This is a genomic window from Sphaerisporangium flaviroseum, assembly GCF_039537005.1.
GTDB classification, from domain to species: domain Bacteria; phylum Actinomycetota; class Actinomycetes; order Streptosporangiales; family Streptosporangiaceae; genus Sphaerisporangium; species Sphaerisporangium flaviroseum.
Genome location: NZ_BAAAZR010000059.1, coordinates 1 through 55599, shown reverse-complemented (window position 1 = coordinate 55599; position 55599 = coordinate 1). Strand labels below are relative to the sequence as shown.

Here is a 55599-nt window from a genome sequence, read left to right as displayed (position 1 = left end):
AGGATGGCCGCTACGGCGGCCGGGATCCGCCACCGGGGTCTACGTCGGCTCACGCGGGTATCGTCGCCGATTGCTCGCTGTTCGGCATCACTTGCGCACAAATCGTGATCGTCGATCCGCCGTTGCCGGCTAGTGGCACCGGTTCGGCCCAGGCGCCCCCGCGGAATCGGGTTCCTGTGGGCCCCCAACGGGGCGCCGGCCCGGCGCACGGCTGATCGTTAGCTGGTGAGGCCGTGATAATGGCTGAGGTAGTCATGAACGGCCTGCTCGGGAACGCGGAAACTGCGTCCGACGCGGATGGCCGGCAGCTGTCCGGAGTGCACAAGCCGGTAGATGGTCATCTTCGACACCCGCATGACCGTCGCGACCTCGGCCACCGTCAGAAAGCCGACCTCGTTGAGGGGGTGCTCTGCTGGCATGCCGCCGATGGCCAAGCGGTCGATGTCCACCTCACGGATCGGGTGGGTGCCGCCGGCGAGCCGGACGATCGCCTCTCCTACGAAAGGTGGCTGGTCCTGATCCGGTGGGCGGGCGCGGCTGAGCAGGTCTGTCACTACTTGAAACTGGCTCTGCTTGGTCACCATGACATCGACCTTCCAGGCGGTGTCTCGGGCAGATGATCGGTCAGGGACACCACGGGCACCGCCCCCATCGTCTCGCCGCGTACCACAGCGCCGCTATCGCCAGTCTCTCGGCTTTCCTGGTAGCCCGGACCGCTGACAGCTTTTCCATCTCCTGAGTGTCGAGGAAGTCCATCACGGTGCGTTCCCAGTGGTCCTCGGCCGGGTCCCACTGGCCTTGATGAACTTTCCCAACGAAGATCTCAACGAAGCGGGGCTCGTCACCATCACCATCGTGAAGTGCTGTCAGGGACCTCACCGCTTTCCTCCCCGCGAGTTGCGAGGAGGCCGGGCCTGTCTGCGCAGGGCCTGGGTGACCTCGGCCTCGGACCGTGTGCGCCGGGCCTCGATCTGGCGAGTCACCAAATATCCGGCCGTGCCGCCCACGAACGCGGGGATCATCAGCCAGCCGACGAGCGAGACCGCCCAGCTCAGCACGGGTGCCGCGACCTCAGCAGGCGACTTGATGCCGATCATCACCTCGTACGCGGCCGACCAGCCGATCAGCACAGCGTCGACCACGAAGACGGCGAGCAACACCAAGGCCAGCCACACGGCGCGCGTCAGCAGCCAGTAACGGGTCTTGCTGAGCGCGGTCAATGACCGCAACCACCGTCGGCAGCGGGCCCGCAAAGACATCCGCGGCGGCGGCCCCGGCGTCGCTGACGTCATGCTTTGAAGGTAATCGTCAGCTCAGGTCTTTCAAGAGGGACCAAGGTACTGAAGGCCTGCAGGCCCACCGTTGAAACCATGGTGCAGGTCGTGGATTACATCGACCTTGGACCCGCCGACCTGGTCCGCTAGCGCCCGGTCGACACGATCTGGAAACGGCGCCCGCCGACGCCGTAACCCACCCGCAGAACAGGCGATATACCGGCGGCATCCCGTACACACCTCGGGTTGCATGCGACTCCTATGACCACTCCCCCGCCGCGCGGCTACGGCGTGGAGCGATCTCACCTCACAGCCGCATTCACTCACGCTCCGACGCGCCGATCAGGGGACCAATGCCTGCGTGACCGGCTCCTCCGAGGCGACTATTGGCTCCTCGCCGCCACCGCCTCATCCTGGCGCCGCTGGTCTTCACATCATCTGGGCAGTTGGCTAGGGTAGGAGAAACCGAACGTGATCACCACCACCGTCACCGACGGCCTGGTGCTCCTCCCACGGATCCCGTTACGCGCCCTGCCTTGCCACCTTCGCTGGCAGGCCACCCGCGCAGGCGAACGGCCCGCCACCGGGGAGGGTTTTCGGGCCGTGGTCTTCGCAGGTCAGGGCATCGGTTCGATAACCACATCTCCCCCACAGTGCTCGCAGTGGGGCGGGGTCGGCGGTCAGGACGGGCCAGCCGCGGTTGCGTGCCTCGTGGACCACCGCCGCGGCGGTAAGGGCGAGCGGGGCCTGGGCGCCGGCTGGGCGGAGGGTGGCGGCGATGCCCGGGCGGAGCCACGGGTGAGCTCAGAGGTGGAGATGGTGACGGGCAAGCCGAGTAAGACCTCGATCATGTCCCACCGGTTCTCACGGATGCTCGCGAGCGCGGCGATCAGCGCGGGGGCGGGGATCGCGATCACGATGTGATCGGCGACGCTGGACCACACGGCGGCTTGGACGTACGGCGAGCGCTGGTACCAGCCGTAGAGCGCGGTGTGGTCGAAGATACGACCGCCGATCACTCCGGCAGCTCGGCGGCCTGGTTGCCGTGGGAAGCAGCGAACGCGCGGGCACGGGCCAGCATGTCAGGGACCGGCTCACCCATGAGGTCACGGAGGCGGGCGAGGGCGTCGGCCTGCTCTTGCTCGGTGTACTCGACGATCTCGGTCGCGGCGTTCATGGCATGAGGGTACCCCCGAGCGAGAGGACAACTCCAGCGGTTCCAGGCGTCACGGTCCGGGCGCGGCGTGGTGGACATTTTCCTGGGCACAGTCCCGGCGAGACCTGGCCCGGGATGGGCGGCGATCCGCCCAGGGCCCGGCGAGCTGTGCATCAGCATGATCGAGACAACGGCCGGCGGCACCGTATGGGTGCGTTTCCACGACTGCCGCCCAAGGCGTCCACCAGCGTGGTGGCTCTGGCCCTGTCATTTCCCGCAACGCTGAGATCCGCTCCGTGGGGTAGTCCACGAATGAGCGTGGGCAGCAGCAGCGTGATGCCGGTCGCGTCCTACACGACGCGGTGCTCCGACCCTTCGCTGGCCGCGTCAGAGGCTAGGAGGCTGACCACGCTGCCGACGAGTCCAGCGACCGGCCCAGCACCTTGGTCAGATGCCCGCTGAAGACCTTTGCGGCGTCGGCGTTGCGAGATCGCAAGGCCACCATGCCGGTGAGGATGACGTCGCACAGTTCGCGGTCGACGTCTTCCCAGGTGTGGGTGAACCCCTTACGCGGGTTGTGGCCGTAGACCCCATCGACGGCGTCGGCAACTTCGCCTGCCTCGCCTGACACCTTCAGCAGCCGCAGCAGCAGCTCGACTTCGGGGGCCAGCGTGGTCTTGGCGTCCAGCCATGCCACCAGCTTGTCGATGCTCGCCCAGGTCTCGGCGTCCATGGCCGATCAGGCTGCAGCGCGTTCCTGCAGTGGCAGGGGTGAACTGTTTAAACAGCGTGTCCGGCGGGGATGGCGGCCTGGACGTGGGGTCGGACACCGGCAGCGGTGCTTCTGCGCTTGGTTTCCGACCCCAGTTGTAGGTCTTGATCGTCTGATCGAGCGTGTGATTTGGCCCCAGGGCTTCGGCTGCTAAAGCGTTGTGAGGCGTTACTGTTCCGAGATTATGAGTAGCGTAGGAGTTCGGTTAGGCGAAGAGGCTGCCCGCCTGCTGGCGCGGTCCGGCTGCTGTCAGATCGAGGCGGGACTGACCGATGCCGAATTCGCCCGCATCGAGCGCGAGTACGGATTTGAGTTCGCGGACGACCATCGGGCGTTCCTGGCAGCCGGGCTGCCAGTGAGCTCACCCGCCGAGGAAGGGCAGACCTGGGCCCAACCCTGGCCGAACTGGCGAAACGGCGACCCCGACCAGTTGCGACAGCACCTGGATTGGCCGACGGAAGGCGTCCTGTTCGACGTCCAACACGGCTACTGGCACGACGCCTGGGGCGTGCGGCCACTCCTCCTGCAGGATGCGCTGACAGCAGCGAAGCGGCATCTCGCTCAGGTGCCACGCATGATCCCGATCTTCGCCCACCGCTGCCTGCCCGCCGGACGCGGGACCTGCAGGCACCCGGTGCTCTCGATCTACCAGACCGACATCATCTATTACGGCAGCGACCTGCCTGATTACGTCAACCGAGAGTTCGGCGCCCCCGAAACAGGCACCAGCGACAGACGGAAGCCGCAGGCCACGGTGCCGTTCTGGCGAGACTTTCTCTGATCCGAGCTCCTGCCTCGGTTTTCGATGTCGGCTTGGAATCTTTCGGGCGGATCAAGAACGGATCACGGGCCGGCGCTGCCCTGTTGTGCTTGGCTGCGCGCCAGCCCGGCGCGGACCGGCCGCGTTCGGCGCGCGTAGTCGAGGAGCTGGTGCGCATGGCAGTGGGTCTTCTTGAAGGCGGGCAGGGACATGGATCTCTCGAAGGCGCTCCGGCTGGGTAGCCGGGGCGCTCCACCGGGGGCCAAACACCGCCCGTCACTAAACCGAAACGAAGATCAACTCTAGCGCCGATTACTGCAGTCATCCTCCTCGGAGGCCGCTACGCGACTGATCTGTCACTGGATCTGCTGCAGCTGCACCACTAGAACAGCAGGAACTGCTCCGCGCCGTATGACCGCGACTCATCCAGTAGTACTTCGGCCGCCTGCCGCAGGCCGACGACGGTGAGATCGGTTGTACGGGGCAAGTCGCCGATGAGCGCGGCCAGGAGCAGCGCGGCGCCGGTCGCGTCCCACAGAGCGCGGTGCGGCTGCCCTCCGCTGGTGAGGCGGGTTACCTCTTCGGTGAGCCTGTAGTGATCGAGAAGGACTGTCAGGCTTCGCCCAGAGGTTCCCCTGCCCACGAGCCGGGCGAGCTTCAGCGTGTCGATCAGCGCGGCGGGGCGGATCCCCGGGCAGCGCGCCGACAGCAGCCGCCAGTCGACTCCTATGTTGTGCCCGACGATGTAGCCCCTATCCAGGCGGGCGGCGAGCTGCGGCGCGACGACATCAACGGGAGGGGCGGCGGCGAGCGTGTCGTCGGTCAAGCCGGGAGAGATCCAGGGGCGGCGTGGGATGCGCCGCCCCGGGTTGACCAGCGAGTGGTAACCGCCCGCCATGTCGGGGCGGCCGACCTCCAGCGGGACGACCCCGACTTCCAGGATCGCCTCGTTCTCGCGGTCCTGGCCGCCGGTGCCCTCCAGATCGAACGCGACCAGCGGCGCGGCCGTCCACGGCTGGTCGTGCATCGTGGGGCCCCTCCTGGTTGGTCACTCGTCGTCGTAGCGGGCACCGGCGGCGAGCCGTTCCCGCGCCTGGTCAAGTTGCCGTTGATCGTCGCTCAGCACCACCTTGCAGGGCTCGCTCGTATGCGGTGTGAGACGGACATCAAGGTCGTACTGTCCTGTGCTGCAGGGCTTCCGGGGACAGGCACCCCCGTCCGTTGTTCAGTGGGTCTCAGCGGTACGTGAGGTCCATACGCGGGTTTCGTTGACGCGTTCCTTGGCTCGCAGGGCGTCCGCGAGGTCGATGCCGGCGCGGTTGGCGATCGCGGCGAGGTAGATGAGTACGTCAGCGAGTTCCTCGCTAAGAGTCCCGGTGGCGCTGGTCGGGTCGATCGACAGTGCGGTGTGCTTGCGCACCGCCTTGCATACCTCGCCGGTTTCCTCGGCGAGCTTCAACGTCTGCTCAAGCATGGTGCTGTCGGAGAACCCGCGCGCTTTTTCCATGTCGGCGACGTACCGCTGGATCTCGTCCAACGTTAGTGGCGTGCTGGGAAGCGGGTGCATGACGATCCCCCTGGGACGGCTGCGAGGGACGTTACCGTAGCACCGGCTGTGACGGTGCCTCAGGACAACAGGGCATCCGATGCCGGTAGGAGCACCATCTGGTCAGGGGAAACGCGCGTGCCCACGGCCTGGCCGATCCTTAGAACTTTGGTGAGCTCAGCGGCGGCCACGCGGGCCTGATCGCGCTGCTCTGCGGGCGCCGCCCGGGGGACAAGCCGCAGACGGACCCGGCGTGCCTGCTGGTCCCACATCCACGTACCGACCACGCGGCCGTCCAACAGGACCGTGGACAGAACCTCGCCGATCTGGTTGAACGCCACCGAGGGGGCGAGGTCACCGAGGTAGCGGGCGCGGGTCTCGAAGTACGCCTTGAGCGCGACGTCTTCGTGCGCCAGCAGGCAGATCCCCGTCATGCAATCGGCGTTGGAGGTGGCGGTGAACTGGGTGAACCGCTCGGCGGACATGTACAGCGGGCTCGTACTCCACGGGGCGCGGACCTCGACGAGCTTGACGGCTGCTCGGTCCAGGCCGGCCAGCACCGCGGCCCGTGAAAGCCCCGACCACCAGGTGGCGTCGCGGATGCTCACCGGGCCGTATCGGTCGAGGTAGGCGCTCATCAGCTGCTCGACGGCCACGCTGGCCGGCAGGCGGGTGTCGAGGCCGGGGCAGACGTCGGGGGTGAGGGCGAAGGTGCGTACCTCGCGGTTCCAACCGCCGGCGGTGTTGAGGTAGGTCAGGGTGCCGCGTTCCCATGCCAGTTTGAGGGCCAGCCGTGTCATCGGCGCGGGGATCGCCGTGGCGGCGAGCCGGGTCTCGATGTCGCGGTGGAACATCGGCCCGGTCTCGCCCAGCAGGTCGACCAGCGCCCGGCTGGCGGCCGCGAGGCGTGTTTCGTCGAGACCGGCGTTGACCAGCGCGCGGAGTGCGTCCCGTTCACGGAAATGCAGCGTGGCCGCGTGGGCGGCGGCCGCCAGGTCCAGCGGGAGCATGTGCAGGGTCTTGCGCATGCACCGCAGGGTGACCAGGCGGCCACGGGTCGCCGGGTCGAACAGGCTCAGCGCCACTGCGGGGTCGGTGGCGCGGGCGGCCGCGGTGGCGAACGGTGAGGGCAGCCGCGCGGCGTGCAGGCCGAGCGCTGCTTGTGCGATCGCTTCGACGCTTGCTTGACGGGTGTGGGGTGCCAGGCCTTGGCGGGCCAGGACCCAGTTCCACAGCCGGTGGGCTTCCCCCGGGGTGAGGGTGTGGCTCTCCACCGTGGCGGGTGTGGAACGCTCGGCCATGCGCGGCACCGTAGCAGCGCAGCGACCAGTGAGAGCAGTGATACCAGGATTCAGCCTTGTGGTCCCCAGGCCTCCTCGACGAAGGCACGCAGCACGCCGTAGGAGGCTTCGGTTTCGGCCCAGTCGTCGTCGCTGCCCCACCAGCGGTGTTCGTTGTGGTGGATGTGGAACTTGCCCCAGTCGCCGTCCCAGCCGGGCTGCAGGTGCGTTCCACCGATGCCGTGCAGGAGCGCGTCGCGGTACACCTGGGTGCCCGGTAGAGGAACGAACCGGAACAGCGACACCCGGCCGAGCATGGGCCGCAGTTCGCGCAGCAGGGCGATGGTCTCGCGGGTGGTCTCGGTGTTCTCGCCGGGGTAGCCGTGGATGATGAACGCTTTCGGTGAGATGCCGGCCTTGGCGGTGGCCTCGACGGCGGCGCGAATCTTGGCTTGGGTGGTGTTCTTACGCATGGCCTTCAGCAGGCGTTCGCTGCCGGACTCGACGCCGTACTTGATCTCGATGCATCCAGAAGCCGCCATGGTCTGCAGCAGCGGTTGGTCGACGGTGTCTACCCGGGACAAGGCCGACCAGCGTAGGCCGAGGTCGGCGATGTGGTGGCAGATGTCGGTGACCTTGGCCTTGTTGACGATGAAGTTGTCGTCGACGATGGCGAACCCCTCGATGCCGTAGGTGCCGATGAGGTGGGTGAGCTCGGTGCGGGCGCTGGCGCCGCCGCGGTATTGCATGCGGCGCTGGGCGACCGCGCAGAACGTGCAGGGGAAGGGGCAGCCGCGGCTGAACATGACGTGCGCCATCTTGGTGTCGGTGCCGGCCAGCCGGTCGGGCAGCACGATGTCCTCGGTCGGGAGCAGGTGGCGGGCCGGGAGCGGCAGGGTGTCGATCTCGCGCATCAGCGGCCGGGCCGGTGTGCGGACGATCTGGCCGTTGCGCTCGAACAGCACGCCGGGCACTTGGCTGAAGTCCCGGTCGTCGACGTGGTCCAGGAGTTCCAGGAGGAGTTCTTCGGACTCGCCCTCGGCGACGATGTGCGCGTCCAAGTCGCGCAGGGCGTCAGCGGGGTAGAAGTTGGCGTGGACGCCGCCGGCCATGACCAGGGCGCGGGCGTCGATCGCCGAGTCGCGGCGGGCCTGAAGCATTAGGCCGTAGGTCGCCGAGGAGGCCAGGCTGAACCCGACCGCGTCGAACCCGGTCAGGTCCAGGGCGGTGTGTCCAGGCGCGACCCGGCGAATCTGGACGTGGTGGCCGGCCTGCTCGGCTACGGCGGCCAGGTACAGCACGCCGAACGGCGGGAACTCTTTTCGCTGCTGCTTGAAGCGCGCCATGTCGTAGACCTCGGGGTACAGCAGTGCGACGTTCACGCGGTCACCTCGGAGGGTGGGAGAAGTGGACGGGGCGTGCGGCGATCGCCGCGGTGACGTGCTCGGCCAGGGCAGCGGCCACGGCGGGAGCGTCGTCCTGGCCGACACGGTGAATCAGGACCGTTGCACCGCCTGCGCGAAGGTGCTCGGCGGATTGGAGGAACAGCTCGTGCTCGCGTTGGGCGGCCGCCAGGTCCTCGTGGTGAAAGCGGCTGTACAGACCGCGTTGCTGAGCGCGGGCCATGCACTGCTCGGGGTCGTCCATCAGGACGATCGCCAGGTCTGCGGGTCGGGCATGCTGGTACAGGCCGGTGATGTACTCCTCGCTGGCGCCGTCGATCCGGTCCAGGACGTAGGCGGTGAGGACGTAGCGGTCACACACCACGACATGGCCGGCCTGCAGGTGCGGTTCGATGACGGTGGCGATGTGGTGGTAGCGGTCGGCGGCGACCAGGCATGTCAACGCCAGGCCGTGGAACTGGTGTGTTCCCGAGCGGGCCAGGGCACCGATCGGGGAGTCTGAGGGCTGCGTGGTGCGTGCTGCGGGGAGACCACGGTCGGTCAGCAGGTCACGCAGTAGGTGGCTGCAGGTGGTCTTTCCTGCGCCGCTGGGCCCGTCGAGGGTGACAAGGAACCCTGGGAGGTGGCTCTTGATGTGCATCTCTCCTCCTCCTGCGAGGAAGGTGGATACGCATTGCTGAGTACGGATTGACAGTGCGCTGCCGGAGGGTCAACGTCGAGAGGGTTGTGATGTGAATCGATGTGAATGGCTCCACCAGTGGCCCCCGGACGTGTTCACCCGATCGCCAATCAGGCCCTTGCCGCCGCGATAGCGGCGGCCGGTTGGACCCATGCTGAAGTTGCGTGCGCTATCCGCCGAGTCGCGGCCGAGAACCGCATCTCGCTTTCCTACGACGCCTCTACGGTTGGGCACTGGTTGACCGGGACTACGCCTCGCCCCGAGGGCGTATGCGCCGCTGTGGAGGCGTTTCGCCGGCGCCTGTCCAGCTCTGAGCTGACGGCGGCCGATCTCGGATGGCCGGTCCCTGTAACGGCTGCCGCAGGGGACGATCCATGGAAGGGCGACCCCGTTGCCCGGCTGACCGCTCTGGGGGAGGACGACATGAACCGTCGCACCGCGCTCAGCGCAGGCCTGTACTCGTTGGCCGCGCTCGCCGTACCCGCCGCCGCCCAGACTGTGCCCCGGCCAGGACCGGCCGCCGCTCGTGCCGGTTCGGGCGATGTCGAACGGATACGCGAGATGACACGTCGCCTGGCTGACGCCGATGACTTATACGGCGGCGGTCACGCCAGGGCTGCGGTTGCCGCGTACTTCGTCGGGGACGTCGCACCGCTGCTACGTGGAAGCACCGGCGCGGCTCGGCCCGACCTGTTCCGCGCGGCCGCGGAGCTCGCCTACCTCGCTGCGTGGATGGCCGCTGACGGCGGCGCCGCCGGGCTGGCGCAGCGGTACTACGTGCAGGCGATCCGCCTGGGTGACGAGGCAAGCGACCCGCTGGTGCGGTCAACGGCGTTGCGGTCCATGGCCGTGCAGGCGGTCGAGCTCGGCCACGCTGCGCAGGGCCTGGCGCTCGCTGATGCCGCCGCGGCCGGGCTCCGCCGAGGGTGCCCGGCACGGACCCGGGCGTGGATCACCGGCATGCAGGCCGAAGCCAACGCCGCCACGGGCAACCACCGGCAGGCACTCGACCAGCTCCGCGTGGCCGAGCAGAACCTCGAGCGGGCGGACTCGCTGCCGCAGTCTCACTGGACCGGGAACTACCGGCGCGAGTCCCATCAGCATCAGGCGGGACTCACCTTGTCGGCTCTTGGTGATCTCCCCGGCGCTGAAGAGCACTTCGCCGCGTCGTTGGGGTCGCGTCGCACGACCGAGCGGCGGTCTCGCGCGCTGATCGGCACCCGGTTGGCGCACGTCCAGGCGCGGCGTGGCGAGCCGGAGGCCTCGGCGGTCACCGTGCTCGGGCTACGCGGCGACCTGACCGTCGTGTCGTCGGCTCGGGTGACCTGCTTGCTGCGGGCGTTACGCACCGCTTGGCAGCCACACCGCGCCGAGCCCCAGGTGTGCGAGGCCGATCGGCTGGCGGCCACCCTACTGCGCTGACCTGCAGGGTCACTCAGACATCAGAGCCATGAAAGCATCTGTGTCTTCAAGGCTGAGCAAGACGCGAAGGGCACCAGCTTTGCGCAGGTCTTCTGCGGAGCTGCGGCCCGACGCCACGGCAATAGCCGGCACATCCATCTCCAGAGCGGCCTCGACATCGGCAGGGCTGTCGCCGATCAGCACAGCATCTGTCGCAAAGACCGGTTCACCGAACGCCGATGTCGCCCTCGTCAACGCAATCCGAACCAGCTGGGCGCGCTCGTCATTGTCCTCACCAAACGCGCCGATATCCCACCGAATATGACGGTCCAGCTCGAATGTCTTGAGCTTGATCTCAGCGACGCGACGGACATTGCCAGTCAGAACCGTTTGGACGACACCGGGTACTGCGGCGAGAGCATTGAGGGCAGCGTCAGCTCCTGGCAGTGCATGCCCACGTTCCCGCAGCTCAGCTTCCCGTTCGATGTGCGCTTCAGCAAGCGCCTCAGCGAACTGCTCGAAGTCGTCTCGGTTGGTCGCCAGGCCGTGTAATTTCGCTGTCTCCCGGAAGATAACCGCCTCGGTGATGCCGTCGATTTTCGCCTGTTGCTGCATCGGCAGGCCGGTGACTTTCTCAAACGCCTGAGCAGACAATTCGCGACCTACTCCTCGCGTATCGACAAGAGTGTGATCGATGTCCCAAAGCACAATCCGGCGAGTCGACATGTTCCCTCCACTCGTAAGCTGACGTGCTACAGACTGTCACACAGTAGCCACGACTAGGCCATGCTGTGGTCGGCCTGGGTGGAGCTCAACGTATCGACCTGAGAGGTGCCGCGATGGGGTTGCCCGAACTCCCCGTGGGTGAACGGGCTCGCTACTGGCGCGAGAAGAAGCAGCGTAAGCAAGCTGCGGTCGCCGGGCTTTGCGGCATCAGCGAAGAGTACCTATCTCAGATCGAGCGTGGCTTGAAGGTGCCGTCGCTGCCGGTGCTGCACTCTATCGCCACCGAACTGGGCATTCCTGTCACGGTCCTGTTAGAGGAGACGGCACGGGTCGACCCTCCCTGCCACGATGCCGTGGCCCAGGCGGGCGTTAACACGTAACCAGCGTGCGGCCTCCCCCGCTGGGACGGATATCATGGCGTGTTGAAGGGTGAGCACATCAGCGGCCAAGTCGCCGAGCACTACCTGTTGGGGGCGCGACACGATCGCGTGGGAGTACTCCCACACCAATTCCTCGTAGTCGTCGATGTCGGGGTTCCCGACGTTCTTGTCGACGACGAAACGCAGCCGCTCCAGCCCATCCTGGAACGGTGCGGATGCGGAGGTTCCCGCCGCGGCGAGACCGCCGAGAAGAAGTTGGCGGCGCAGTGAATCCATGGCGTCAGCATCCCACCGCTCCGTGGCCGGAGGTATGGCTGCGGCGTCTCGTTGGCCAACGCGAAACCGTGCATCGTCACCAGAATGCCACCGGCATATCGAGTCGCTCCACAGCATCCTCGGGCGGTCGGCGATTTCCTCGCTCCCACTTCGCCAGCACAGATAGGTCGATCGGAACCATCGGCGCCAACTCATGAAGCGTCAGGCCACGCAATTCCCGCCACTGCCGCAGGGCAGCGCCGAGTAAGTGCCAAGGCGAGCGGGTCCCATCTACCGCGTCAGGGCCACGTGACATGCCGGCTCCTCATTTTTGGACACCGTTGGCCAAACCAAATTGGCCAAATCGCTGCCCTTGGAATCGCGCCTGATCGACTCCAGCATGGCACAGAGGCGTTGCAGGCCGCGCTGTGTCGATAGCGCAACGTCACCCGTCATGTGGAGCCCCCGACTGTATGGAGGTGCGAGGTATGGGCGGTTCTACAGCGTCACAGCTCCACGCGGTAGAACACTTTGCCGTCGTGGATCTTGGCGCCGAGCGCCTCGTAGAACCTGCGGGCGCTGGTGTTGTCGTGCTCGGTCTGCCATTCGACGCGGCCGCATCCCTGCTGCCGGGCGATGTCGAACAGGCGTTGCATCAGCAGGTCGGCCACACCGCAGCGTCGGTCGGCCTCACGCACGAACAGCTCCTTGAGGAACATCGAGTGCTCAGCCAGTGGTAGGAGTAGGAGGCCATGCCGACGACGCGGTCTGCGTCGCGGGCCAGCAGTGTCCAGGCGATCAGCACGTCACCGAATAGCAGATGGTTGATCATCTGCTGTCGTTCGGCGTCGGAGGGGATGTCCGTCGCCCCGTAGTGAGTCTCGATCTCCTCGATCAACATCGACAGCACGGCCACGTCATCTGGGGTGGCCTGGTCCACGGCGAACGCCATTGAGAGGTTTCTCCTTCACGGCGGTAAACGACCTCACACTGACTGGCCGCTTCGTTCAGCCGCCGAGCGGAACGGAGTTGACTGTTTCCCATTTGTAGACACGGGTGTCTCTGTCCAGGCGGATGAGCTGCACGTCCCGCAAGGTCACCGCTGCCGGCTTCGGGGGTATGGAGGCCAGCGCGTTCACGTAAGGCGCCGCCGGCCCGTCAGTGTTGCTGTAGGCGATGCTGACGTGTGGCGTCCAGTCGGGGCTGTCAGGAACATGTTCGGAGCCCCAAATCTCGGCTATTGCTGCACGTACGCCGTCGCGGACACCACGGAGTTCATCTGCTGCTGTCACAGCGAACAAGATCGCTTCGGGGTCTACGATGGGCACGCCTGCTTCGAAAGTCACCGGCCGGTGCGTCGCGAGATGTCTCCGAGCTGCTTCTGTGATCTTCGCTAGATCGTCGGCGTCGACCTCGTCGGTGAACCCCACTCCCTGCATGGTCAGGTGCAGCCATTTCCGCGGGATGAGGTCAACTCCTGAGAGTGGGACGAGAACGGCCTGGTAGCGGTCAGCGGCAGCGTGCAGAGTGTCCTGACCATCGAATGTCGCGTGCCAGGTGTACATGCTCCGTCCGACTCGCCATCCTGGCCGCCACCACCAGTGGTCCCGCATCTGACCTGACGCATCGAGCACTGTCACCATTCGCTATCCCTATTCCGCTGTCAGTTGAGGCGTCGTCTCGCTGGCTGAGCAGTATTCCTGGATGCGATTGGCGAGCGCTAGTGCCGAGTGCACACCACGGAGGGGACGGCTTTCCAGCAGGGGCAATACCTCGCGCGACATGCGATTGGCGAGCGTGGCGAGCCTGCGGTCAGTGGGAAGGTCAAGCACAAGTCCAAGCGAGTCGGCTGCCCCGGTGACTTCCCCGGCTATTAGATGCGCGATGGCCGATCCGATGCGAACCTGCGCCCATGTCCCGTAAGCCTGCGGCTCGCCGTCTCTCCATGCCTGTTCGGCACGTTCGGCTGCGAGAAGTGCTTGCTTGGGGCGATTGTCGCTCAGGTGGACGGCGATGGTGTAGTTGGCCTCCCGGGCGGGTCCGCAGCAGAAAGGCCCGCCCAGATGATCCGCTTGAGTGATCTGATCGCGGGCTTGGTGGGCTCGGGCCAGGGCCGCGGTGGCGCGCGTGACGTCCCCTTGCGCCTGCCAGGCGTCAGCCTCCTGGCAGGCTAGAAGCGCGCGGCCGCTGTCGGGGCTTGCCAGGTCATATCCGTGCCGTGCGAGCTGAGCAGCTTCCCGGTACTGGCCCTCCAAGAACGCGCTTTTCGACTGGGCAGACAGCAGCAAGGCGGTCAACGGGGGATGGCTGACCTGGTCAGCGAGGAACCTCCATGTCCTGGGGAAATGCGGTGACCGGGGACGCCATGTACCCGCGAAGCCGCCTGTCCCGTGTACAAGATGTCTCCGGCACGTACGGTGGAGGTCTGAGTTCGTCGGAAGGCGGCCCCGTGGCAGAAGAACAGACAATCGGCCAGAGAGTGCGGCAGTTCCGCTTAGCGAGGGGCATTGAACGCGCGGAGCTTGCAGATCGTCTTGGTTACACAGTTGCGTGGCTGAAGAGTGTCGAGATCGGGAAAAGACAACTCGATCGCTTTTCAGTCATCGCCGCGATCGCTGATGCGCTGCAGGTCGAGGTGGCCACCCTGTTGGGTCTGCCCAACGCCACTGCAGGAGATCGAGAGCATCAACGCGCCCACATAGCCATCCCTCAGCTACGCAAGGTGCTGCTACGTGGCTACCTCCCCAGCCGCGCCGCTGGGGTGCCATTCGAACTCGAGGATCTGCGCGAGCGGGTCAACACAGGGCACCACCAGGCCCGTCACGGCCGGTTCGGCGATCTGCTGACCGACCTGCCGAGACTCCTCATCGACATCGCCTTCACCGCAGCGGGTGTGGAGGGCGTCGAACACGAACGGGCATGCGGGATGCTCGCTGAGGGCCTGCATGACGCTGCGCTGTCGACCAAAAAGCTCGGTTACATCGACCTGGCCACCATCGCTGCCTCGCAAGCGACCCGAGCAGCGGAGTCATCAGGCGATCCACTGCTGATGACCGCGACGCGGTGGACGCAGACCGAGGTGTACCTCGCGGCTGGCGCGGTTGACGAGGCTCATGAACTGCTGGGGTTTTCAATCGACGATTTAGATCCGATGCTGGGCCAAGGCGGCGCCGACGTGTGGTCGCTCTGGGGGACCATGCACCTGGTCGAGGCGACGATACAAGCGCAATGGCAGCGCCGGGGGGAAGCAGCGGCACACCTGGTGGAGGCCGCTGCGGCAGCAGACAGGGTCGGCAGCGGGCGCAACTCCTATATGACCGAGTTCGGTCCGGAGAACCGGGCGCTGATAGCGGTCCAGGTCGACGTCGAGATGGGCGCCGGCCCCGATGCGTTACAGAAGGTGGAAGGCACCCCCATCGACAATCTGCCGAAGGAACGGCGTGCACGGCACCGCATTTCCCGCGCTCTGGCGTTCAGCAGGGTCGGTGACGATGACCAGGCCATGCAGGAGCTACTGGAGGGTCATCAGATCGCACCAGAATGCGTGACCAACCACCCGCTGGCACGTGATGTGGTTAAAACAGCCGCGCGTCGAGCGCTCACGTTGAGCGGTCCGATTGCCACGGTTGTCAACCGATTGGGCGTTCCGATCTGACGGATGGCTGAAGAAAATTGGGCGGCGGGGACACGGTGTCCCCGCCGCCCTTTACTTTGCTTCGTATCGTCTCCTATGACCCGCTGGGAAGCGTCCTAGCACGCGTAGTAAGACCTTCTCGCGTGCTGCGCTCCTGCGAGTCACGCTGTATCCGAATTGCGGCATATGGGCTGGCGAGGCCGAATGACGACGAACCAACACCTTGAATGGGATGCCAAGTCTCTTACCCCCGAAGAGTCGACAGCGCTGGGGAAAATGCCACGCGTCTCGGCGATATACCAGTGTCTTCTCAGGGACGGCAAGGACGCGCTGCCGGTCGATCGTGAGGCGGCGGCGGAAATCCTTGCCATCAACCCGAATGGTCGTCGGGTTGTGCGCGCGACCCGCAGCTTCCGGCCGCGCAGCGCGGTACGTCGTCAGCGAGGCGCGTATCCGGCAGGTTGTGGACACCGCAGCCTGCGACTTAACACCTCAGGCTTTCCTCCGCTTCGCTTGCTCACGAGGGGACAGATACACGGTGACCTGTACTTCCCCGACCATGGGCGCCCGTTCTGCATCGTCTCAGGCGCCTTCCGGGTGCTTCCTCGCTACATCGGCTGGGGAGGTCAGATGCTGATCGCGTCGTGGAATCTGAGAGACGGCGGAATCGATGCTGGTGACACCAGCCGCTTGGAACGCCAACTACGTCTCCTGGCCGACGTGCGTGCTGATGTCGTACTGATCCAGGAGGCCAAGCACTGGTTGACCGATGGCGCCCGATGGCTTCACCTGGCCAACTGCATCTTGGGGATGTCCGGCTATATCGCGCGTGCTGAGCGTCATGACTGCAATCTGGTGGTGTTCATCCGACCCCGTTGCGGGTTGGTGCCGGTGAGGGAACGGCACGAGGTTCACGCACCGTTTTGGCATGCTCAAGCTCGCGTTGAATGCCGCGTGGCCGGCGGTGACGTTCCGGTTGTACTTGCCTCAGCGCACTTCGCGCCCTTCGATCCGGTGATTCGCGAGCAGGAGGCACGCGCGTCCAGCGACCTGGCGAAGGGCCTGACCGTGTTGGGCGGTGATTTCAACGACTCTGGCTTGGGGGATCCGCCCGTTGATTGGGAATCCCTACCCGGATACAAGGCCGTCCGGCATGGCCCAGACGACCAGGCCGCGGCCCGTGTCTTGCACCAGGCCGGGTACATCGATGTCGCCGCCTACCTTGCCGATCACCAGAATGACCCCCGGTTACGCGCTCCCACCGCGGGGTTCGGGCACGGTTTGGCCCCCATCCGATGCGACCGCATCCATGTCACGGCGCCCATGGTGGGCGCCATCCGTGGATACCGGTTAGTCGAACAAGACCAGTCCGATCACCACCTGATCACTGTCGATCTGGATCTCAGCCAGTTGCCCGACCTGGCGACCCGCCAAGCCCTGTCGTGAGCGCGCGCCACGCGCACGAAAGGGCATGAGCCGGAGCTCACCGTCGACGGCTGAGCTCCCGCCAGGCCGGTGGCCCCGGGGGCACCTCCTCCCCGGGGCCTACCGAGCGGCCCCAGCGGATCTCGGCTTGGGTCGGCCCACCTCTCCCCCCACTGAAAGGAACCCTGTGTCCATCCGCATAAAACGATCAAGTGAGGAGCAGGCGAGCAAGGCTCAGCCGCAGAAGTTCCGCGACGCTATGAACCAATGGCTAACCAGTCAGGCGCTGGCTGGGAAGTACCCCGGGCGGGTCGTGCTCGCGCGTACCGCGATAGCGGGGGTTCTCCTAGGAGCCGGGGTGCTTTTGCGGGTTGTCACCAACGTGTCGTTGCCGGTTTCACTCGCGCTAGGCGGCGGCGCCCTGTTGGGGGCGGGGTTGTGGCTACGGCGGCACGTGCGCGGGACCCTGGGGCCGGTGGACTGGGACACTGCTCCCTTGCACTGGGAGACCTCGCGTATGCGAATGCCGGAGACGAACGCTGATCTCATCGACAGGCTCATTAGTGACACCATGTCGCGGTATCCCAGCATCGAAGGCATCCACCCCTGCAACCCCTGGTGCTATAAGACCGACGGCGGCCCGTGTGAGCACCCGTATTGCCTCACCGTGGGAGTGCTGTGGGTGGGCTCACGCCGGGTGATGGTGGTCCACCACCGCACAGCGGATCTGCCTGCGCCCACGTTGGAGGCGCTGCTTCACCACGAGATGAGGCACGCCACCGGCGTCATGAGCATCTACGCAACCGCGCAGGTCACCTTGGGCCTGGTCGGGTACGCGGTCGCTGGATTTGTCGCCCTGCCCGTGCTTGTCACGGTGCCTCTGATGTGGGGCATCACCGGAGCGATCGCGTGGGTCAATGAGCTGATCTGCGATATCGCCTCAGTCCGTCGCACGGGGTTGAGCGCCGCCCTGGCTGCGTTGAATGCCACCAAGATTGACTGGGCAGCGACTCCATGGCGGTACAAGATCCTCACGTGTTTAAGGATGGCTCTGTTCCCCCAACACCCGCCGAAGTGGCTACGGGACGCCGCCGTGCGTGCTGCCGCTCTGATCGCCTAGACCGGTGCGCGAGAAGGTCGCCTTGGTCCTGTGCCATCGCCCTCGACCCTTCCGCTTTGCTCGTGGGACAAGCGGGAGCTTGACGCCTAGCCGATATGGAACTCGCCCCGCCGAGGGGTGAGCCGGCTAGGTGGCTGGCCCGGGGTCCACCTCCCCGGAAGCCACGTGAACTGTCCGAGTCACCTCTTCTCTTCGGGATACCCACATGAGATTACGAAGCGCACTTGCCGCCTCACTTACCGTGGGGTTAGTGGGTCTCGCCACCGCTTGCAGCGAGACACCAGCCGACCCAACCGGTCTACGGCCAGAGAAATCGACGATCACGGTCGCCCGGATGCCGATCCCCGACTGCGCCACCCTCAAGATCGCCCAGGATAAGGGCTACTTTTCCCGGGAAGGCCTGAAGGTGGATGCCTCCGAGATCCAGAGCGGCGGGCTGGCCTTCGCACCGCTGCAGGGCGGCAGCCTGGACATCTCGATCGGCAACTACGTCTCGACGATCGCCGCTCAAGCCCAAGGCGCCGGCCCGTTCCAGTTCCTCAACGACGCCTACCAGGCCGCCCCGGGAACCTTTGTCGTCATGGTGCCCAAAACCTCCAAAGCCCAAGAGCTGAAGGACCTGCGCGGCAAGAGGATCGCGGTCGCCGCCCTGCACAGCATCATCACCCTCGGCGTGGAGAACGGGCTGGCCACGGCCGGCCTCAAGGCGTCCGACGTGCAGATGGTCCCCATGGCGTTGCCGCAGATGATCGCCGCCGCGGTCACCGGGCAGGTCGACGCCGTCGTGCTCGTCGAGCCATTCATCAGCGCGTTCGCCACCCAGCACGGGGCGCGCGAGATCTATGACCTGATGAGCGGATCCATGGCGAACTTCCCCATCGCCGGGTGGATGACCACGGTGGAGTTCGCCAAGAAGAACCCCAAGACCGTCGCCGCGTTTCAGCGGGCGATGGAAGCTGCCCAGGCTGACGCGGCCCGCGATCCTGACTTGGTCGAAAATGCCATCCCGAAGTACACCCGGATCGAAGCGAACATCGCGAGCAACATCAGGCTGGGCACTTTCCCGGTGAGCCTGGAACCGATCCGAATCCAGCGGGTCGCCGACCGGATGAAGGAACTCGGCTACCTCGACACCCCGATGGATGTGACCCTGCTGCTCGCGGGTTCCGGCGCGACCCCGGCGGTGAAGGCATCGTGAGCGACCCGCTGCCCCGCAGAACCCGCCGTCCCGGCTCACCTGCCCATCTGGTGCCCTCGGTGGTCGAGGTGTCCCCGGCCGACACGATTCAACGGATCATCGCCGGGGGGCTACTCGCTCGAGCTCTGGACGTCTTCGTTGAGCTCGGCTGCCCGCAGCAGCTCGCCATCTACGGGGAGCAGAGCGCGCAGGAGCTGGCCAAACGCGTCAGGGCGCAACCCCGGCAGCTGGCCACCATCCTGAACGCGCTGCTGTCCGACAGCATCGTGAACCGCACGGAGATCGGCCATTACGTGCTCGGCATGACCGGGCAGACGCTGCTGGCCGACCATGAGAACACGATGCTGCCCTCGGTGCGAATCAACGCCCATCGGTTGTGGCGGGCCGCCATGGACGAGTTGACCGACACGGTACGCACGGGGCGGGCAGCCGTTACCGATGCCCACGGTGGCCTGTACGCGTACTTGGAGGCGCACCCGGAGACGGCGGCGTTGTTCGACTGGTACATGGAGTCGCGGACCCGGCGGATCGCCCCAGCAGTGGCCCGGCGCGAATTCGGCGCGACCGTCGTTGACCTGGGCGGCGGGACCGGTCATCTGCTGGCCGCGGTCCTGCGCGCGCACCGTGATGCCACCGGGGTGCTGGTGGAGCGGGAATCGGTGGCCCGCCGCGCCCGCGCCTACCTGGAAGAGCAGAACATCGGCGGCCGGTGGGAAGTCCTCGCCGGCGACATCTTCCACACCATCCCCCCGGGCACCGACTACGTGCTGGCCAGCGTGCTGCACAACCTCGACGACGCACGCGCCGGGAGCCTGCTCGCCGCCGTGCGCGACACCATGACCGCCGACTCCCGGTTGTGGCTGATCGACATGCTCACCCCCGGCGGCTCGGAACCGCACCCGGCGCACGCCATCGCGCTGCGCATGCTGGGGTTGTTCGCCACCACAGAGCGGACGGTCCAGCAGTACACCGACCTGCTCACCGGGGCCGGCCTGTGGCCTGACCGGCGAATGCAGTCCCTGCCGTGGGGTCTGTCTCTGATCACCTGCACTATCGCTCCACCCCCTGCCGGCAGCTGAAACGGCGGAACCCGCCGAGGTGAGGCATCACCTGGCGGGCTCCTTGACCGCACATCGGAGGTGCGACCCATGGATGACTGTAGAGGCCTGCCGCTGCCCCTGCGCAAGGACTTCGGGCAAGGAGTGGATCAATGAACAGGGCGACGTCCCGTGGCCGGCATAGCAAGGGACAACCTCGAACCACCAAGGCGGTGCCGCGGCGGCCGTGGGACCTGGCGCAGCGGGCGGAGGCTGACCGGGTCAACGCGCTGGAGCCGGGGTGGCTGGTTTTGTACCGGCTGCATGACAGGCACTTCGAGGCCATCCCCTGCGTGGAGGGAATCGCGTCCCCCGTGACCGCCCCCACTATGCAAGCCCTGCGGGAGGCGATGCGGGACGCGGAGCTTTTTCGCAGGCCGGGGGCACGAGCGTGACGGGCGAGGCACCCTGGCCGGCGTGGGACCCGCCCTCGATCCTTGATGTCCCGCGCCGGACACGCAAGATCGCCGAGGAGTTGACGGCGGAGTTGGCGCGCTGCAACGTGCCGGCCAACCGGTACGGGCTGCCGGACGGCACCGCAGCCGTGTCGCTGTGGCGCCACGTGGTCGCCTTCACCGATGGGCGGCGTATCTGGTGGGACTCCCTGCGTCTCAGCGCCAAGGGCAGACCGCTGTTCAGCCACGCGCGCACCCCTGAAGGCGCGGCCCGGCTACTGCTGCCCCTCTACCTGCATGCCCGGCGCCGGTGGCCGGCCGAATCGCTGGATGCGCCGAAGAACCCGAAATCGCCCAACCCACCGCAAGCCTCACAGGGCGGCAAGGCGGCGCCGGTGAACCCCGAGGAACTCCCGGGATAGCGGATGCCGCTGACACCTTCGCAGACGAGGGGCTGGGGGCCTGCGCATCGAGTCGTCAGGTCCCCCGCCCTTTCCCCCCAAGCAGCCCAGACCGAAACCGACACGCTGGGCAACTCACATATCGTCCACGCCGGGAGGTCGGTCCGATGTCTGGCCGCAAATACGCCAAGCAGACGACTGAAGAGCGGCTCGCCGACCAAAAGGAGCGGCTCATCGCCGCCGCCCACCAACTGTTCGGCACTGTCGGGTTCACCGACACCACAGTCGCGGACCTCTACGGTCAGGCGTCGGTGTCGGCCCGCACGTTCTACGAATGCTTCCCCGGTTCCCCTCGCGCTCGTGGGCGCGTGGAGCTGCTGAAACTGGTGTACGACCGGTGCGCACAGCAAGCCATCCACACGGTCCGGGACGCGGTATCGCACCTGCACAAGGACTCACCGCAGCGGACACGCTTGGCAGTCGAGGCGTACGTGCTGTTCGTGACCGGCGACCCGCGCAGAGCCCGGATCTTGTACCGGGAAGCCAACCACGGCGGCGACTATCTACGACCCTCGCGGGAGCAGACGACCACGCACCTGGCCACGCTGCTCGGCTCCACAAACCACCCGCAAGAGGCCCTGATCGCCAGAGGGGTCGTGGCCGCCCTGGAAGGGCTGCTGGCCAATGAGGAACACACCTCCACCACCGACATCAGCGCGGCCGCCATGCACATCGCCCGACGAGCATTCGAGGAATCGGAGCACCCATTGACCGATGAATCATCGCCCCTGCGCGACAAGCCGGCCCCCGCGCAGCCGTTCCCCACCATCAACACCACCGTGGCCTCGACCGCGCGCATGTATGACGTGTTGCTCGGCGGCAAGGACAACTTCTCCGTCGACCGGGACGCGGTACGACGACTCATCGAGGCCATGCCCGAGGCCCCGGAACTGGCGATGGCGAACCGGGCATTCATGGCTCGCGCAGTCCGGTACTGCGCCACCGCTGTCTCCCAGATCATCGACCTGGGCACCGGGATCCCCACCTCACCCAACGTGGACGAGGTGGCCCGGCAGGTGAACCCGAACGCGGTCGTCGCAGGAGTCGACAACGACCCTATTGTGCTGTCCCACGTCCGGGCTTTGCACGCCGGCATGCACATCATCGATGGCGACGTCCGCGAACCCGAGCAGGTCATCCGCAAGCTCACCGAGATCATCGACTTCGACCGGCCGGTGGCGTTGGTCGCGACATCGCTGCTGAACTTCATCCCTGACGACCCAGGCGGCATCGTGGGCGTGTTCCGCACCATGATGTGCCCAGGGAGCATGCTGGTGGTATCGCACGGCACCGACGAGGGAGCACCCCCTGAGACGGTGGCCCGGTTCCGCGAGGTGTACGCCCACGCGGAATCACCAGCGGTGTTCCGCAGCATCAACCAGATCGAGGCCATCTTCGACGGGTTCACCCTGGTAGACCCCGGCCTGGTCGACGTGCAGTACTGGCGGCCTGACGGCTTCACCGACGAGCCGCTGACGATCCGCATGCTCGGCGGAGTCGGCCGGATGGGAACCGCCGTCGACGGTGAGCCGGTGTCCTCGTAGCTCCCGCAACACCCACCATGAGCTGTCACGGCCCGCACCGCCTGCCCATGGCGGAGCCGTGACACCGGTCGGGCAACCTCGCCACCCCCTGCCCTGGCAGAGACCCGGCCGGACAGCGGTGGCCCCGAGCCGGCGCCCCCTCGGGGTCACCGCATCATCTCTGCACCTCTATGAACGAGAGAAGGACCCTTTGACACCTCTACGCGTAGGCATCTTCTACGACGGCGGCTGGTTCATCCACTTATGGGAGTTTCTGGCAGACAACTCCAAGTGGATGGCCAAGCCCTCGTTCGGCGGCCTCCATGACGTGATGCGCTGGTACCTCCACCGCGAACTGGCGCTACCTCTTGCGCAGATCACCGTGACAGAAGCCCATTATGTGCTTGGCCGTCCCGTCACCTCGGATTATCAAGCCACCAACGGGGATGGACGGTCCAACGCTACGACGTCGAGACAATGGGACCACGCCCTCCGAACCGAGGGTGTCATCCGGCACGACGTCGCATGCACCGACCCCAACGGCAACAACGAAGCGGGCGCTGACGTGGCGCTCGCCTTGATCGCACACGAGCTGGCCATGACCGGCCAGATCGACGCCGCGGTTCTGATCACCGGGGACGCCGACTTCCTCCCACTCATCCACCACCTGCGCAAGCTACAGGTCCGGGTCATCGTTCCCAGCAGCTTCACCCAGGCGGATGGCGCTCCGCACCGGGTGTGGCGGGCACCTCTGCTTACAGACGCCGCCGATCACGCACCCTCGTGGGAATCCTTGCTGGACGCTGGCCTGGCTCCTGATTACCGGCTCAGGTACCCATTCACTGACCCTGTGGCAGGCGCCACAAGCCAACGGGCTTCAGATGGGTACCGATACGGCACCATCCACACATGGAAGCCCCGTTCACCCTACGGATTCATCCGCGATACGAGCGGGCTCGCGTGGTTCGCACACCGCGATGACCTTCCACGTGGCATCCATTCTCTGCCTGCTGGACACGAAGTCCGCTTCAACGGCCGACCCCGATGCCTACCCGGCCAGAAGTACCCTCAGGCCCGTTCCATAGAGCCGTACACGCCAGACACGGACGAATAGCTCACCGCGATGGGGCGCCAGCCGTAGGGTTGGCGCCCCATCGCTAGTCCTCTCCCCCACCACGTGCCACGTCTCCGCCTGGAGGACAAGCTCCATCACCGCGTTCCGCCGCACGCCCCCAGAGCGCGCAGCAGGTAGTGCCGCATCCGCAGGTCCTCCAAGGGCCGGCCGAGGTTCTCCTCCGTCCACCACGGCTCTACCTCATCCCGCGGCGGGCCGAGCAGTTCGGCGACGACGAAGGTGTGACGACCAGCCCAGAACTTCACAGGCTGAGCTTCCTCGTCGAGGACCACGCGGCTGGTTCGTGGTAGCGGCGCATCACCATCGTCTTATGGTGCTACAGCACTCCTGTCAGGGGTCAAAGAGGCTGGCCCCATCCGACGAACGACGGTGGGGCGGCGAATACGATCCCGTAGTCCGCAGCGCTCGCGGGGACGGGCTGCACCATCCCGGCCGGTAGGGACGCGGGGAGCGCGCCGAGGTCGGCCAGGACGTTCACGGTGGCGAACTCGGCGAAAAGGTGAACACGATGTACATCTACGTACACACCGACCCGGCCAACGAACTCCCGAACGCACGATCAACAAGCTGATGAACGCCCACGCCCTGCGCCGCGTGGTCCGTGAAATCAACACCCGGGCCTTTGGCCTTCCTTGGTACGTCCACCCCGCGATCCTCGACCCGGCTCACCGCCATCACCCCTCTGGCCACGACCGACTCCCCCATCTACCGCATCGCCACCGGACAGGACCTCATCCGATGAACACCAGCATGACGAGCGGCCCCGGTCCGAGGGCCGCAGCCCTCAACCGGGCGGAGACTGACCTATGACCAACGACTGCCCGCACTGCCGAGGTTCGTCCGACTACGGGCCCGGCCCCTGCACCTCGTGTGCCTGCCGCACCTGCCGAGGTGCCGCGTTCTTCACCGAAGTCTGTGACGACTGCAACGGCCTGGGCATCCAAACAGCGCAAGCCGTCTACAGGTTCCCGGCTGACCCCGTCACCCCCATGACCGCACCGGAGTACGACGCGATCAAGGAACGGGCCCTCGAACTCGTGCAGACACTGGCCGGCGACGCGGTCACGGCCGAGGCCATGCTCGCTACACGCGGAATCCAACCGGTGTCGATCATGCACGGCGACGCGGAGAGCGAGGCGGACGCTGACCTCATATATAGGATGCTGCCACGCCTGGCGCGGGAAGCCGGCACTGTGCACGCGACGTCAGGCGGCAACGACTACACGACGTTCCTGTTCGATGGGGATGACGCCGAGCAGGCGGCCGTGAGGTTCACCGCAGCGGCGCTGGAAGTCGCCGAGTCGTGGTGGCGGATCACACCGACCGCGCAGCCGGTATGGCGGTGAATGCAGCGGGCGCCCGGCCGCGCCGCCCGGGACCCTCTACTGCTGCACATCGCGCAACGGTGGGCCGTACGGCGCACCAAGAAGAAAGGACCGATCCTCCCCTGATCACCCCTGACAACCAGGAGCAGGTGTAGGCCATGCTCACCGCCGACCGGCACCAACAGCAGGCACGGCGGGTGCTCTGGTCCGGTTGCGCAGGCCTCCGCGATGCGTTGGACCGCCGCAGGTGAACTGCACCGCGACGACCGCGGCTACTACCGCACCGGGGTGCGCGGCGGCCGCGGACGCGCGGTGTCCCCGGACCCGTTTCGGCGCGCTCATCCGAGCCAGCCTGCTGGTCGACGGCGCCACCCTCGACGTCACTCGGACGGTGCGCTCGCGCTCACCGCGTGGAAAGCCGCCAGCGTCGAGCCCGTGGCCGTCGAGCTCGACAAACTCCCCCGCTGCATCAGGGTGAGGAGATCGCCCGCCGGTACCGGGCGTGGCACGAGCAGGCAGACCAGTGGGCCGCCACCTCCCACTCCCGGTTCGAGGCCGCGCTCGCCCTCGTCGAGGCCGCCGAGAAACTCCACCAGGAGCGCCACGCCGAGCGTCAGCAGGCGCCCACGCGCCGGTACGCGACCGTGTGAGACGCGATCAACGCCGAAGACGAGTGGATCAGGTACGACCAGAACATCGGCGACGTCGAGACCTTCACCGGTGAGGCACCAAAGGCCGCTGAGGTGACATCCCCGGTGCGCACCGCTTCCCGGCCAGTCGGCCGCGGGGCCTTCGCGCAGCCTCAGACCGTGCGCCGTGCGCAGCACCGCGCACCCAAGCGGCAGCGGCAGCGGCAGCGGCCAAACCGAACAGGGGTCCGGAAGTCCTGGTCGGGCTCTATGCGTCCCTGAGACCAACCGGCGGCAGCAACCCGCAAAGGCGATCGACGATCACGATTTGTGCGCAAGTGATGCCCAACTGTCAACAAACGGCGACGATACCGGTGTGAACCGACGCCGGACCCTCTGGATCGTCACGGTCGCCGCAGCGGCCATCCTCGCGCTGACCGGACTGTCGGCCATGGTCGTGCGGGCGATGAAACCGGCCACCGAGGTCAACCTCGCCGACGCAGCCGCAGTGACACTGGCCACCGCCACAGCTGTGGCCGCCGTGCTGGCCTGGGCCAAACGCGCCAAGGTAGCCGCCCCACTGCGAACCCCGCCGAGGTGGACACCGCCGCCCAGGTGCTCAGCGGCCATCGACCGCCGCGGCAATGAGCTCGTCGGCGGCCTCGTTGTAGGTGCCGATGAGCTCGTCCCACGCGCGGACCCACGCGGCGGTGAGGTCGCGGGTGACCCCGTCAACGATCTTGTCGAGGTTCTGCCTCACCTCCCGGACCAGGCGGAGCGTCCGTTCGGTGATCGCCACGCCGACCCCCGTCCCGCCCGTCGACGGCATCGTGGACGGCGGCAAAGCGGAGCTTCGCCTCGTGGGGGACTACTTCTCGGCGGGGACCGCAGATGCACGCGTAGGCGGCGATGTGCTCGATGGCGTCGGCGACGGGGACGAGGTGGAGGGTCATACGGTTACCGGCTCCCTCGCGGGGTCCTGGCCGGGCTGGCTCGGGTCGCCGCCGCCGAACGCGGACGCGGGGTCTTCGCCGCGGCGGAATCGGTCAACGGCCTCCTGCCCTGCGGTGTCTCTGGGGGAGATGAACTCGCCGTTGTCTCCGGTCACGTGGGCGATGATCTCGTCCACGTCGCGCACCTTGAGTACCTGAAGCAGCAGCCGGACCACTACCAGCGGGGGCAGGTACTGGGTGCTGTCGGCCTCGACCACAGACTTCACCAGCTGGGACTGGTCGACGTCGTCCAGGTCGGGCCGATATCGATGGTCCGCTCGGTCGCGCCGCGCAGGGTGATGATCTCCTGGCCGTCCTCGTCGAGCGTGACGGTGCCCTTGAGCGGCCCCATCGGCGCCTTGACGGCCTGGTCGATCACGTAGCTGGTCAGGGTCCGATGGACGTCCGACCACAGCTCGCGCCGCATCTGGAAGGCCAGCTCGGTGGGCTGGTCCAGCGTTTCGGCGGTCGCACGGGCGCCGGTGGTGCCGGGGTCGCCGAGCAGCATCGTCACCGGGACGTCGAGCGCGGCCTGATGTCGGTGGCGTGCTTTGATCATTCGACGCTGCCAGAGTGAGGTGCGCGCGGGCGAGTGCCCTGCCGTGCTCGGCGAGCCACCGTCCGAGGTCTTCGCAGTCATCGGCCGTGACCGGCACGGCGAGCGCCAGCAGGTGGAGCTCGCCCGGGCGGCAGCCGCGGTGCAGCTGCACGGGCAAGCGGGGGTGGGCGGTGACCAGGGAGAGGGAGGAGTTCATCGCACTTCTATCGTCCCAGGAAACCCGGGCGCCCGTCAGCCGGTGTGACACTCCACCCAGGCGCGCTCTGGGTGAAGGGGGGACGCCTTTTCCATACGGGATCAGGGCCGCGGTATGAGGCCGCCTTAAAGAGGGCGGCGAACGGTCTCGGGCCGTGCCGTTGCTCCAACCAGGCGTGTAGGTCTACCAGGCAGCCGCTGATCATCGCTTCGACGATGGTGTTGTGCAGGCCCTCGGTTTCGGATCGGCCGACCTCCGCGAGGGACCCTTGGTATGCGGTGTGCCGGGCTGCTATCCGTTCGCACCTTCCGGTTGTGGCGTGTCTCCATCACGGTCGGGCAGCGCGGGTGAGCGCATCATGCGGCGGTTGGCGGGAACGGGTCTTGGGACCATCCGGCTGAAATCGAACGCTAAACCTCCCCGCCGTAGGTCAAGGCTAGGGAGAGCTCCGCTGGGGTGTTCGGGAGCCACTCATGGCGAGAGACCGGCGTACTGATCCATCACCGGGCAGCGTGGACGCTGTGACTGAACGTACTTGGTTGCTACTTTCGGTGACTGCGCGCGCGCGTAGATCCTCTTGGCTGGCCGTCTTCTCGTTCTCCCAGATAAGGAGCATCTTTGTTATGTCCATCATCAGTCGCATGGCCGTACTCGCCGCAGCGGCGGCCACCTCGACCCTCACCTCGCTGACGCTCACGCCCGCCGCGCATGCCGAGCCGCAGACCAACCGGGAGTTCATCAACCGGATGGACGGCAGCCGCCTGGCCACATTGAGCGACAGCGTCGCAGAGGGAGCCGAGGCGATCTCCCTGCGCCACCCGAACTGGAAGTACCGCACCGCCAAGTGGACCTACGAGGTCAAGGCGGACGGCCACTACGTGATCAAGAACGAGGCGGCCAACAAGTGCTTGCAACCCGCCATCGCCAGCCCCGTCGGAGGTACCAAGGTCGTGATCCGCACCTGTAACGGCTCGCAGTTGCAGGACTGGTCGCGTCGCCCGGAAGAATCCGACATCGGTCATCCCACCGGGTGGGGCGCCTACCGCCCCCGCGTCAACACCGCCATCGCGCTGACCCTGGACACCTACCACGGACCAGGAAGCTGGAACACCCTCTACCTCAACCGGGACCAGAACTCCTCCGACCGACTGTGGCGCTTCCTTCGGGAAGGCCACACCTGGTAAGCCAGCACGAGCTGGAACGAGCGGGGAGCCCAGGAAACCTCACCAGGGGCTCCTAGGCTCGCTGTACCGCAGCACCTTCTGCGCGGGCTGCGCCGACCCGGTGGCATGACTTGTATCCGCCGGGGCAGACCCCCACCCTCTGTGGTCTGGCCGGTCGTCACCGCCCAGGTCGTGCTGCGCGCCGACCTACTCCGGGGCCTGACCCCGTATCTGGTCGAGTTCGACCTGCTGGGCGACGAGGATCCGGGCTATGGACAGCAGGCAGGCAGTGTCAGCACCGTCAGGGTCGACCGCGTGGGCGCTTTCGTAGATGGCGACAGCTTTGTGACAGTCGTCAACCAGGCGCAGTTGCTCTTTGGCCCGCTTGACTTGTTCGCGTTCTCTGATTGGGATGACCCCTTGGGCACGTTGGGCGTTGAGTTGGGCGAGGGTGTCACGGGCGGCTTGTTCGGTGGTGTCGAGTTGAGACCTCAGGTGCTCTACGCAGTCCACGGTGTGCCTTTGCGTGTCGTCCCGGTACGTCCGGTATTGCCATCAGCGCGGGCTTAGGGCCCGTTTAGTTATGACGCAGGGCGGAACGCGGAGGTTGTCCAATGCCGGGCAGGGTTGAGTGGGCAAGCGGGGATGCGGTGGGGTACCGCCCCGGGCTGGGTGCCCGGGGCGGTGTCTGGCTCAGCCCCGGGGCGCGGTGTCGGCGGAGGGCGCCCGCGCAAGCACCCGCATCCAACGTGGCAGGCAGAGGATGTGGAGGTACCCGTTGGGCAAGCGCTGGTGCTGCTCACGGTCGGCGACAGCGCCCAGCTCGTCACCGCGCTGCACCCTGCCAGCGCCCCGTTGGGGGTGCCGGCGGCGCGGATCGCCGAGCAGGCCGGGCTCCCGGAGAACGAGCTGCCAGGCCGGCGGTTCACGTCGCCCATCTGACCGAGGAGGACGCCGACGGGTTCCGGCTGCTGGACGACCCACGGCTGTGACCGAGTTCGGCGCTCCCCTCGTGAGCGTCACTTCTCGGACAACGCCCTCGCGCGCCAGCTCCAGGTCTCTATCGTGATCGCCGTGAGCAAGCGCAAGCCTACGAAGAGAGAACGCAAAGCGGCCCTCGCCAAGCAGCGTGCCCGCAACGACGCCGAGTACCGCCGCCAGCTCGGTGTTGGCCAGGGCGGCGAGTTGCCGTCTGAGATTGGGAGCACCGGGTCCGCCGGCGCGTCGCGCGGTGGCCGCGGCGCTGGCACCCGCAAGGCAGCTCCGTACCACCAACCCGGGATGCACGTGAAGCGCCTGCAGGCTCAGGTGCAGGTGACGGTTGCGGAGGTGCACGGCGTCAAGTGCCCTCGGTGTCTGACCTCGCCGGGTAAGCCGTGCAGGGATGGCAGCGGTGCCGAGATCATCGAGGGGCACGGGGCACGGTGGGGTGCCGCGCGCCGCGCCGCCGCCCGGTACGCGGCCCAGCAGAAGGCCAGCGGCGAGGGTGGCGGCCGGCGCGGCGGCCGCGGGGGCGACCCGCCGGCCGCGGCGCGTGAGCCCGCGTCTCAGGTGGCCGTGGGCAGGCGGGATCCGGTGAACGCCGCGTTCTCTGCTCTGCGGGAGGGGCAGCGGCAGGGCGCCTCGCTTATGTCGCGCAACGGGCGGTAGGACTGTGTCGTAGCGGTGTCAGGTCGCCGCCGGGGCGGGGGGGCCGACAGAACACGCTCGGCTCGCCAGAGGTGCAACTGCAGGCGCCGGGGTTTTCTGTGTGCCACCGCTGCCAGGACACCATGCCCGGGCGCCAGTAGCGGCGCATGGCCTCGTCCCTAGGCACGGCGGGAGGCGCGTCGAGCGCTTCAGCGATGATCGCCCGCCGCTCGTCGTCGGTGTACGGCGGCAGGCCAGCCTGTTCACGCTCGCCGCGGGCGCGCGGACCCAGTGTGGAAACCAGCAGGCGGGGGACGTTGTACATGTTGCAGGCCAGGTGTTCAAGGCGCAGGTTGTCGGGGTCGTCGATGCCTCCTGCGTCGAAGCCGACCCACAGGATGTGCCCGATGCTGGGTGAGAGTGGATGTGGCCATCGGAGATCGCGGTCGACGTGGGTGTGGCAGTAACCGCAGGTCCATCCGTCGCGGTCGCCAATCTTGTTCCGGGTGTGGCGCCGGATCCGTTTCCGCGTCGAGACGTGGTACATCGGAGGTTCGGTGGGCTCCGGCGGGTAGCAGTCCGCGATGATCTCTCGGGCGAGTAGTTCTGCTGGCCACGCCTTCACAACGCGTCTCGCATCGCCGGTGGGGCTGTGGTCCGCCCGGGCGGCACGCTCGTGCTGCGGGCGTGGGAGGCCTACGCAGATGAGGCTCGTGTGTGGGCGGCGCAGTTCAACATGCCGGTCGAGGACTAGCTAGTCCCCGCGGTAGCGGCATCAGGGGGACGTCACATCGAAGCGGGACACAAGCCCACCTGCCCCGCAATCCTGTCCTCCGTGCCGCCCGGCCGAGCTTCCGGCCGGGGCGGCCCCCCGACTGCGTAGGAAGGCATATCTCATGCCGATTCAGGTAGCGCCCAAGCTGCGTCGACAGCCCGACACTGTTTCTGCCAGAAACCTCTTCTCCAGAATGTGCGCCACTCCCCCATCGTCCAGTTTCGGGGACGGATGCACTACCGACCAGCGTCCGACGAGGGTGGCCAAGCCCAACTAGCTCACCCCGACCCCCTCGCGTCACGTCGACGAGCTCGTCACCGTTTTTGCCAGAAACGTCTGCCAGGTAGTTATGCCGTTGAGACCGCCGCCCACGACCTGCTCTCAGGCCTCAGATTCGAACCATCAGGGCTAGCTGTGATGAGACCTTGGCTCGGCCATTTGCTCGCAACGCCTTCTGTGACGCCGCCACCGAGGTTCACGAGCGCAAGTACGACGACGGTCAAAGCTGGCGGCCAGGTCGACGTTGCCCTGGCACAGTCACCTCTCCCCTACAGAGTCAGCCAGGACACGGGTCACTCCCCGGCTGGGAGTTCGGGCATGCCAACCCGCCGGGTGTGGCGCGGCCAGCGTCCGATGTTCCCGCGTTCGAGCTCAACCCTTCTTCAGGTCCACATCGACGACCTTGATCGGCGTTTCTGGCAGAAACGTCTGCCAGAACGCGCGTCACTCCCCCACCGTTTCTGCCAGAAACGCTAATCTCGCTCGCGAGAACATCTCCATGAGTGTTAAAGCTGGAGGACATACATGCCCCGAGGTAGCAAGGCTGGCGCATCGGCCAATGCCCCCAAGACTTTGGATCCTCGGATCATCTTGGCGGAGCGTCCGCTCATCCAGTCCCCCACGGCCAAGGGGAACGGTCGACCGCTCCCCGTCTCCGCGATCGCTCCCAATCCGGAGAACTTGCGGGACGACGCTCTTGATTCGGCCGAGAAGCGGGAAGAGATGGTCAACTCGCTGACGACCATTGGACTCATTCATGCCGTGGTGGTCTGCGACCGCGTGGAATATGTGAAGGTCAGGCCCGAGCACACCGAACGATTCGGGCCAGAGATCGAGTACGTCCTGCTCGCTGGTGAACGACGGTGGCTGGCTGCCAAGGACGCCGGGTGGGAGTCTATCCGCGGAGAGATCCAAAATGATCTTCTGAAGACGATGGATGAGGTATTCATCCACGAGAACCTCGGCCGAGTGGACCTCAACCCATTTCAAGAAGCCGAAGGGTACCGGCGGCTACAGCTCGCAGGGCATAGCCTGGCCGAGATCGGAGTGCGGAACAACAAGAGCAAAGCTCACATCTCCAAACGTCTCCGTCTGCTCGAACTCGGTGCGGACGCCCGTTCGCTGGTGTTGGCCGGTGAACTCAGCATCGATACCGCCTACAACATCCTGGCCGCGCTCGGCGATACCCCCGAGCTGGCAGCCCCGGCGTGGTTGATGATGAGGGACCATGGCATCTCGGCCAAGGAGGCCGCTCAGCGTGTCCTGACAGCACCCGAAGCACCCGAAGCGCCCGGTCCGGTATCTCCTGCAAGTCCCAACGAGGTGCCCTCATCACCACCGGCGTTTCTGGCAGAAACGCCTACCAGACAGGAAACGTCGTCGGGCCTGAGCCATGAGTCACCGAGCCCGTCGCGAGAGCGACCGCCACAGAGCGCTCGACGCCACGCACCTTCAGCCGCGGTCGACGGCGATCGTGACCGCGCCATCGCCGCGGAGGCCCGAGCCAAGCACTGTCAGACCTTGCTCGACGCGTTCGAGGCCGACCACGCGCCTCACAGCATGCCCATCGCGATGGCTACCGTGGTACACGCCCCCGGCCCGGCCCTAGAGCTCGCGCACCAATGGCTGGTAGCACTTGGCGATCTGGAGGCTGAGGCCCTAGGCGCTAAGGCCTACGCCCAAACCATGATCAAGTCTGGGGACCGGCAACGGATAGGCCGGTTGGCATACGCGACGGCTCTCGCCGACGCTGAGATCAGGGCAGCGGATCGGCGACGCAAGTGGGACATGGGCATCATCACCCATGTCCGGCACCTGATGGACGTGGCCGGCTACACCCCCCACTCCGCATGGGAAAGCGATCAACTCGGGCTCACCCCAGCTACCTCCTGACAACCCCCTCACTGAGGAGAAGAGCCATGGCTCCACTGTCACCACTCCAGCGACCGCGATACGCGCCACACCTTCCGCCTGTACTGCTGGGCATGAACCGGGCAGGTTCGGTCGGGAAGACCACGGTAGGCCACAGCATCGGTGTGCAAGCCGCCCTGCGGGGTTACAACGTCCTGAAAGCTGACGCCGACCTGCAATCGGATATGTCCTACTGGCATGGCTACGACGGCGACTTCGTGCCCAAGGGCGCACCCACGATCCACGATGTGATGCTGGGACGAGCCAAACTGGACGACGCCATCGTCCCCGGCCGTACCCGCATCAGCTCAGGTGATGGCGACGATGCCTTCCGCGTCATTCCCGGCCTGCACCTGGTACGTGGCGACAACAAGATGAGCCAGGCTGACAGCGAGCTCACCATGGATCCGCGAGGAGTGTTCTGGCTACAGCTCGCTCTGAAGAGCCAGATCCAAGCTGATCAGTACGACCTGATCTACATTGACTGCCCGGCATCGCTGGGCCGGTTGTCGATATCGCTTCTCCTGGCCGCTACAGACGTCATCGTCTGTATGAAGCCCACCCGCAAGGAGATGCGTGGCGCCTCCGCGCTCGCCGTGGCGATCGAGGAGATCCGCTCGGAGTACCAGGAGTTCGGTGCGTCAGCCACTGCGTCGTACTACCTGATCAACGAAGCCAAGAGCCACCAAGGGCAGGGAGCCTTCTACCTGGAGCTACAGCAGGAGGCCGAGGAGATATTCGGCGACAAACTGCTCCCCTACATCGGGTCCAGCGTTCGTGTCCCTGAGGCATACAGCGCCCAAGAACCAGTCGCGATCTGGGACCCCAAGGCGCCACTCGTACCGACGATCAACGGCATCCTGGACACCTTCGGGTTCCCCGACAAAAGCGGTGCGGTATGAGAGCCCGGCGTTTCTGACAGAAACGACACACCAGGGGTGAGCCGCCGGTCCCCCGGCGCCTCACCCCTCAGTTGCACCTAGCGGCAGCATGCTTGCGGTTGCAGCCCTCTCCCCCACGAACGTCACGTTGGCCGTTTGGACCCTGCGCGGGTCGACCGGACGCATGCGGCTGGGCGAAGAAGCTGATCGCCCATTCGAGGCCACGCCGACAGGGTCATACGCTTCGCCGGGGGAGCAGGCCGGTGCGGATGAAGGTGAGGGCGGCCCCACCTCTCCGGCAGGTGTTCGGCTCGTGGCCGTTTTGACGTAGCCGGGCATCGCCGGGCTGATGAGGCCGGATCTTCACGACGCTGGTCGGCCTGTTGAGGTCTACAGGTGCTTTCGGTGTTCGACTGAGCCACAGGCGACCCTACTTCTCCAAGGAAACGTTGGCTGCCTGGCGATTCGGAGCTCTGGCCGATGATGCTCCTGCTGGGGGGAGCGGTCATCCACTTCGGGACCCGTCGCTCAGTAAGGGCGGCGAAAGCAACCGCAAAGCAGCAGCCGGGTCAGCCGCCGAGTCGACCGGGCCAACAGCGGAACGCTTGATCAAGCCACTGCCACGACAACCCCCGGTTGCCGGGACGGCGCAGGCCACTTCAGCCGGGAACAACGCCCTGAGCAACAGCTAACACCAACGTGACCGCCGGTGTCCTGTGCCAGTGGATTGTCCTGACCGAGGGTGCTCTGACCAAGGGGGAGGAATTTTGAGTGGCGAGGCGATCGGACCGATGCCGCCATGGCAGTCAGAGGTTTCGCCGTTCAATTTTGCTCGCTCTGTGTTGTCGCAGGTTCCCGTGAATCATCCGGTGACGGCCGGTTGTGGGATTGAGGAGGTCGCCGGTAGGCAGGTCACCGCCCGGCGTCGACGAATGCGACGACTTCGTCGAGCGTGGGGCGGTAGTTGTCGCTGGTGTCGACGTCGATCTCGGGGACGTCGAGTTCGACACGGTGGAAGCTGTTGTGTCCGTCCGCGTGTGTTTGCTGGTTGATGAGGTGCGTGTCGGCGTGCGCGCGTCTGGTGGGGTTTGCGCTCTGGCGGCGGCGGATTCGGGCTCGGGCGGTTTCGGCGGTGACCTCGCAGTGCACGAGTCGGATGTCGGCGAGTCGGCGTAGGGGTTGCAGGTGCGGGCGCCAGAGCCGGTCTTGGAATGCTGCTTCGGCGACCGTGGTGACGCCTGCGCTCAAAAGTAGTTCCAGCACCTGGAAAAACGTCGGCAGCGTACGCAGATTGAAATCGTCACCGGGTTCGGCGGTGAAGTTTTCGGTCGCGTGGACCATGCCTTCCTTGATCTCGTCTCGGCAGATCGCTGGGCAGCCGATCTTGCGGGCGAGTAGATGGGCGAGGGTGGTCTTGCCGGCACCGGGCGGGCCGCTGACGACGACAAGGATCGGTTTCCTGCTCACCAGCTTGTTTATAGCGGTGCTCGTGAAGTGGGGGTTCATCGCGTCGCGGGACTGCCGGACGTTCGTCGTTCACGGTCCGAGGTGAGCATTTCAGCGGCGAGGGTGACGGCGTCAGGGTAGAGCGCCGCATGGGTGAGGGCGTCATGGTCGGTAGGAACGCCGCCGCAGTGGTTGGTGGTTTGCAGCGTGAGCAGGCGATGCCGCCAGTGGTGCGGTATGGCGTCTAAAGTCGGCGCAGGAACGAAGCGCTGACCTGCAGCACGCCACCTTTCGTGAGACAACATGAACGTGAGACAAAGCGGCGCTTACGCCAGGTCTCCTGAGACACCGCCCTCGCCAGGAGAGGGCCTCCCGCCAGGTTAGTTGAGACAGAAGAACTCGACACGCCAGGTTTCCTGAGACGCGCGCCACCTTCAGTGAGACAGGACACGTGCGGTGCGTCCCACGACACTCGACACGCACAACACATCGGTCATCGGTCACCCCAACCCCAGGGCGTCAATATCATATTGACGCATGGCAACGCGGACTCAGCGAGTGATCACCCGATCGGAATCCGACGCGGCGGTGCAGAGAATCATCGACCGCCGTACCCGCACGGCAGACCCTGACCTGGAACAGGCCAGCGACGCTCCCCTCGAAGCCGTGGCGTATGTGCTGGCGTGCCAGCGGGTCAGCATCGAGGTGCTGCGCGCCGACATTGTGGACGCGCTGCTGGTCCTGGAGTACGCCCGGACCAACGTGCCGGCCACGCCTCGCGAGCTGGACCGTCTGGAGCTCGGGCTTCTCACCGCCGGGCGGACTACCGGTCTGAGCTTCGGCGAGCTCGCCAGTGCGTTGGGCCTGCGGTCCCGTCAGGCGGCCGAACACCGGCTGTTGCGACTGGCCAGTGCCGCACGGGGGGAGCGTCGACACGAGACCGCCGAACGCGCCGCCCGCCGGACCACCGACCGCGAGTTCGACTGGTTCACCCGATACGGTCGCGACCTGCGTCAGGGGGCCGCTGCTCTGGTCGCCAGGCGCGAGGTCGCCGATGAGGAGCTCGCCGAGATGCTCGCGGATCTGGCCCAGACACTGGCGTCGATACCGGCGGCGGGGGCCGCCGGGTACTTGGGCCGGATGCAGATCCTGGCGGCGCGATTGCGGCTGCTACTGGCGGACCTGGCCACCTACCAGAGCAATCCGCTGGGCGGGGATCTGGATCCGGTTGTGGCCAGGCTTACTCGTCTCACTGCCGAGCACGGTGATCTGATCAGCAACTGACGCCGGGCACCTGCCATCGCAGCGCACCGGATCGGCTCCTCCGGAGAGTCACCCCAGGGGTTGTTACTGGCCGGGTGGGGGTGGCGGCTCGGTGGGGCCGGTTTGCGGGGCGGAGGAACTGACCGGGGGAGGTGGTGGTTCGGTGGGCCCGGTCTGCGGCGGTCGGGTGTGTGTGCGGTTGGCCGTGGGCCGTGGTGCGGAGGTGCTCACGGGGCGGCGCACGGTGCCGGGTGGCTTGTCCGGACGGCGGGTGGCCTTGGGTGTCGGGCGCTTGGACGAACCCGCTGACGGCGGCTTGGAGGAGATCCGCTGCGCCGGCTCTGGTGGGGGTGGCAGGACCTCCAGCGGAGGAGAGGCCACGCCGCTGGCCGATGTGGCTGCCTGACCCGGAGGTGGAGGGGCGGGCGCCGACGTACCGGTGTCCAGGGTCGCCCACACCACCACCGCCGCGATCAGCGTGCAGGTGGCCGCCACCGCCCACATCCGGTAGCGGCCCATGACCCGGACGGGTGGGTAGTCCTGCCAGAACTCCTCCTCGAGGTCGGGCTCGAACTCTGACCCCTCCCAGTACGCGTCGCCGCCGCTGCGGGCCGCGAGCAGCGTGGGGGAGGGCTTGGCGGGGTTGGGCTGCAGGATCGCGGCCGTCGCCGGCATCGGGGCCGGGGCGGGGGCTGGGATAGGGGAGTGGCGGGGCGGGGTCGGCTGAGCCGTTCTCATGGTGGCAGCCAGGTGCTTCAGTGCCGCTTGGCCGACCAAGGGCGTGGCGCGCCCCGGGCCGCTGTCACTGGACATGACCGCCGCTCAACGAGGTGACGCCGGGCCGGTGTCGCTGTTGCGCCATCGCTTTCGTCCTTTCTTTCGGTGGTGATCACAGCACGGAGATGTGCACATGATCGAAATGATCTTCAGTGATGCCGCCCCGATCGGTCATCGGGCGCCACCCCTCGCCGGCTCGGGCGGGGTTCCAGATGCGTTGGCGCCAGATGATGTACATCACGCCGTACTGGCGGGCGTGAACTTGGACCCAGGCGGCGATCGCGTCGCCGCGGGCCTGTTCGCCGGGGGTGGGCAGCCGGGCGCCGGTGGACAGCATGACGTCACACGCCCGGCCGAGTGGGTGTTCACCTCCGCCTGTGATGCCGCCGTTGGGGCGGTAGCAGCCGATGCCGTGCGGGGCGCCGAACAGCCGGCGGATCACCTCGCGTAGCCGACGCATCCGGGGGGTGAGGTGGTCGGCGCCATCGGGCTGCTCTGAGGGCAGTGCGGTGTCCCCGGGTGGGGCGGTGGCGGCTCGGGCGGCGTAGCCGTCGGCGAGTTTGAGCACGGTGATGACGTAGGCCCAGGAGTGGTTGTAGGCGAACAGCGCGGTGCGGACGTCGCGGGAGGCGCCGCTGACGCACAGGTAGTGGGCGGCGGTGGCGATGGCGTCGGCGGGGTCGTTGATGTCGGTGTCGCCGTCGCTGTCGCCGTCGACGGCGTAGGCGGCGAAGGTGGCCGGTAGGAACTGCATCGGTCCCAGGGCGCCGGCGGAGGAGAGGCCATTGTTGCGGCCGTGGTCGGATTCGACCTTGCCGATGGCGGCCAGCACGTTCCAGCTCAGGCCAGGGCAGCTGCGGGCTGCTGTGGCGTACAAGCGCAGGTAGGCGCCGGGGATGCCGGTGATGCGGGCCGGCAGATCAGAGCCGGGGGAGGTTCGCGCGGGTGCTGAGCCTGCCGCCAGCGGGATTGCCACGGTCATGATCAGGGCAGCGGAGAGCGTCGCCCCTGCTGTTGTGGCATACACCCAAATGCGCATTACCTGCCTGCCCAATTTCATTACCTTTTGGGATGACAAGTGGTAAAACATTTAGTCAAGACATGTCAAGCGCGTTCTAAATACCAAATGGGCGGGATGCGGATGGGTGCTGGCAGCAGGTGGTCACTTCTCGCAGCTCACGGCGGAGCGGGCGTCTCCACGCTGGTCGCTTTGGCCAACCACCGCCGACCCCAGCCGCTGGCTCAGGAGTTCACCGGCCACTTGGGGTATGGCCAGCGGCCGGTGGTGGTGCTGCGCGGCTGCGCCTCGGGGGCCGATAGCGCCGCGCAGATGACGGCCCGATGGCCGTTGCCCGACAAGCCCGTGCTGCTGGTGGTGGCCGACGCGCCGTTCCCGATGCCGGCACTGGCCCGGCACCGGCTTGAGGTGATCAGCGCCTCGGTGACGGCCACGATCTTCGTGCGCTATCTGGCGGTGCTGCGCGAGCTCGGCGACCCGGTGGTGGCGCTGCGGCAACGCAGCGTCGCCCGGGCGGCCCGGCGTCTGCAAAGCAGCCTTGATCGGCTGGTCAGGACGGGATGATGATGCTCTGGCTGACACGTGCCGCGGCAGCCGTTGTGGTCCGGGCGCCGGGCGTGCCCAGCCCAGCGGGCCCGGGGGAGGGGGGAGGGGGGTTCGATCTTCCCGATCCTGCTCCAGCGGCGCCGCAGGACGTGATCGGCTTCGCCAGTCAGATGATCGGGCTGGGCAAGTACATCGCGCTGGTCGTCGCGGTGCTCTCGCTGATCTACGCCGCGGTCAAGATGACGTTCGGACGCGGTCAGCGGCATCACATGGCCGCCGAGGGGGCCAGCTCGATCCCGTGGGCGGCCGCCGGCATCGCGCTGGCGATGAGCGCGGTCACCGTGGTCACCTTTTTCGCCGACCGGTAGGAGAGAAATATGCCCTCAGCATCTGACCTGGATGACTTAGCCCGCCGGCGGATCCGGCGCGCGTCGATCGGCGCGCTGATCGCCGTTGGGGCGCTGATCGCGATCGTCATGGTCGCGGTCGCGCTCCTGGACGGCGACGGCCGGCCCAGTTCGGCTCCACCGCCCAGCTCTACCAGCACACCTCCCCACCCCCCGACCTCGGACTCGGTCCCGGAGGTGCCCGGCTCCTCGCAGGCTCCCCGCGCCTCAGCGCAGCTGCCCAAACCCGGCGACTACCTGCGAGGGCTGTATCCAGTACGGTTCCCCCACACCGCCGCGGGCGCCACCGCCGCCGCGGCGGCCATGTACCAATACACCTGGACCGTCGACCCGACCCACGCCACCCGGGTGGTCGGCGTCTACGTCGCCAGCGAGGCCCAGCAGAGCGCGCGCCGCACCGCGGTCGACAGCGTGCGGTACTTCCGCAAGCAGATGGACTTGCCGGCGACCGGGGAGGTCCCGGCCGCAGCCACGATCGCCGTTCGGCCGATCGGCGTGCAGTGGAAGATCGTGGACGCCGACAACGTCTACGCCAGTGTGTCGATGAGCATCGACATGCTGCCCGGCACGGGGGAACCCTCTCTCACCGCGCCGGCGGCCTCCACCGTGCACATGCAGTGGCGGGCCGCGGTGCGCGGCGGCGACTGGGTGGCGCTGCGCACTCCCGCGCAGCAGATGCCAAGCCCCCACTACGCCGAGCCCGGTACCCCGCAGTTCACCCAGCAGGGGTGGCTGGCGATCCGGCCCGGCGGATGAGCCGCGGTGATCCCCGCTTCCGCCGCGGCGGCGACCCTCCAGATGCCGGCCTTAGTACCGGCCTCGCCGTGGCGGTCAACCGGCGGGGGAACGCTTGGCCGCGCTCCCGATCCGTGCGAGCTCGATCCGTTGCTCAATGCCGCGTGCGCGGCCGGCAAGGCCATCGACGTCACAGTGGGCGACCTACCGACCAGAACCGTCGACGCCACCGTGATCATTCCGCTGAGCAAGCTGGCGATGGCGGCGGTGCAGACGCTGCTGAAGCTGTTCCTGCAGATATGGCTGGACTTCAGCTCGTTCGACATTCACCGCCAGGGCGCGTTGAAGCTCTATGGCATCACGCTCAGCGTCGGGTGGCTGATCGCGGTCATGCTGCTGATCTGGCAGTCGATCCGCACCATGATCACCGGTAAGCCCACGCCGATCCTGGAGGCCATGCGAGGACTGTTCATCATGTCGCTCACCTCCATGCTGGGGCTGACCCTGGTAGGGGTGCTCTTGCAGGGCTCCGATGCGCTGTCACGGTGGATCATGGGGGACCTGGCCGCAAACGGGGTACTGAACGAGCAGATCCTGAAGATGCTGGACCCCACCGGCACGGTGGGGTCCTACCTGAGTCTTATGATCTCGTTCCTGCTGGTCGTGGTGCTGCTGATCCAGCTGCTGGTGTTGTTCCTGCGCAACGCCACCTTGCCGATCTTGGCCATCTTGCTGCCGGTGGCGGCGGCCGGGCAGATCGGCGGCGGCGCCACCCGCCAGTGGCTACCCAAAACGATCACCGCGGTGATGGCCGTCATCTGCTACAAGCCGATGGTCTCGCTGATCATCGTCGCGGCGATAGCGCAGCTGCGCGACAGCACCGCAGCCTCCGGAGCGGTGTTCGGGCTGCTCATGTTCCTGCTGTCGGTGATCGCCATGCCGGCCTTGATGAAGGTGTTCGCCCCGCTGGGCACGGCCACCGCCGGGGGAGCGGGTGGCGGCGCGGCGTATCTTGCCAGCGCGGCGATGCATCTGGCCGGGCGTTTCGGCGGCTCGCCCGGCCCGGGCGTGCCCAGCACCGCGGCGCCGACGCCGGTGGCCGAGCACGCCCGGCGGATGGAGCAACTGGCCGCAACCGGTGCTTCCGGCGCCCTGGCCAGCTCCGCCCCGCCGGGCGCTGGGCCCGCCGTGGCCGCTGCCACCGAGGTGAACCCGTCCTCCCCGGGGTCGCTGCCTGTGACCGCCGCCGGTGGGGAACCGGGCGCAGCAGCCCCGGCGGCAACCGCCTCCTCGCCCGCGGCGCCGGTGCCCTCCACCGCCGCCTCTGCTCCTGCGGCTGGGGGTGCGGGCACCGCGGCCGCCGGCGTGGCCACCGGCGGTGCCGCGCTGGGCGTCGCGGCGGCCACCTCGGCCGCCTCGACCACCGCAGCGGCGAGCGGCACCCAGACACCCCCGGCCACCACCTCCCCGCCGGCCGGCCCCGGCAAGCCGATGGAACAGGGGCCCGGTGGCCTTTCGGTATATGACCGCAACTAGCCACAGGTGATCACTTTGACCACTGGTATTTCCGAGCCGCGCAGCTACGGAGGCTGGCGCCGGTCACGCAGCATGGGCATCGGCTCATTGGACAGCCGCCAGAGCATCGTGGTGCTGTCGGCCACCATGCTCCCGCTGCTGGCCGGGACGCTGTTCGGGATCCAGTACGCGGCCTACCTGCTGGCGCCGGCGGCGGTCACGGCCTCGTTGGCGGTGGCCCGCCGCGACGGGGTCTTGCTGGTGCACCTCGCCTACGCCTGGGCGCTGTGGCGGTGGGCCCACTGGCGCACCCACACCACCTACCTGGGGCAGGTCTTCACCCCCTGGCCGCACACCTTCGACATGCCGGGGCTGCTGGCCCCCACCCGGTTGCTGGACGTGGCCGAACCCGGCCGCGACCGGGTCGGGGTGGTGCACAACCGGCGCACCGGCCAGCTGTCGGCCACCGTGCTGCTGTCCCCGGCCGGTGCGCTGCTCGCCGACGCCGACACCATCGACCGCCAAGTCGCCGGGTGGGGGCACCTGCTGGCCGGGCTCGCCAACGACACCACCATCCGGCACGCCGCCGTCACCATCGAGCTGACCCCCGAACCCGGCACCCAGCTGGCCGACCACCTCACCCACCGCACCGACCCCGCCGCCCCCCAGCTGGCCCGCCAGGTCATGGGCGAACTGCTCGCCATGGCCCCACGCGCCTCGACCAATCTGCGCGCCCGGCTCACCTTGACCTGCGACCCCTCGACCGGGGCGAGCAGGGCGCGCACCATCCCCCACGCCATCGCCGAGCTGCTGCGCAGCCTCAACGGGCTGCCGCTGGCAGCGGCCGGCGCCCAGATCCTGCGCCGGGCCAGCGCCACCGACCTGATCCGCATCGTCCGCACCGCCTACGACCCCGACAGCGCGGCCATCACCGACGGATGGGAAACCCTGCGCTGGAGCGACGCCGGCCCCATCCATACCCGCGAGGGCTTTGAGACCTACCGCCACGACCGTGCGCTGTCGGCCTCCTGGTCCCTGCTGGAGGCCCCGCGCCAACGCGTCAGCCATGACGTGCTGCTGCCGCTGCTGAGCCCCGGCCGCCACCGCCGCCGGCTGACCCTGACCTACCGCACCCTGCCGCGCGAGGTCGCCGCGCAGATGCTGGAACGCGAGCTCACCGCGGCCGCCGCCCGCGAGGAGTACCGGCGCCGCACCCACCGCGACCCCCGGGCCCGCGACCGCGCCGACGCCGACCGCGCCGCCCGCGTCGCCGCCGAGGAAGCCCACGGCGCCGCCCTGGTGCTGTGGACGCTGTATGTCACCGTCACCGTCACCCACGTTGACCAGCTCGCCGAAGCACGCCGCGAGATCGAACAGGCCGCAGGCCACGCCCGGCTGAAACTCCGCCCGGCCTACGGCGGGCAGGCCGCCGCGTTCGCCGCCGGACTGCCATGCGGGGTGTATCCCGGTGACCGCTGACCCCACCACCCCCCGGCCCCCCACCGCCGGTCTGCCGAGGCCGGTCGCTCCCCGGCGCGGCTGGAAACGCGGCCGGGTCGCCCACATCGACCCCGGGGCGATGTACCTGGGCACCAGCGTCCAGGTCGCCGGGCTGTTCCCCTGGGTACAGGCCGGATCCCTGCCGGTCCAAGGCGTTCCGATCGGGCCCGATCTGCTCAACCACGAACTGGTGTGCATCGACCCGCCGGGCTGGGTCGGCCACCTGACCACCAACCCCAGCCTATGGATTCAAGGCCAGCCAGGCTCCGGTAAGGCCCTTGACCTCGACACCCCGATCCCCACCTCGTCGGGCTGGTCGACCATGGGCACTCTTGGCGTGGGCGATGAGGTGTTCGACGAGCAGGGCCGGCCAACCCCGGTGATCGCGGTGTCGCAGGTGATGACCGGGCGCACCTGCCTGGAGGTCGTCTTCTCCGACGACTCGACGATCGTGGCCGACGCCGAGCACCTGTGGGTGACCCAGACGGTGGCCGACCGGCTGCGCGAGTGCACCGACCGATCTCGCCCGCCGCGCCGCCGACCCGTGGGCAACGCGGCCGAGGTCGCCGCCGTCCGACAGGCGCTGGCCGCCACCACACCCCGTGCGCTCACCACGATTGCCGAGCTGAGCCGCGAGCTGGGCTGGCACGGTACCGGCCGCGGGTGGGACCTGGAACGGATGTACCGGTGGACCGCCGATCTGCAAGGCGCCGGCCGAGGGCCGGGTGGGCGACGGCTGCTCGATCGAGGCCACGTGCTCGCCATCTTGTATCAGCGCCTGACCCGGGCGCCGCACGATCAGCGTCACCTGCGCCCCTCCACCGCGCCGATAAGCACCGCCGGCATCGCCGCCACCCTCACCGCCGCCAACGGCAAGGCCAACCATGCCATCGCCGTCTGCCCGCCGTTGCAATTGCCCGAGGCCGACCTGCTCATCGACCCTTACGTGCTGGGAGCGTGGCTGGGCGACGGGCACAGTGACGCGGCGCGGATCACCACCGCAGACCCGCAGATCCTGGAGCACATCCACCAGGCCGGATACCGAACGCGCCCGATCGCCGGAAAGTACGCCTACGCCATCCTCGGCCGCACCGAGCGTCGTCCGCGTCCGGTGATCTGCTGCGTTATGTGCGGGACGTCGGTGCGCGCACGCCATCACCGGCAACGCTACTGCGGTGTCGGCTGTGCCGGGCAAGCGCGCCGTCGGGCCGACTTCGTCGCCGCGATACCGCGCACCTGCCCTGGATGCGGCGTCGAGCTGGCACGCACCTCGACAGGGGAGCAGTGCTGGAGGTGTTGGCAGACCGGGACCTTCCGTGGTCAGCTGCGCGCCGTCGGCGTGCTGGGGGACAAGCACATTCCGCCTGCCTACCTTCGCGCTTCGCCCGGCCAACGGGCCGCGCTGCTGGCCGGGCTGCTGGACACCGACGGCACCATCAGCCCCGCCGGTCAAGTGCAGTACACCACCACCAACCCTCAGCTCGCCACCGACGTGCATGGGCTGGTCTGCTCGCTCGGCCACCGGGCCACTATCCGCCAAGGCCGGGCGCGGCTGAACGGTCGCGACTGCGGGCCGCAATGGACCATCTCGTTCACCACCGCGGTCCCGGTGTTCCGCCTGCTCCGCAAACACGCCGCCCAGCTCGAGCGCGCCGGCCCCGCCATCGGCACCGGGCCTTCGGCGCGCACCTGCCGCCGCTACATCACCCAGGTGCGCCCGGTGCGCTCCCGGCCGGTGCGCTGTATTCAGGTCGCCTCCCCCAGCGGCATGTTCCTGGCCGGCTCGTCCTTCATCGCCACCCACAACTCCGCGATCGCCAAGAAGGTGTGCCTGGGCCTGGTTAGCTTCGGCTACACCCTGGTGGTCCCCGGCGATGTCAAAGGCGAGTACGCGGCCCTGGTCGCCGCCCTGGGCGGGCAGGTGGTCCGCATCGGGCGAGGCCTTGACGCCATCAACCCGCTGGACTCCGGGCCCCTCGGTCGACGGTTGCCGTCGCTGGCTCCCGCTGAAGCCGACCGGGTGCGCGCGGAGATCAACGGCCGCCGCGGCGAGCTGCTGCACGCGCTGCTGGCCACCGCGCATGGGCTGGGGCGGCGCCCCACCGCGGTGGAAAGCTCGGCCATCACCACCGCGGTGGCACTGGCCGCCGCCGCGCAGACCGCCGATCCGACCATTCCGCAGGTCGTCGGGGTGCTGCGGCAAAGCCCGCAGCAGATCCGCGACCGGCTGCTAGTGAGCGAACCTGACCACTACATCGCCGCGATCCGCTCGGTGGTCGCGGCCTTGGAGAACCTGTGCTCGGGCCCGCTGGCGGGGTTGTTCGACCGGCCGACCACCACCAGCCTGGATCTGGACCGCCCGGCGCTGGCCATCGATCTGTCGGCGCTGCTGTCGGCCGGCGACCAGGTGGTGGCCGCCGGGCTGCTGGCCAGCTGGGCCTACTCCTACACCGCGGTGGACACCGCCCGCGCGTTCGGCCTGCTGCCCCGCCCGGTGGTGCTGCCGTTGGACGAGCTGTGGCGGGCGTTGCGCGCCGGGCCCGGCATGGTCGCCGCGATGGACGCCATCACCCGGCTCAACCGGTCCAAGGGCGAGATCTCCCTGATGATCACCCACTCGCTGCAGGACCTGGAGGCGCTGCCCACCGAGGAGGACCGCAACAAGGCCCGCGGGCTGATGGAGCGATGCGACACGCTGATCCTGGCCGCGATGCCGGTCGGCGAGCTGCGCCGCATCAGCGACCAGCGGCCGCTCACCGGCGCCGAGATCGACCTGATCGCCTCCTGGGCCGCGCCCTCGGCCACCGGGCTGGACAGCGGGCAGATCCACCCCGGCCGCGGCCGGTACCTGGTCAAAATCGGCGGCCGGATCGGAGTGCCGGTCAAAATGCATCTCACCCCGACCGAGCAGGCCCTGTACGACACCGACGCCGCGATGCGTTCCGCCGCGCGATGGACCGGCATCCCATGAACGCCCACACCGGCGCTGCGCGCGGCGCGTTGGCATCCTCCTCCCTCTGGTTGTCCTGGGGGTCTGGCCACCCCCACGCCCTGGTCTCGGGTCACCGCCCACCCAGCGGGCGATGGGAGTGCGGCCGCGGTGCGTGGCGGGCTGTGCCCTCTGGTGGGCGTCGATGCCCGGTGTTCGGCGTGCGGCACGGCAGGCCAGGAAGGTGAGGTCCATGACCTCGCGGCATAGCCCGCTCGCAGCTCAGCAGGAACTCACCCCGTGGGTCATCCTGGCGGTGCTCGCCACCACGTTCGTGCTGGCGGCAGCGGCCTGGCTGGGCGGCACCCTGGGCGCTGTGCTCGCCGGCGCGGGCTGGCACCCGCCGCCGTTCACCGTTGAAACCGTCCGCCTGCTGCTGCGTGACCCGCACCGGGTCTGGCCTGCCGCTCCTGCACCGGCGATCTGGGCCGGCATCGGCGTGGCCTTCGCCGCCACCGCCTGCGCAGCCCTGCCCGTGCTGCGCGTCCTGCACCGGCGGGTCACCTTGACCACCGGCCTGGCCCGTCCCGGCGATCTGGAGCAGTTCGCACCCAAGGGCGCCACCCGGCGGGCCCGGGCACTGCGCCCGTCGCTGGCGAGGGTGAAACGACCGGCCCGCGCCCAGATCGGCATGCCCCTGGGGGACCACTGCGGTAGCCACCTGCGCGCCTCCTGGGAGGACGTCTGTCTGGCCTTCATGGCACCGCGCGCGGGCAAGACCACCGCGATCGGTGTGCCGATGGCGCTCGACGCCCCGGGCCCGGTCCTGATCACCAGCCGCAAAGCCGACATCTACACCATCACCGCCACTCCGCGCCAAGCACATGGCCGGTTGTGGGTGTTCGACCCCCAGCAGATCGTGTTCGCCCCGCAAAAGCTGTGGTGGAACATGCTCGCCGACGCGGCCACCGTCGAAGGAGCCCGCCGGCTCGCATCGCACTTCGTCACCGCCAGCATCTCCGCCGGCAACCGCGGCGACTTTTGGTCACTGGCGGCCGGCAACACCCTCACCGCGTTGTTCCATGCCGCCGCGCTGGGCCACTGCGGCGTCCAACAGGTACTGCAATGGCTGGCCAACCCGGCCGAGCGCCGGCCGATCGAACTGCTCTATGACGCCGGCCGCGACGCTCTGGCCGGGCAACTGCAACGCACCATCCGCGGCGCCACCGAAACACGCGACGGCATCTACGAGACCGCCGGACAGTGCGTGGCCTGCCTGCTGGACCCGGTCATCGCCGCCTGGATCACCCCCGGCGAGCAACTGGATGAGTTCGATCCCCATGCCTTCGTCGCCGGCACCGACACCTTGTACCTGTTCTCCAAGAAGGGGCCGGGGTCCGCCGCCCCGCTGGTGGCCGCCTTCTGCGACAGCGTGCTGCAGGCCGCAGTCGCGGCAGCCGAACGGGCCGGGGGGCGCCTGGACCCGCCGCTGCTGCCGATCTTGGACGAGGCCGCCAACATCTGCCCGATCGAGGACCTGCCCGACCTGTACAGCTTCTTCGGGTCGATGGGCATCCCACTGGTCACCATCCTGCAGAGCTACCGCCAGGGCGTGCGCGTGTGGGGAGAGGTCGGCATGGACGCCATGTGGTCGGCCGCGACGATCAAAATCCTCGGCGCCGGCCTGGACGACCCCGACTTCGCCGCCAAGATCAGCCGCCTCATCGGCGACCACAAGATCATCGAAACCAGCGTGTCACGGAGCCGCAGCGGGCGCAGCGTGACCTTGTCCCCCCGCCTGGAGCGCATCTTCACCGCCGCTGACATCCGGGCACTCCCCAAGGGCACCGCGCTGCTGCTGGCCACCGGCATCCGCGCCGCAGTCATCACCCTGAGGCCCTACCACCGCGAGCGGGACGCCCCCGCGCTGAAGCAGGCCACCCTCCGGGTTCGGCAACAGATCACCGAACGAGCCCAGCAAACCAAGGCTCCACCGTGACCATTCAGAGCCCGCCTCAGCCCTACGACCAGCTTGCAGCACCCATGTGGTGAACAGATCCCACCCATCTGAAGGAGGCCCTGGTGGCGGCTGATCTGCAGACCCCCGACCTCGATCAGGCATTCGCCGGCATTATGCAGGCCTTCGCCGACCACGCTCCCGACGTTGTGGCCACCGCGCCCGACTTCAGCGACATCTACGCCCGTTTCGCACAGCTCAAGAGGTCCTTGGGTATCGACCTGCCCAGCTGGCAAGACGGCCGGGACAGCTTCGCGGCGTTACGCCAGGACCTGGGAATGCCGCCCTCAACGGCCCCACCGCTATCACCCCTGCTCACTGACGCCCACCTTGCCAACCTGGCGACGCTGGCTGCGATCAAGCCGGATTGGCAGCGCTTCTCTCAACCGTCCGCTGAGGCGGACATGAAACCCGCGGCGGTAAGGCCAAGCACGGCGACCGGCCGGACGGCTCCTACCAATCAGGGATCGCCACGTCCGGCTAAGGCCGACCGGCTGCCCTCGATTGCCGAGGCCCTGCGCTCCGCCCAGGCGCACCCGGCGATCCGCCTTACCCGGCAGTGGCAACGCATCAGCGGTGTTGCCCGCGCAGTCAGCGACGTGGCCGCGGCGATGCGTCGTTCCGCGGGACGCTACTGGCCGCAGCTGGCCAACGACATCCGGTTCCAGGGGTTCTGGCTGACCGTCGGCCTGCGTACCGCCCGGGTGATCGCCGACGAAGCGCGCTCACTAGAGCGCGCGTTGGCCAAGGCGGGGCAGGACCGGCAGGCTCAGCGTGCTGCTGCCCAGCAGCTGCGTCGCGCCGCCACCACGATGGCCACCGACCTCAGCCGCCGAACCCCTGCAGGCGCCCCGCCTCGCTCCCCGAAGTCGTCCCCCTCGCCCCGCACCGGTGAGAAGCCCGTGGTGGACGCGACCGGCCCGAACAACAGCCCAGGCACCGCACCATCCCCGGCTGTGAGCCCGGCGCCACCCGCGCCATCACCACCGTCACCCGCGCAAGCGGGTGCGGCACGCCTGCGTTCCACCGCTGCGACTGCGGCCTCGGGGGCCCGCCCGGCGGCCGCGCACACTGCCGCCAAACGCAACCCGTCCCCGCCGGTGACCCAGCCTCGCCGGGCCCGCCACCGGTAAGCGCGGCCCCCAGGTGACCCCCGAATCCCTCGAACGCGAGCTGGCTGACCTATCGGCACGGCTTGCCCACCTGGAGGCCGAGCTGCGCGCCCAGCAACGCCACCTGGACGAACTCGACCAACTCGACCCTGACCCCGGTGGCCACGCGGAGCCGCAGCAGAACGCGGCACCTCAGGAAGGTGCGGGGCCGATCTTCCTGTTGCTGCTCGAGGAGCCGCTGTACCAGCAGGAGATGGAGCTGCTGGCCATGTGGGTGCAACAGGTCCTGATCCCGGTCTACGTCGCCGAGCCGACCCCCACCATGCCGTGGTGCCCGCGTTGGTGGAAACATCCCACCGCTCTGGCACGGCTGCACGCGCTGTGGCTGGCCTGGCAGGAGCGCACCGACCCGGAGGCCGGCGGGTTCACCGGGCCGGCGGACTGGCATCGCGACTATCTGGATTCCACCCTGGCGGTGCTGCGAGCCCCCGATGGCCCTTTCTCCGGGTGCAGTACCGATCCTCGTGGTGGTGGCCATCGTGATGAGCGCCCCGCACCGACCGACCGCTATCTCGATGACGACAGCTGACCCAGGAGGTCGCGCCCGATCTCAGCAGTCGTCCTCGCGCGGCTCGGCGTCACATCATCGGTCTGCGAGGGTTGATCTCGCTTCATCAGGTTCGGAGCGGCGTAGGCCTGCCAGGCGGCCCATTCCGCCCGCCCCCAGCAGATGGCCGTCGTCGAGTTCCTCCGGCACGCGGCCGGTGACCTGGCTCAGCTGCTGGAGATGGAGAAGGACCTGGATCGGACATGCGCAGCGTGTAGCGGGTCAGAGGGGACGCTGACGGGGACTGCGGGACGCCGGGGCGATGGCCCGGTGTAGCAGGTGCGGCATGGAGAAGGCCCCGGAGCTGGGAAGCCTCCGGAGCCGTCGTCAAGAGAATCGCGGCAAGCCAGAAAGTTCCAAGGTGGGCTTCGTCGGTACGGTCGTCAGCGCGCTGAGGGCGAGGAGTCCCAACCCTGTCAAGACCAAGAGGAGGCGCCACGCAGCGGTGCGCAGCAGCGATGGGTCGGTTGGGGGAAGCGGTGGTTCGGTTGGGGGATCAGTCACGATGATGGTGGAGAGAACGGTTCGGCACACACTCGCCGCCTCACCCCAACGCCGCGATCCAATGGCTCCATGCCAGAGAAGCGCTCATCCCGACGACCGCGAACCAGGGCGGAGCTCAAAGCCGCCATGTTCAAGATGGTCACGATCATCGTGTCGACGATCATCTTCATGACCGCCGCAACCATCATTCAAGGTTTCGCCAAAGACGACAGGGCGACCGTGGATGACATCGTCATCGTCATGATGGTGGCCGCGGCCATTTTTACCGGCATGATCATCTCCCTTCGGCGGCTTCAAGACCAGGCGATGCAAGCGCAACTAGAGGCTGAAACAGACCCACGTGAGCGACTCCTCAAGCGCGTCGACGCCATCAACAACGCCTTTGCCGACGCGGCGAACCTCATGGACGAGCTTCAACGCGCCCGCGACGACTTGCTGGAAGAAGCCGAAGAACACCGAGAACTCCTCGCCACCAACCCGGAACACGCGGAATCGGTCATGCGCTTGCTTGCCAGGAATGAGAAGGCCGCGATCCGCGTCAATCGTCGCGATCAGTGGCTGTTCTTCGCCCTCGGCGTCGGCGCCTCAATCCCCATCGGCGTGCTCATCAACCTGCTCGTCCCCTGACCCCGCCACCCGGCGCAACCTCGGCAACCGAGCACCAGGCCGGCCCAACGCACGCCGCCGATCCCGAGCCACCCGCAACGTGCCATGGCCGCCGGCGCTCCCCGAGCAGTCAGATCCGTGGGCAGGGCGTGGACACGTGCCTGCGGGTAGCGCTTGAACGGCCGGGGCCGGTTGCGCGGGTCCATCGGGGCGAACCCGGGTGCACATTGGCGGGGCGAGCGCCACGGGCCGTAGCTGGTCTCGCGGTGGTACAGCCAGGCCACCTCACCGTCGCCCATGTGTAGCCCCTACCTGCCGACGACACCCCTTTCCCCGATGTACCGATTTTCGGTCCACCGGATGTGTGGGTTTCGAGTACCCCGTTTGTCTGGCCAGGGCTCGGCGCCACTTACGCTCCTCATGTCCCGCAAAGTGATCAAGGTGGTCACATCATTGCCATCCGCCCGCACAGGACCTGCACAGAAGGCGCACAGAGAACCTGTCGAGCCAGACCGCGGCAGCGCGCGGAGGATGCCATGCCGCGGCGCGGTTCTGTGCAGATCCTGTGCGGGCCGGTGGACATCATGTCGTGATGGAAGACCACGACTGAGATCGACGGTGGTCAGAACGAGGAGAGAGCCGGAGAAGACCATGATGCGAACAACGCCGTCCATCGCGATCGCTTTGGGTATAGGCGCATTGGCTCCGCTCTTTGCGCCTGTGACAGTTCATGCCGCGCCGATGAGAACGTCGGAAACATCAGAGGTCGGCAGGGTCGCCGAGCCGAGTGCGGCCGGCCCTCAATGCCGCAGGGCCGTCGCGAGCAAGTCCGGGGCGCGCGTGGTCGCCGACATTTGCTGGAACGGTAACAATGCAACGGCCACCGGCTGGACGTACGACACGAAATCGGACAAGCATAGCGCATGCCCCTCGATCAAATATCAGAAATACTTCAAACATCACGGCTGGAAGTGGCAGGTGATCGGACCGAGTTCGCTTTGCGCCAACGGGGGGGGAAAGAAAGCGCGCCTGTGGTTTGACATCAACCCTTCCAGAAGGATCTCGATCGCCGCTTGCACGCGTAACTTCTGGGGCAACCGGTGCTCGGCCTACCGCTGACACCCATTACGCACGCCCTCACTGGAAAGGACAGTCTGTGATCCCCCGGCGATCGATCGCAATGCTGACGACAGGCGCGGCTCTGGCCGCAGGACTCCTCCTCGACGCGGGGGCAGCCGCCGCGGCAAACCTTACCCCGACGCCCTTTAGCGCGAGAGCTACCTCGGCCGGTCCCAAAATCATCAAACCGCGCGGGTGCCAGACGTGGATCGACGCGGCCGGATCCGGCGGCGCGCAGCGTCTGCATGCCCGCTGCGGCAAGCGACAGGTTCATGTGCAGGTGTCCTGTCCAGCCGGCCAGGCGAGCAGGGTCAACTACAGCAAGCCCTGGTGGCGTCGCGGCTACAACCGGGCGGATTGTCAGAAGTACGGATGGATCGTGGTCGGGGTGGTCAAGACGAAGAAGTAGCGCACGTCGGGTGGCCGGACCGCTCGATCACCACCCCGAGCGCCACGATCTCGGCCGCCACTGACTCGACTACCACAGGGCGCGCTGTAGGCGTCCATCGCCGCCGCTTGCTGTCCGAGATGCCAATGTGCGAGGCCGATACTGTCCAGGGTGGCGGCCTGACCGCGGCGATCCGTGATCTCTTGCTGGATTCGCAGCGCGTCCTGGCAGTACTTCAGGCCCTCCTGGGCACGGCCGTACAGGATGAGGTAGTAGCCGACCGCATTGAGACAGGCGGCCGTTCCGCGCAGGTCCTCGGCGGCTTGATACAGCGCGAGCGCCCGGGAGCTGTCTTCCAGGGCCTGCTGGTGCCGGCCTTCGAGGTAATGGATCCAGCTCTTCCTGAGGTCATGCTCTGCCCGCTCCTCGACATCGGTCGCGTCCTGAAGGAGTTCGCGTAGCCGGTCCATATGCATGGCGGTGTCGTCGGTCCGGTTCAGCATTCCGTACGCACCAAGGCCTGACGTATATACAGAAGACCGGTACGGTCGTTCGCTCGCTCCGCGGCCTCCTATGCCGTTTCTTGACTCGCGGCCCACTCGTGCTAGTGCCCTCCCCGGTCCAGCTGCTGTTCGACGTGCCCAAGAGCGTCAAACTCCAGGCGATCGAGCTGCACGACTCGTTCGTGTCCGGTGGAGTGCGCATCACCCTGCGGTAGACAGAGCCTCCGATCTTGTGGAGGCCTTTCGGTCCAGCCATAATCGCCTAATTACCGCAGCTTCCTGGAACGCTCCAGGGGGCTGCGCTCCCCCCCGGAAGAGGAACCATGAAGTATGTAAGGCCCGCACTTGCCGGTCTGGCGCTCGCGCTGGTGGCGGGCTGCGGTGGACAGGTCACCCCTCACTCTCTCGTCGAGCAACTCCAGGGCGCGGGATACTCCTGTGCTCATGGGGAGGGTGCCGACATGCTGAAGGAGGACGGCCCCAACGTCTACTCGTGCGGCGGCGCGTGGGCTTTTGTGTACTACAGCCAAGAAGACGTCGATGAGTACGCACAGTCATATTCCGGGTTCTTGAGGGGGCCTGGGGTGTCGGGGTCGTACGCCTCGTGGACACAAGATGGCGGCGGCTCCGATGAATGGGACTTCCCAGAGTGGAATCTCCTCTGTGTGGACGACCCCTGCGTAGAGGCTGCGACCAAGCTCGGCTGGAAGTGATCTACATGGACCCCGAGCAGTTGCCTCCCGATCCTCAGCCTGCCCCTCGACGCCCCTTGGGCTGGTGGCTCTCCCTGGACCCCTCTAATCAGATCCTCCTGATACTGGGGGTGGTCTTGGTCGTCGTCCTGATTGCTGTCGGCCATGGGTCAACCCCTCAAGGCGAGCAGACACCGCTGACGGATCAAGACGTCGCGGAACTTCGCGAGGATTTGCCGGCCTCGGCCTTCGAGCGGCAGTTGGACGGCGGCTCCTTCGCCGACCCCGAGGACATCATCAGGACGCTCAACGATCTGGGCATCCCGTGCACGGACGCGGAGTATGGGTCGAACAGGCTGAACGAGCCGTCTGCCTTGTGCTGGTCGGGTAACGGGAACATCTATGTGAACGTCACCCAGCAGTTGCGGCTGCTGCGTCTGAACACCAGGTCCCGCCCTGTCGTGTACGGCCAGAACTGGGTGATTCTGGCGAGCGAGGACCCCGATTTCGCGCCGCAGGTCAAGGACGCAATCGGCGGGGTGTACGTCCAGTGAGCCCCCCGCCTACACCCCAACACCCGGTGGACTGGTTCCTCTCCCTGAGCCCCTTCGTGAAGATGCTTCTCCCCACGCTGCTGGCGTTCGGCTTGATCGGCGTGGCCGTTGTTGCCAGCCAGGGATCAGCCCCTCAAGGCGAGGCGACGCCACTAACCGACCAAGACATCGGGCAGGTCACCCCCCAGTCCCTCGTGGACCAGCTCAAGGACAAGGGCTACTCCTGCGAGCCGAGGGACACGGTTCGGCAGCAACTGGGGATGTCCCAGGCGAACGTTGCGCAATGCGGCGGATCGGGAACCAGTGTGGTTGCTTTCGTCTACTACAGCCGCGAGGAACAGCTCCAGTCCAACTGGCCTGCCGACTTCAATAGCCTCGTGAGGTCCGATGGGCGTGCGATCTTCAAGAACCAGCAGGCCCTTGTATACGACACGACTTACCCACACTGGGAAGTGATCTGCTTCGACCAGGGCTGCGTCGATGCCGGTCGCCAACTCGGCTGGCTGGAGGTCGCCAGGTAATACCCCCTGAAACGCAAAAGGCCCCCGCCGAGAGGCGGGGGCTTTCTTACTTCTTACTTACGTGAGGAAGGGAGGCACCGGGCAGGATGCGGTGAAGTAGAGCCTCGAACCAGGAACCATCGTTCCGCTGACGGATGCCAAGATAAGAACGATCGTCCCATCGGTATTCCATGCCCGGCAGCGCCCCCGAGGTCCACAGGATCGTCCCGTCGGGTGAGGCGATGACTTCGCGCTGCGGCGTGGCAACCGCTATGCGACCTTGCTCATCGACGCGGTCACCCACCGCCGCATCGATGTGCTGCCCGACCGCAAGTCCGCCACGTTGATCACGTGGTTGCGTGCGCACCCCGGCGTCCAGGTCGTGTGCCGCGACGGCTCGGCCGCCTACGCCGAAGCCATCCGCCAGGGCGCACCGGACGCGGTACAGGTCAGCGACCGCTGGCATCTGTGGCACGGCCTGGCCGCCGCGGTGGAGAAGACCGTGGTCACCCACAGCCGATGCTGGCACACCGCCGGCCCCCATCGCACCGGTACGCTCGCCGAACGAACCCGCCGCAAGCATGCGCAGGTCCACACTCTCCTGGACCAAGGCCTGGGACTCGGCGAGTGCGCCCGGCGCCTGGCTGGGGATTCAACACGGTCAAACGCTAGGCCAGCGCCGCCTCGCCGGACGATCTCCTGCGCCCACCGAGGTATGGCGCCACGCTGGTCGACCCCTCCCCCGAGCACCTGCGACGCCGTCTGGCCGAAGAGCCCGGCGTGCCGGTCACCCATCTGCTGGCCGAAATCCGCGAGCGCGGCTACACCGGCAGCGCCAACCTGCTGCTGCTCGATCACCTCCTCAAGCCGATCATGCGTCCAGGACGCGGTCTGGGGGTCGG

64 protein-coding genes (1 of these 64 only partly in view) are annotated in these 55599 nt (G+C 67.4%); 36 read left to right on the top strand and 28 right to left on the bottom strand.

The annotated features are described in order from the left end of the window. From ABD810_RS38715 to ABD810_RS38705, 4 genes are all read right to left on the bottom strand, one after another. Window positions 1–53 carry the start of an NACHT domain-containing protein gene (locus tag ABD810_RS38715; protein ID WP_344952866.1) on the bottom strand. It extends 2362 nt beyond the left edge of the window, so the window shows 53 of its 2415 coding nt (coding positions 1–53); the start codon lies at window positions 51–53; its stop codon lies beyond the left edge, outside the window. Window positions 54–218: 165 nt separating this feature from the next. After that, window positions 219–419: a helix-turn-helix domain-containing protein gene (locus ABD810_RS38710; RefSeq protein WP_344952892.1), complete on the bottom strand. Its 201-nt coding sequence runs from the start codon at window positions 417–419 to the stop codon at window positions 219–221. Between the two features lie 205 nt (window positions 420–624). Continuing rightward, window positions 625–879 (bottom strand): DUF6313 family protein, encoded by a 255-nt coding sequence (locus ABD810_RS41235; RefSeq protein WP_425567043.1) that lies wholly within the window; start codon window positions 877–879, stop codon window positions 625–627. Continuing rightward, window positions 876–1220: a DUF6313 family protein gene (locus ABD810_RS38705; RefSeq protein ID WP_344952864.1), complete on the bottom strand. Its 345-nt coding sequence runs from the start codon at window positions 1218–1220 to the stop codon at window positions 876–878. Before ABD810_RS38705 ends, ABD810_RS41235 begins: the two co-directional genes overlap by 4 nt. A gap of 525 nt (window positions 1221–1745) precedes the next feature. Here ABD810_RS38705 and ABD810_RS38700 point away from each other — a divergent pair. Further along, the gene (locus ABD810_RS38700; protein WP_344952862.1) at window positions 1746–2198 is read left to right on the top strand and encodes a hypothetical protein; all 453 of its coding nucleotides are present in this window, start codon (window positions 1746–1748) and stop codon (window positions 2196–2198) included. 91 nt (window positions 2199–2289) lie between these two features. Here the strand turns inward: ABD810_RS38700 and ABD810_RS38695 are convergent, their stop codons facing one another. Beyond that, window positions 2290–2451 (bottom strand): hypothetical protein, encoded by a 162-nt coding sequence (locus tag ABD810_RS38695; protein ID WP_344952860.1) that lies wholly within the window; start codon window positions 2449–2451, stop codon window positions 2290–2292. A 373-nt stretch (window positions 2452–2824) separates the two neighbouring features. Beyond that, window positions 2825–3163 (bottom strand): MazG-like family protein, encoded by a 339-nt coding sequence (locus ABD810_RS38690; RefSeq protein WP_344952858.1) that lies wholly within the window; start codon window positions 3161–3163, stop codon window positions 2825–2827. Window positions 3164–3386: 223 nt separating this feature from the next. Between ABD810_RS38690 and ABD810_RS38685 the strand changes: the two genes are divergently transcribed. After that, window positions 3387–3983, top strand: coding sequence for a hypothetical protein (locus ABD810_RS38685; RefSeq protein WP_344952856.1), 597 nt, complete (start codon window positions 3387–3389; stop codon window positions 3981–3983). Between the two features lie 361 nt (window positions 3984–4344). Here the strand turns inward: ABD810_RS38685 and ABD810_RS38680 are convergent, their stop codons facing one another. The 5 genes from ABD810_RS38680 to ABD810_RS38660 all read right to left on the bottom strand — a co-directional run bounded on the left by ABD810_RS38680 (window position 4345) and on the right by ABD810_RS38660 (window position 8831). Further along, window positions 4345–4989: a 3'-5' exonuclease gene (locus tag ABD810_RS38680; protein ID WP_344952854.1), complete on the bottom strand. Its 645-nt coding sequence runs from the start codon at window positions 4987–4989 to the stop codon at window positions 4345–4347. A 198-nt stretch (window positions 4990–5187) separates the two neighbouring features. Beyond that, a complete protein-coding gene (locus ABD810_RS38675) occupies window positions 5188–5499 on the bottom strand; it encodes a MazG nucleotide pyrophosphohydrolase domain-containing protein (RefSeq protein ID WP_344952852.1) in 312 nt (103 codons plus the stop codon). Between the two features lie 89 nt (window positions 5500–5588). Then, complete coding sequence (locus ABD810_RS38670; protein ID WP_344952850.1) at window positions 5589–6809, bottom strand: DNA glycosylase AlkZ-like family protein; 1221 nt, start codon at window positions 6807–6809, stop codon at window positions 5589–5591. A 50-nt stretch (window positions 6810–6859) separates the two neighbouring features. Continuing rightward, complete coding sequence (locus ABD810_RS38665; RefSeq protein WP_344952848.1) at window positions 6860–8170, bottom strand: B12-binding domain-containing radical SAM protein; 1311 nt, start codon at window positions 8168–8170, stop codon at window positions 6860–6862. A 4-nt stretch (window positions 8171–8174) separates the two neighbouring features. Next, complete coding sequence (locus ABD810_RS38660; protein WP_344952846.1) at window positions 8175–8831, bottom strand: dTMP kinase; 657 nt, start codon at window positions 8829–8831, stop codon at window positions 8175–8177. 105 nt (window positions 8832–8936) lie between these two features. Here ABD810_RS38660 and ABD810_RS38655 point away from each other — a divergent pair, with 105 nt between their 5' ends. Next, window positions 8937–10292, top strand: a complete 1356-nt coding sequence (locus tag ABD810_RS38655; protein WP_486387636.1) for an NsdA family TPR-like regulatory protein — start codon at window positions 8937–8939, stop codon at window positions 10290–10292. 9 nt (window positions 10293–10301) lie between these two features. Here ABD810_RS38655 and ABD810_RS38650 read toward each other — a convergent pair whose 3' ends face one another. Further along, window positions 10302–10997, bottom strand: a complete 696-nt coding sequence (locus ABD810_RS38650) for an HAD family hydrolase (protein ID WP_344952842.1) — start codon at window positions 10995–10997, stop codon at window positions 10302–10304. A 113-nt stretch (window positions 10998–11110) separates the two neighbouring features. On the opposite strand from ABD810_RS38650, the gene ABD810_RS41230 reads away from it, so the two are divergent. After that, window positions 11111–11377: a helix-turn-helix domain-containing protein gene (locus ABD810_RS41230; protein ID WP_425567042.1), complete on the top strand. Its 267-nt coding sequence runs from the start codon at window positions 11111–11113 to the stop codon at window positions 11375–11377. On the opposite strand, the gene ABD810_RS38645 is transcribed toward ABD810_RS41230, so the two are convergent. The 6 genes from ABD810_RS38645 to ABD810_RS38625 all read right to left on the bottom strand — a co-directional run bounded on the left by ABD810_RS38645 (window position 11309) and on the right by ABD810_RS38625 (window position 13929). Next, on the bottom strand, window positions 11309–11653 hold the full coding sequence (locus ABD810_RS38645) for a hypothetical protein (protein WP_344952840.1): 345 nt from the start codon (window positions 11651–11653) through the stop codon (window positions 11309–11311). The genes ABD810_RS41230 and ABD810_RS38645 overlap by 69 nt on opposite strands. Window positions 11654–11729: 76 nt before the next feature. Next, window positions 11730–11948, bottom strand: coding sequence for a helix-turn-helix domain-containing protein (locus ABD810_RS41225; RefSeq protein WP_425567041.1), 219 nt, complete (start codon window positions 11946–11948; stop codon window positions 11730–11732). 190 nt (window positions 11949–12138) lie between these two features. Further along, window positions 12139–12330, bottom strand: coding sequence for a GNAT family N-acetyltransferase (locus tag ABD810_RS38640; RefSeq protein WP_344952838.1), 192 nt, complete (start codon window positions 12328–12330; stop codon window positions 12139–12141). Further along, a complete protein-coding gene (locus tag ABD810_RS38635) occupies window positions 12288–12584 on the bottom strand; it encodes a hypothetical protein (protein ID WP_344952836.1) in 297 nt (98 codons plus the stop codon). The genes ABD810_RS38640 and ABD810_RS38635 overlap by 43 nt, the downstream gene beginning before the upstream one ends. Window positions 12585–12639: 55 nt before the next feature. Beyond that, a complete protein-coding gene (locus tag ABD810_RS38630; RefSeq protein ID WP_344952834.1) occupies window positions 12640–13197 on the bottom strand; it encodes a 2'-5' RNA ligase family protein in 558 nt (185 codons plus the stop codon). Window positions 13198–13284: 87 nt separating this feature from the next. Continuing rightward, window positions 13285–13929, bottom strand: a complete 645-nt coding sequence (locus ABD810_RS38625) for a hypothetical protein (protein ID WP_344952832.1) — start codon at window positions 13927–13929, stop codon at window positions 13285–13287. A 152-nt stretch (window positions 13930–14081) separates the two neighbouring features. Between ABD810_RS38625 and ABD810_RS38620 the strand changes: the two genes are divergently transcribed. The 9 genes from ABD810_RS38620 (at window position 14082) to ABD810_RS38580 (ending at window position 23599) form a co-directional block, all read left to right on the top strand. Beyond that, window positions 14082–15287, top strand: coding sequence for a helix-turn-helix domain-containing protein (locus ABD810_RS38620; RefSeq protein ID WP_344952829.1), 1206 nt, complete (start codon window positions 14082–14084; stop codon window positions 15285–15287). Between the two features lie 183 nt (window positions 15288–15470). Then, window positions 15471–16712: an endonuclease/exonuclease/phosphatase family protein gene (locus tag ABD810_RS38615; protein ID WP_344952827.1), complete on the top strand. Its 1242-nt coding sequence runs from the start codon at window positions 15471–15473 to the stop codon at window positions 16710–16712. A 166-nt stretch (window positions 16713–16878) separates the two neighbouring features. After that, entirely contained in the window at window positions 16879–17811 is a 933-nt protein-coding gene (locus tag ABD810_RS38610) for a hypothetical protein (protein WP_344952825.1), read from the top strand. Between the two features lie 205 nt (window positions 17812–18016). Beyond that, window positions 18017–19009: an ABC transporter substrate-binding protein gene (locus ABD810_RS38605; protein ID WP_344952823.1), complete on the top strand. Its 993-nt coding sequence runs from the start codon at window positions 18017–18019 to the stop codon at window positions 19007–19009. Beyond that, on the top strand, window positions 19006–20088 hold the full coding sequence (locus ABD810_RS38600; protein ID WP_344952821.1) for a methyltransferase: 1083 nt from the start codon (window positions 19006–19008) through the stop codon (window positions 20086–20088). Before ABD810_RS38605 ends, ABD810_RS38600 begins: the two co-directional genes overlap by 4 nt. A 131-nt stretch (window positions 20089–20219) precedes the next feature. Next, window positions 20220–20501 (top strand): hypothetical protein, encoded by a 282-nt coding sequence (locus ABD810_RS38595; RefSeq protein WP_344952819.1) that lies wholly within the window; start codon window positions 20220–20222, stop codon window positions 20499–20501. Beyond that, the gene (locus ABD810_RS38590) at window positions 20498–20923 is read left to right on the top strand and encodes a hypothetical protein (protein WP_344952817.1); all 426 of its coding nucleotides are present in this window, start codon (window positions 20498–20500) and stop codon (window positions 20921–20923) included. Before ABD810_RS38595 ends, ABD810_RS38590 begins: the two co-directional genes overlap by 4 nt. Before the next feature lie 146 nt (window positions 20924–21069). Next, on the top strand, window positions 21070–22506 hold the full coding sequence (locus ABD810_RS38585; protein WP_344952815.1) for an SAM-dependent methyltransferase: 1437 nt from the start codon (window positions 21070–21072) through the stop codon (window positions 22504–22506). 190 nt (window positions 22507–22696) lie between these two features. Next, window positions 22697–23599 (top strand): NYN domain-containing protein, encoded by a 903-nt coding sequence (locus ABD810_RS38580; protein WP_344952813.1) that lies wholly within the window; start codon window positions 22697–22699, stop codon window positions 23597–23599. A gap of 95 nt (window positions 23600–23694) precedes the next feature. On the opposite strand, the gene ABD810_RS38575 is transcribed toward ABD810_RS38580, so the two are convergent. Next, window positions 23695–23865 (bottom strand): hypothetical protein, encoded by a 171-nt coding sequence (locus ABD810_RS38575; RefSeq protein ID WP_344952811.1) that lies wholly within the window; start codon window positions 23863–23865, stop codon window positions 23695–23697. Between the two features lie 561 nt (window positions 23866–24426). On the opposite strand from ABD810_RS38575, the gene ABD810_RS38570 reads away from it, so the two are divergent. Then, entirely contained in the window at window positions 24427–24966 is a 540-nt protein-coding gene (locus ABD810_RS38570; protein ID WP_344952810.1) for a hypothetical protein, read from the top strand. A gap of 359 nt (window positions 24967–25325) precedes the next feature. Here the strand turns inward: ABD810_RS38570 and ABD810_RS38565 are convergent, their stop codons facing one another. The 4 genes from ABD810_RS38565 to ABD810_RS38550 form a co-directional block, all read right to left on the bottom strand. After that, window positions 25326–25772, bottom strand: coding sequence for a hypothetical protein (locus ABD810_RS38565; RefSeq protein WP_344952809.1), 447 nt, complete (start codon window positions 25770–25772; stop codon window positions 25326–25328). A 421-nt stretch (window positions 25773–26193) separates the two neighbouring features. Next, window positions 26194–26373 (bottom strand): hypothetical protein, encoded by a 180-nt coding sequence (locus tag ABD810_RS38560; protein ID WP_344952808.1) that lies wholly within the window; start codon window positions 26371–26373, stop codon window positions 26194–26196. 150 nt (window positions 26374–26523) lie between these two features. Then, entirely contained in the window at window positions 26524–26793 is a 270-nt protein-coding gene (locus tag ABD810_RS38555; RefSeq protein ID WP_344952807.1) for a hypothetical protein, read from the bottom strand. Beyond that, the gene (locus ABD810_RS38550) at window positions 26790–27125 is read right to left on the bottom strand and encodes a hypothetical protein (RefSeq protein WP_344952805.1); all 336 of its coding nucleotides are present in this window, start codon (window positions 27123–27125) and stop codon (window positions 26790–26792) included. The genes ABD810_RS38555 and ABD810_RS38550 overlap by 4 nt, the downstream gene beginning before the upstream one ends. Before the next feature lie 819 nt (window positions 27126–27944). Between ABD810_RS38550 and ABD810_RS38545 the strand changes: the two genes are divergently transcribed. From ABD810_RS38545 to ABD810_RS38530, 4 genes are all read left to right on the top strand, one after another. Further along, a complete protein-coding gene (locus tag ABD810_RS38545) occupies window positions 27945–28505 on the top strand; it encodes an RICIN domain-containing protein (RefSeq protein WP_344952803.1) in 561 nt (186 codons plus the stop codon). Window positions 28506–28646: 141 nt separating this feature from the next. Further along, window positions 28647–29054, top strand: coding sequence for a hypothetical protein (locus ABD810_RS38540; RefSeq protein WP_344952801.1), 408 nt, complete (start codon window positions 28647–28649; stop codon window positions 29052–29054). 195 nt (window positions 29055–29249) lie between these two features. Next, window positions 29250–29426 (top strand): hypothetical protein, encoded by a 177-nt coding sequence (locus ABD810_RS38535; protein ID WP_344952799.1) that lies wholly within the window; start codon window positions 29250–29252, stop codon window positions 29424–29426. Window positions 29427–29771: 345 nt separating this feature from the next. Beyond that, window positions 29772–30134 (top strand): zinc finger domain-containing protein, encoded by a 363-nt coding sequence (locus ABD810_RS38530; RefSeq protein ID WP_344952797.1) that lies wholly within the window; start codon window positions 29772–29774, stop codon window positions 30132–30134. Here ABD810_RS38530 and ABD810_RS38525 read toward each other — a convergent pair. Continuing rightward, complete coding sequence (locus ABD810_RS38525) at window positions 30112–30738, bottom strand: HNH endonuclease (protein WP_344952795.1); 627 nt, start codon at window positions 30736–30738, stop codon at window positions 30112–30114. The two genes, ABD810_RS38530 and ABD810_RS38525, sit on opposite strands and share 23 nt — an antisense overlap. Window positions 30739–31692: 954 nt before the next feature. On the opposite strand from ABD810_RS38525, the gene ABD810_RS38520 reads away from it, so the two are divergent. Next, the gene (locus ABD810_RS38520) at window positions 31693–33060 is read left to right on the top strand and encodes a ParB/RepB/Spo0J family partition protein (protein WP_344952793.1); all 1368 of its coding nucleotides are present in this window, start codon (window positions 31693–31695) and stop codon (window positions 33058–33060) included. Between the two features lie 26 nt (window positions 33061–33086). Next, the gene (locus ABD810_RS38515; protein ID WP_344952791.1) at window positions 33087–33980 is read left to right on the top strand and encodes a ParA family protein; all 894 of its coding nucleotides are present in this window, start codon (window positions 33087–33089) and stop codon (window positions 33978–33980) included. Window positions 33981–34871: 891 nt separating this feature from the next. Here the strand turns inward: ABD810_RS38515 and ABD810_RS38510 are convergent. Further along, window positions 34872–35426, bottom strand: a complete 555-nt coding sequence (locus ABD810_RS38510) for a P-loop nucleotide/nucleoside kinase family protein (RefSeq protein WP_344952789.1) — start codon at window positions 35424–35426, stop codon at window positions 34872–34874. A 537-nt stretch (window positions 35427–35963) separates the two neighbouring features. Between ABD810_RS38510 and ABD810_RS38505 the strand changes: the two genes are divergently transcribed. Continuing rightward, the gene (locus ABD810_RS38505) at window positions 35964–36689 is read left to right on the top strand and encodes a hypothetical protein (protein WP_344952787.1); all 726 of its coding nucleotides are present in this window, start codon (window positions 35964–35966) and stop codon (window positions 36687–36689) included. Between the two features lie 63 nt (window positions 36690–36752). Here the strand turns inward: ABD810_RS38505 and ABD810_RS38500 are convergent, their stop codons facing one another. Continuing rightward, entirely contained in the window at window positions 36753–37406 is a 654-nt protein-coding gene (locus tag ABD810_RS38500; protein ID WP_344952785.1) for a hypothetical protein, read from the bottom strand. Between the two features lie 151 nt (window positions 37407–37557). Continuing rightward, complete coding sequence (locus tag ABD810_RS38495) at window positions 37558–38427, bottom strand: lytic transglycosylase domain-containing protein (protein WP_344952783.1); 870 nt, start codon at window positions 38425–38427, stop codon at window positions 37558–37560. Between the two features lie 159 nt (window positions 38428–38586). On the opposite strand from ABD810_RS38495, the gene ABD810_RS38490 reads away from it, so the two are divergent. From ABD810_RS38490 to ABD810_RS38440, 11 genes are all read left to right on the top strand, one after another. Next, the gene (locus tag ABD810_RS38490; protein ID WP_344952781.1) at window positions 38587–39027 is read left to right on the top strand and encodes a hypothetical protein; all 441 of its coding nucleotides are present in this window, start codon (window positions 38587–38589) and stop codon (window positions 39025–39027) included. Window positions 39028–39158: 131 nt separating this feature from the next. After that, complete coding sequence (locus ABD810_RS38485) at window positions 39159–39377, top strand: hypothetical protein (protein ID WP_344952779.1); 219 nt, start codon at window positions 39159–39161, stop codon at window positions 39375–39377. Window positions 39378–39386: 9 nt separating this feature from the next. Further along, entirely contained in the window at window positions 39387–40172 is a 786-nt protein-coding gene (locus ABD810_RS38480; RefSeq protein ID WP_344952778.1) for a hypothetical protein, read from the top strand. A gap of 6 nt (window positions 40173–40178) precedes the next feature. Next, window positions 40179–41687: a hypothetical protein gene (locus tag ABD810_RS38475; protein WP_344952777.1), complete on the top strand. Its 1509-nt coding sequence runs from the start codon at window positions 40179–40181 to the stop codon at window positions 41685–41687. Window positions 41688–41702: 15 nt separating this feature from the next. Continuing rightward, entirely contained in the window at window positions 41703–43145 is a 1443-nt protein-coding gene (locus tag ABD810_RS38470; protein WP_344952775.1) for an SCO6880 family protein, read from the top strand. After that, on the top strand, window positions 43135–46137 hold the full coding sequence (locus ABD810_RS38465) for an LAGLIDADG family homing endonuclease (RefSeq protein WP_344952773.1): 3003 nt from the start codon (window positions 43135–43137) through the stop codon (window positions 46135–46137). The genes ABD810_RS38470 and ABD810_RS38465 overlap by 11 nt, the downstream gene beginning before the upstream one ends. Window positions 46138–46348: 211 nt before the next feature. Continuing rightward, window positions 46349–48094, top strand: a complete 1746-nt coding sequence (locus ABD810_RS38460) for a type IV secretory system conjugative DNA transfer family protein (RefSeq protein WP_344952771.1) — start codon at window positions 46349–46351, stop codon at window positions 48092–48094. A gap of 83 nt (window positions 48095–48177) precedes the next feature. After that, on the top strand, window positions 48178–49245 hold the full coding sequence (locus ABD810_RS38455) for a hypothetical protein (RefSeq protein WP_344952769.1): 1068 nt from the start codon (window positions 48178–48180) through the stop codon (window positions 49243–49245). Between the two features lie 13 nt (window positions 49246–49258). Beyond that, window positions 49259–49813, top strand: coding sequence for a DUF4913 domain-containing protein (locus ABD810_RS38450; protein ID WP_344952767.1), 555 nt, complete (start codon window positions 49259–49261; stop codon window positions 49811–49813). 648 nt (window positions 49814–50461) lie between these two features. After that, window positions 50462–50962, top strand: a complete 501-nt coding sequence (locus ABD810_RS38445) for a hypothetical protein (RefSeq protein ID WP_344952765.1) — start codon at window positions 50462–50464, stop codon at window positions 50960–50962. A gap of 630 nt (window positions 50963–51592) precedes the next feature. Beyond that, on the top strand, window positions 51593–52060 hold the full coding sequence (locus tag ABD810_RS38440; protein WP_344952763.1) for a hypothetical protein: 468 nt from the start codon (window positions 51593–51595) through the stop codon (window positions 52058–52060). 360 nt (window positions 52061–52420) lie between these two features. On the opposite strand, the gene ABD810_RS38435 is transcribed toward ABD810_RS38440, so the two are convergent. Next, entirely contained in the window at window positions 52421–52951 is a 531-nt protein-coding gene (locus ABD810_RS38435) for a tetratricopeptide repeat protein (protein WP_344952761.1), read from the bottom strand. A 323-nt stretch (window positions 52952–53274) separates the two neighbouring features. On the opposite strand from ABD810_RS38435, the gene ABD810_RS38430 reads away from it, so the two are divergent. The 4 genes from ABD810_RS38430 to ABD810_RS41220 form a co-directional block, all read left to right on the top strand. Next, the gene (locus ABD810_RS38430; protein WP_344952758.1) at window positions 53275–53664 is read left to right on the top strand and encodes a hypothetical protein; all 390 of its coding nucleotides are present in this window, start codon (window positions 53275–53277) and stop codon (window positions 53662–53664) included. Window positions 53665–53669: 5 nt separating this feature from the next. Beyond that, on the top strand, window positions 53670–54197 hold the full coding sequence (locus ABD810_RS38425) for a hypothetical protein (protein ID WP_344952756.1): 528 nt from the start codon (window positions 53670–53672) through the stop codon (window positions 54195–54197). Window positions 54198–54253: 56 nt separating this feature from the next. Further along, window positions 54254–54718 (top strand): hypothetical protein, encoded by a 465-nt coding sequence (locus ABD810_RS38420; RefSeq protein ID WP_344952754.1) that lies wholly within the window; start codon window positions 54254–54256, stop codon window positions 54716–54718. Window positions 54719–54977: 259 nt separating this feature from the next. Then, on the top strand, window positions 54978–55599 hold a 622-nt coding region (locus ABD810_RS41220), incomplete at its 3' end, for a transposase (protein ID WP_425567039.1).

Excerpts from the sequence above, each read along its gene's own strand:
- ABD810_RS38440 (WP_344952763.1), top strand. The coding sequence starts at position 51,593 with ATGATGCGAACAACGCCGTCCATCGCGATCGCTTTGGGTATAGGCGCA.
- ABD810_RS38515 (WP_344952791.1), top strand. The coding sequence starts at position 33,087 with ATGGCTCCACTGTCACCACTCCAGCGACCGCGATACGCGCCACACCTT.
- ABD810_RS38670 (WP_344952850.1), bottom strand. The coding sequence starts at position 6,809 with ATGGCCGAGCGTTCCACACCCGCCACGGTGGAGAGCCACACCCTCACC.
- ABD810_RS38550 (WP_344952805.1), bottom strand. The coding sequence starts at position 27,125 with ATGATCAAAGCACGCCACCGACATCAGGCCGCGCTCGACGTCCCGGTG.
- ABD810_RS38635 (WP_344952836.1), bottom strand. The coding sequence starts at position 12,584 with ATGGCGTTCGCCGTGGACCAGGCCACCCCAGATGACGTGGCCGTGCTG.
- ABD810_RS38660 (WP_344952846.1), bottom strand. The coding sequence starts at position 8,831 with ATGCACATCAAGAGCCACCTCCCAGGGTTCCTTGTCACCCTCGACGGG.
- ABD810_RS38435 (WP_344952761.1), bottom strand. The coding sequence starts at position 52,951 with ATGCTGAACCGGACCGACGACACCGCCATGCATATGGACCGGCTACGC.
- ABD810_RS38430 (WP_344952758.1), top strand. The coding sequence starts at position 53,275 with ATGAAGTATGTAAGGCCCGCACTTGCCGGTCTGGCGCTCGCGCTGGTG.
- ABD810_RS38520 (WP_344952793.1), top strand. The coding sequence starts at position 31,693 with ATGCCCCGAGGTAGCAAGGCTGGCGCATCGGCCAATGCCCCCAAGACT.
- ABD810_RS38495 (WP_344952783.1), bottom strand. The coding sequence starts at position 38,427 with ATGACCGTGGCAATCCCGCTGGCGGCAGGCTCAGCACCCGCGCGAACC.
- ABD810_RS38645 (WP_344952840.1), bottom strand. The coding sequence starts at position 11,653 with ATGGATTCACTGCGCCGCCAACTTCTTCTCGGCGGTCTCGCCGCGGCG.
- ABD810_RS38710 (WP_344952892.1), bottom strand. The coding sequence starts at position 419 with ATGCCAGCAGAGCACCCCCTCAACGAGGTCGGCTTTCTGACGGTGGCC.
- ABD810_RS38570 (WP_344952810.1), top strand. The coding sequence starts at position 24,427 with ATGACCAACGACTGCCCGCACTGCCGAGGTTCGTCCGACTACGGGCCC.
- ABD810_RS38690 (WP_344952858.1), bottom strand. The coding sequence starts at position 3,163 with ATGGACGCCGAGACCTGGGCGAGCATCGACAAGCTGGTGGCATGGCTG.
- ABD810_RS38445 (WP_344952765.1), top strand. The coding sequence starts at position 50,462 with ATGTTCAAGATGGTCACGATCATCGTGTCGACGATCATCTTCATGACC.
- ABD810_RS41230 (WP_425567042.1), top strand. The coding sequence starts at position 11,111 with ATGGGGTTGCCCGAACTCCCCGTGGGTGAACGGGCTCGCTACTGGCGC.
- ABD810_RS38545 (WP_344952803.1), top strand. The coding sequence starts at position 27,945 with ATGTCCATCATCAGTCGCATGGCCGTACTCGCCGCAGCGGCGGCCACC.
- ABD810_RS38655 (WP_486387636.1), top strand. The coding sequence starts at position 8,937 with ATGGCTCCACCAGTGGCCCCCGGACGTGTTCACCCGATCGCCAATCAG.
- ABD810_RS38585 (WP_344952815.1), top strand. The coding sequence starts at position 21,070 with ATGTCTGGCCGCAAATACGCCAAGCAGACGACTGAAGAGCGGCTCGCC.
- ABD810_RS38680 (WP_344952854.1), bottom strand. The coding sequence starts at position 4,989 with ATGCACGACCAGCCGTGGACGGCCGCGCCGCTGGTCGCGTTCGATCTG.
- ABD810_RS38595 (WP_344952819.1), top strand. The coding sequence starts at position 20,220 with ATGAACAGGGCGACGTCCCGTGGCCGGCATAGCAAGGGACAACCTCGA.
- ABD810_RS38425 (WP_344952756.1), top strand. The coding sequence starts at position 53,670 with ATGGACCCCGAGCAGTTGCCTCCCGATCCTCAGCCTGCCCCTCGACGC.
- ABD810_RS38630 (WP_344952834.1), bottom strand. The coding sequence starts at position 13,197 with ATGTACACCTGGCACGCGACATTCGATGGTCAGGACACTCTGCACGCT.
- ABD810_RS38460 (WP_344952771.1), top strand. The coding sequence starts at position 46,349 with ATGACCTCGCGGCATAGCCCGCTCGCAGCTCAGCAGGAACTCACCCCG.
- ABD810_RS41225 (WP_425567041.1), bottom strand. The coding sequence starts at position 11,948 with ATGTCACGTGGCCCTGACGCGGTAGATGGGACCCGCTCGCCTTGGCAC.
- ABD810_RS38605 (WP_344952823.1), top strand. The coding sequence starts at position 18,017 with ATGAGATTACGAAGCGCACTTGCCGCCTCACTTACCGTGGGGTTAGTG.
- ABD810_RS38695 (WP_344952860.1), bottom strand. The coding sequence starts at position 2,451 with ATGAACGCCGCGACCGAGATCGTCGAGTACACCGAGCAAGAGCAGGCC.
- ABD810_RS38685 (WP_344952856.1), top strand. The coding sequence starts at position 3,387 with ATGAGTAGCGTAGGAGTTCGGTTAGGCGAAGAGGCTGCCCGCCTGCTG.
- ABD810_RS38500 (WP_344952785.1), bottom strand. The coding sequence starts at position 37,406 with ATGAGAACGGCTCAGCCGACCCCGCCCCGCCACTCCCCTATCCCAGCC.
- ABD810_RS38615 (WP_344952827.1), top strand. The coding sequence starts at position 15,471 with ATGACGACGAACCAACACCTTGAATGGGATGCCAAGTCTCTTACCCCC.
- ABD810_RS38650 (WP_344952842.1), bottom strand. The coding sequence starts at position 10,997 with ATGTCGACTCGCCGGATTGTGCTTTGGGACATCGATCACACTCTTGTC.
- ABD810_RS38490 (WP_344952781.1), top strand. The coding sequence starts at position 38,587 with ATGGGTGCTGGCAGCAGGTGGTCACTTCTCGCAGCTCACGGCGGAGCG.
- ABD810_RS38480 (WP_344952778.1), top strand. The coding sequence starts at position 39,387 with ATGCCCTCAGCATCTGACCTGGATGACTTAGCCCGCCGGCGGATCCGG.